A 54874-nucleotide genomic window follows, 5' to 3' on the forward strand; every position below is an offset into this window, starting at 1 on the left:
GCCTGCGCGCCGGCTTCGACCTGACGCCGCAATGGCAGGCAACGCTCGGCTGGCGCATGCTGACCGGCGGCGTGGACAATGACACCACCTACAACTTCGCCACCTTCCAGACCATCACGGCGGGCGTGGCCTATCGGTTCTGACGCGCATGCTTGACGCGCCGCGCCTGGGGGTTTGAAAGGCCCCCATGCGCATCATCGGCCTCGCGGGATGGAGCGGCGCGGGCAAGACCACGCTCCTCACCCGGCTCATTCCGGAACTGCGGGGGCGCGGGCTTCGCGTCTCCACCCTCAAGCACGCGCACCACGCTTTCGACGTGGACCAGCCGGGCAAGGATTCCTTCGAGCATCGCGCGGCCGGCGCCTCACAGGTGCTGGTCGCCTCTGCGAAGCGCTGGGCGCTGATGACCGAACATCGCGACGCGCCGGAACCGGCCCTCGCGGAACTGCTCACGCATCTCTCCCCGGTGGACCTCGTCATCATCGAGGGCTTCAAGCGCGAGGCGCATCCGAAGATCGAGGTGCACCGCGCCGCCAACGGCAAGCCCTGGCTGCACCCGGAAGATCCGCGCATCGGCCTGGTGGCGAGCGATGTAGCCCCACCCCCGGGCGCCCCCGCCTGGGTGTCGCTGGACGACATCCCCGCCATCGCCGATGCCGCGCTGCGCCTCGCGGTGGACTATCGCTGAGCCATGGCGCAGCTCTCCGATGACTGCTTCGCCTTCGGGGGACCGCTGCTCACGGTGGAGCAGGCGCAGGCGCTGATCCTGGAGCGCGTGACGCCGCTGCCGGGCGCCGAGGAGGTTCCGCTGCGCGCGGCGCTGGGTCGCGTGCTCTCTGGCCCGTTGCGGGCGCAAACGCCGCTGCCGCCCTTCTTCAACTCGGCGGTGGATGGCTATGCCTTCCGCCATGCCGATCTCTCGCCCGATGGCGAGACGCGCCTGACGCTGGCCGGCCGCATCGCCGCCGGGCATTCCGGCGGCATGGTCGCCCCCGGCACCGCCGCCCGCATCTTCACCGGCGCGCCCATGCCCGAGGGCGCGGACACGGTGATGATGCAGGAGGATGCGCGGCTGGAGGGTGATGCGCTGCTGCTGCCGCCCGGCCTCAAGCCCGGCGCCAATGCCCGCCCCGCCGGCGAGGATGTGTCCCAGGGCAGCGAGGCCCTGCCCGAGGGCCGCCGCCTGCGCGCGCCCGAGCTCGGCCTTGCCGCGGCGCTCGGTTTCGCGACGCTGCCGGTGCGGCCGCTGCTGCGCGTGGGCGTCTTCTCCACCGGCGATGAGCTGGCCTCGCCCGGTGCCGCGCTCGGCCCGGCGCAGACCTTCGACAGCAACCGCTTCACGCTGATGGCCATGCTGGCGCGCCTGCCGGTGCAGGTGACAGACCTTGGCATCCTGCCCGACGACGCGGCCGAGACGGCGCGCGCGCTGCATGCCGCCGCCGCCACGCAGGACCTGCTGGTCACTTCCGGCGGCGTCTCGACCGGTGAGGAGGATCACGTCCGTGCCGCGATCGAGGGTGCGGGCAAGCTCGTCTTCTGGCGCCTCGCGGTGAAGCCGGGGCGGCCGGCGGCGATGGGCGTGGTGCAGGGCGTGCCCATGGTGGGTCTGCCGGGCAATCCTGTCGCGGCCGTCGTCACCTTCCTGCATCTGGTGCGGCCGCTGGCGCTGCGCCTCGCTGGTGCGGCGCCCGAGACGCTATTGCGCGTGCCGGCCGTCAGCGGCTTCGCCTATCGCAAGAAGCTGGGCCGCCGCGAATATGTGCGCGTGACGCTCGCGGAAACCGAGGCAGGTCTCGTCGCCCAAAAATTCCCGCGCGAGGGCGCGGGGCTGCTCACCTCGCTCACGCAGTCGGACGGCTTCGCGGAACTGCCCGAAAGCGTCACGGAACTGGCGCCCGGAGCCCCCATCCGCATCCTCCCCTTCGCCGCGATCTTCTGATCTAATTCCCCTCCGCAAAGGGGAAACGCGATGACCGACCATGTGCTGACCGAGCGCCACGGCGCCGTCATGACCATCCGCCTCAACCGGCCGGAGAAGAAGAACGCGCTGACGCGCGACATGTATCGCGGCATGGCGGCCGGGCTGCACGCCGCGGCCGCCGATGAAGCGGTGCATGTGGTGCTGTTGGCCGGCGGCGCGGATTTCACCGCGGGCAACGACATCGGCGACTTCGCCAAGGCCGGTGAGCGTGACCCGAAGGACCCCGGTGCCGCCTTCGATTTCCTCGAGGCGATCCTCGCCTTCCGGAAGCCCGTCGTCGCTGCCGTGCGCGGCAATGCGGTGGGCATCGGCACCACCATGCTGCTGCATTGCGACGTGGTGGTGGCCAGCGAGACGGCACGGCTCATGATGCCCTTCACGCGCCTCGCCCTCTGCCCCGAGGCCGGGTCCTCCCTGCTCATGCCCGCGCGCGTCGGCCCCGCCATCGCCAATTGGTGGCTGTTGGCGAGTGCGGGCTTCAGCGGCGCGGATGCGGCGGCTGCGGGCCTCGCCACGCGGGCCGTCGCGGATGACGAGGTGGAGGCGACGGCGGCGCAGATGGCCGCCACGCTGGCCGCGCTCCCGCCCGGCTCGGTGCAGGAATCCAAGCGCCTGATCCGCGCGCCGCACATGGAGGCGGTGAAGGCCGCGATGGCGGCCGAGCGTGTCAGCTTCGGCGAGCGGCTGCGCAGCCCGGAGGCGCAGGCGGCGTTTGCGGGATTCCTCAAGAAGGCGAGCTGAGGCCTTTGCGAGAGGGCGCTGCCCTCTCGCGCTCTCGCGCCGACAAACTCAGTTTCTTGGATCTTCTGTGTGATGAAGGTGCAGGAAACTCAAGTTTCCTGCCGGTCAGCCCAAACACCCTGCCGCCAGCGCGGCGAAGGCCCGCGCCCGGTGGCTATGCCGCGCCTTTTCCTCCGGCGTCATCTCGCCGAAGGTCAGCGCAGCGCCATCGGGCACGAACATCGGGTCATAGCCAAAGCCATTCCCGCCGCGCGGCGGCGCCACCCAATGCCCGGCGCAGATCCCCTCGAACGCCTCGCTGTGGCCATCGGGCCAGGCCAGCACCAGCACGGCGACGAAGGCGCAGCGGCGCCGCGCGCTGCGATCCTCCGCGGCGATGCGCGCCATGGCAGCGGCATAGTCGCGCGTGCCGTCCGGCTGCATGGCCCAATCCGCCGTATAGACGCCAGGCGAACCCCCAAGCGCGGCCACGGCCACGCCGCTGTCATCGGCCAGGGCCGGCAGGCCGGTGGCGTGCGTGGCGGCCAGCGCCTTGATCCTGGCATTCTCGATGAAGGTCGTGCCCGTCTCCGCCGGCTCCGGCAGGCCGAGCGCGCCAGCCGAGGCCAGCTCCAGGCCATGCGGGGCCAGCAGCGCGGAAAACTCGCGCAGCTTGCCCGCATTGTGGCTGGCAAGGACCAGCCGGCCCGGCGCCAGCTTCCTCACAGGCCGACGGCGACCTTCTGGGCGGCGACCAGCTGCGCCACGCCGTCCCGCGCCATGTCCAGCATCGCGAGGAACTGCGCCTCGCTGAAGGGCGCTCCCTCGGCCGTGGCCTGCACCTCGATCAGGTTGCCATTGCCGGCGAGCACGAAATTCGCATCCGCATCGGCCGTGCTGTCCTCGGCATAGTCGAGGTCGAGGATCGCCTCGCCGCCCGCGATGCCGCAGGAGATGGCGGCGACATGATCGGTCAGCGGGATGGCGCTGAGGATGTTGTTGCGCTTGGCATGCTGGAAGGCCAGGTGCAGCGCGACCCAGGCGCCGGTGATGGCCGCGCAGCGCGTGCCGGCATCGGCGTTGATCACGTCGCAATCCAGCGTGACGGTCATCTCACCCATCGCCTTGCGGTCGGTCACGGCGCGGAGCGAACGGCCGATCAGGCGCTGGATCTCCTGCGTGCGGCCGGATTGCTTGCCGCGGGCCGCCTCGCGGTCGCCGCGGGTATGGGTGGCGCGGGGCAGCATGCCGTATTCGGCCGTCACCCAGCCCAGGCCCTGGTTCCGCATGAAGGGCGGCACGCGCGCCTCCAGGCTCGCGGCGCAGAGCACCTCGGTGTTGCCCATGCGGATCAGGCAGGAGCCCTCCGCATGCTTGGCGATGCCGGTCTCGATGGAGATGGGGCGCAGGGCGTCGGGGGCGCGGCCGGATGGGCGCATGTTCGGGCAATCCTCAGGTTTCTGGGGCCGCAATAGGCAAAGCGCGGCCCGCTGACCAGGGGCCACCCTTTGGGGCACCCTTGGGGGGCCGCCCGGGAAAGGTTGACCAATGCCCCCCGGATAACCAAGCTATCGCCAGCGATGCACACCCCCATCAAGACACCCCTCTTCGCGGTGCCGAGTATCGCCACCAGCGCGTTGGACCCCCGCTCGACCGCCGTGCTGCGCGAGCTGGTGGAAGTCTATGTCGCGACGGGCGAGCCCGTGGGCAGCCGCACCCTCTCCCGCCGCCTGCCGCTGAACCTCTCGCCCGCCTCCATCCGCAACGTGATGGCCGATCTTGAGGAAGCGGGGCTGCTCTACGCGCCGCACACCAGCGCCGGCCGCCTGCCGACGCAGCAGGGGCTGCGCCTCTTCGTGGATGGCCTGCTGGAATTCGGCGACCTGGCCGAGGAGGAGCGCGCCGAGATCGCCGCCCGCTGCGCCGCGCATGGGCGCTCCCTGCAGGACACGTTGGCGGAAGCCGGGCAGATGCTCTCGGGCCTGGCCGGCGCCGCGGGCCTGGTCGTGGCGCCGAAGGGTGAGGCGCCGCTGCGCCATATCGAATTCGTGCCGCTCGGCCCCGGCCGCGCGCTGGTGGTGCTGGTGCAGGGCGATGGCCGCGTGGAGAACCGCGTGATCGAGGTGCCGCCCGGCCTGCCGCCTTCGGCGCTGGTGCAGGCGGGCAATTATCTCAACGCCCGCCTCTCCGACCGCACGCTGGACGAGACGCGCGCCAATGTGATGGCCGAGATCGCCGCCAACCGCACCGCGCTGGACGCGCTGACCACCCAGGTGGTGGAGGCGGGCATGGCGACCTGGGCGGGCGGTGGCAGCGGCTCGCTCATCCTGCGTGGCCAGGCGCGGCTGCTGGAGAACATGGAGAACCTGGCCCGCGTGCAGGAGATCCAGGCGCTGTTCGAGCGGCTGGAGGCGCAGGAGACCACGCTCAAGCTGCTGGAACTGGCCCAGCGGGGCGAGGGCGTGCAGATCTTCATCGGCGCCGAAAGCGGCATCTTCTCCACCGCGGGGCTTTCCGTGGTGGTCGCGCCCTTCCGCAACGCGCAGGAGAAGATCGTGGGCGCGATCGGCGTGATCGGGCCGTCCCGCATCAATTACGGCCGTGTGATCCCGGTGGTGGACTACACGGCCCGCGTCATCGGCCGGCTGCTGGGTTGATCCGGCGCCGCCACGCGCCTACCTCTGAGGCATGAGCGAACAACCCAACCCTTCCCCGGCCGAAGCCACGCCGGAGACCCCTGACGCGCCCCCGCCCGCCCCCACGCCGGAGGAGCGCATCGCCGCCCTCGAGGCCGAGCTGGCCGAGATGAAGGACCGTTGGCTGCGCGCCGAGGCCGAGGTCCAGAACGTCCGCAACCGCGGCAAGGACGAGGTGGAGAAGGCGCGCAACTACGCCGTGCAGAAATTCGCCACCGACATGACGGAAGTGGCGGAAAACCTGCGCCGCGGGCTCGATCTTCTGCCCAAGGCGGAGGAAGGCGAGGCCGAGATCATCGGCAAGATGCGCGGCGGCTTCGAGGGGGTGGAGCGCTTCCTGCTGCAGCGCCTCGAAACCCACGGCGTGCACCGCAAGCCGGCCGAGGGCCAGCCCTTCGACCCCGAGCTGCACCAGGCGATGAGCGAGGCCCCCGCGCCGGAAGGCGTGGAGCCCGGCACGGTGCTCCAGGCATGGACCAGCGCCTGGACGCTGAATGGCCGCCTGCTGAAGCCCGCCATGGTGGTGGTGGCCGGCAAGGGCTGATCCTGCCTCTGGCATGATTTTCGCTCCGCCGAGGGGTGCGGCGCCGGATTCTCCGGTTTCTGCCGCGCCTTTCAGCAGGAGTGAGCCCATGCCCCTGTCCCGCCGCCTCATCCTGGGCAGCGCGCTCGCCGCGCCTGTCACCCTCGCGGCGCAACCGGCCTGGCCCAGCCGCCCGGTGCGCGTGATCAATCCCTATTCCCCCGGCGGCACCACCGATGTGGTGATGCGCCTGATGAGCGAGCGGCTGGAGCGCGCCTTCGGCCAGCCCTTCGTGGTGGAGGCGCGGCCGGGCGCCGGCGGCTCGGTCGGCACGGCGCAGGCGGCGCAGGCCGCGCCCGATGGCCACACCCTGCTCATCACCAACACCGGGCCGCTGACGGTCGCACCCACGCTGATGGGCAATATCACCTATCGGCCGGAGAGCTTCACCTTCATCACCATGTTTGGCGGCGCGCCTATCGTCTGCGCGGTGCGTGCGCAAAGCCCCTACCAGACGATCCAGGACTATGCGGCCGCCGCCCGCGCGCGGCCCGAGGGCATCAGCTTCGGCAATTCCGGCGCCGGCTCCATCGGGCATCTCGCCGGCATGCTCTTCGAGCAGGCGGTGGGGGTCAGGCTGCTGCATGTGCCCTTCCGCGGCGCGCCCGAGGCGCAGGCGGCGGTGCTCTCGGGCGACGTGACCTCGCTCTGGGATACGATCGGCGCGCATGCGGGCTCGGTGCGGCAGGGCGCGCTGCGGGCGCTGGCCTTCACCAGCGCCGAGCGCATCGGGATCTTCCCGAATGTGCCCACGGTGCGGGAATCGGGCTTCCCATCCGTCGTGGCGAACAACTGGTTCCTGCTGGCCGGCCCCGCCGGCATCCCGCCGGCCATCGCCACGCGCATCAACGAAATCTGTCAGGCCGCGATGCAGGAGGCCGTGGTGCGCGAGCGCATGGACGCGCTGGGGCTCGCCTCGCTCGGCAACATGAGCGGGGCGCAGATGCAGGCCTTCGTGGTGGAGGAAACGGCACGCTGGGCGCCGGTGGCGCGGGCGGCTGGATGATGGGGGAGCGCTCGCGCGCTCCCCGTCTCGATCAGATGTAGTGCTCGGCCAGCGGCTCGAAGCCGTTGAACTTCTGGCTGGCATAGGTGGTGACGTAGGCGCCGGTGGCCAGAAGCTCCACGCGGTCACCGGCCGTCAGCGCCATCGGCAGCCGGTAGTTGCTCTTCTCGTAGAGCGTGTCCGTGCTGTCACAGGTCGGGCCCGCGATGGTCACGGGGCCGTCGCTGCCGCCGTCATGCGGCGTGCGGAAGGCGTACTTGATCGACTCGCCCTCGGTCTCCGCCAGGCCACCGAACCGGCCGATATCGAGATAGACCCAGCGCACCGGGTCATTCTCGGCCTTGCGGCTGACCAGCACGACCTCGCTCGAGACCACGCCCGCATCGGCCACCAGGAAGCGGCCGGGCTCGATCACGATCTCGGGGATCGCATTGCCGAAATGCTCGGCCATGGCGCCCATGATCGCGGAGCCGAAATCGTCGATCTCGGGCACTTCCGCCTTGTAGCGCACGGGGTAGCCACCGCCGAGATTGACCATGCGCACCTTCACGCCAGCATCGGCGAGGTCGGTGAAGAGCATGGCGACCTTGGCGATCGCGGCCTCATAGGCGGCGGTCTTGGTCTGCTGGCTGCCGACATGGAAGGAGAGGCCGAAGGCATCGAGCCCGAGCTGCCCCGCGCGGATCATCAGCGCGCGCGCCATCTCGACCTCGCAGCCGAACTTGCGGCTGAGCGGCCACTCGGCGCCGTCATTGCCGACCAGGATGCGGCAATAGACGCGGCTGCCCGGCGCGGAGCGCGCGAGCTTCTCCAGCTCCATCTCGCTGTCGAAGGCGAACATGCGCACGCCTGCCGCATAGGCGGCGGCGATGTCGCGCTCGCGCTTGATGGTGTTGCCGTAGGAGATGGAGTCCGGCGCGGCGCCCGAGGCGAGGCACATCTCGACCTCCTGGAAGGAGGCGGCGTCGAAGTAGGAGCCGAGGCCCACCAGCCGGTCGAGGATCGGCGCGGCAGGGTTGGCCTTCACGGCGTAGTAGATGCGCGCCAGCGGCATCGCCTGCCGGAGGCGGGCGAAATTATGCGCAACGCGGTCCACATCCAGCACGAGGCAGGGCGTGGCCGGCTGGTGATCCGCCAGGTAGCGAGCGACCTTGGGGGTCATCGCACGATACTCCACAAACATGTGGAACCGACCCCATCAGGGGTGGCCCCAGATTGACGAAACGGTCGAACGAACCAGCGACCAGAAAAAAACCGTGGCGTGAACCACGGGGTTGCCAGAACGCTTGACGTCGTTGCGTAAACCTTGCGCCGCGGTGGCAAGCCTTATTCAGGGGCTCAGCTCCGTGGGCCTGGGGCCAGAGGCACGTGCGTACTGCGTCTTGTGAGGCGCGATGTAGGGCCAGCGGCACCAGCATGCAAGCGGGAAATCCCGGATGGGCGAAGTTTTTTCGTGTCTCCCCCCGGGGGCGCCGGAAACCCCGCCGAAAGCCCCCCGGGGGGCCACGGGAAAATGCCGGAATCTCCCCCAGGGAGGCAGGAGTGTTTCCGGCGCGTGTCAGCATTGCACCCGGCGCATCGGGGCGGGCGGCCGATTCGGTGAGCGTCACCCAACTCGGATCGAGAGCTGGCCTCGACGAATCCGGCCGCAACGCGGCCGGCGCCGCCCAACTGACCTCACGGCCAGCACACCTGTCGCGCGGCGAAGCCAAGCGCGCGGAGCGCGCGCCCGGCGTCTGAGGGCTTTTACAAAGTCCCCGGGTAGGAGCCGCCGTCGAGCAGGATGCTCTGGCCCGTCGTGAAGCCCGCATGGACCGAGCACAGGAAGGCCGCGAAGGCGCCGAACTCCTCGGCCGTGCCCAGGCGGCCAGCCGGGATGCCTGCCACCGCCCGGCGCTCCAGCTCCGCCACATCGGCGCCGCCGCCTTTGGCAACCACCTCCCAATTGCCGCGCACGCGGTCCGTGTCGAAGGGGCCCGGCAGCAGGTGATTGATGGTCACGTTGTGCGCGGCCACCCGTCGCGCCAGCGAGGCCAGCGCCCCGGTCAGCCCGGCGCGGGCACCGTTGGAGAGCTCCAGCCGGCCGATCGGCATCTTCACCGAATAGCTGGTGATGTTCAGGATCCGGCCGAAACGCCGCGCCTGCATGGCCGGCAGCGCGGCGCGGATCAGCGCGATCGGCGTCAGCATGTTGGCCTCCACGGCGCGGCGCCAATCCTCCAACTCGAATTGCGAGAACTCGCCCTGCGGCGGCCCGCCGGCATTGGTGATGAGGATGTCGGGCTCGGGGCAGGCGGCGAAGAGGGCGGTGCGCCCGGCCTCGGTCGTCACATCGCCCTGCACGGTGGTGACGGAGATGCCGGTCTCGGCGCGGATGGCGGCGGCCGTGGCTTCCAGCGCCTCGCCGCCCCGCGCGGAGATGACGAGCGAGACGCCCTCGCGCGCGAGGGCAAAGGCGCAGCCGCGCCCAAGCCCCTTGGAGGCCGCGCAGACGACGGCGGTGCGGCCCTTGATGCCGAGATCCATGATGTTTCCCCCTGGGTTCAGGGGGATGAGGCTATCTCAGCGGATCAGCCCCGTCATGGGGCTGGAGGCATCGGCCTTGTAGTCGCGCGGCATGCGGCCCGCGAGGTGCGCGGCGCGGCCGGCGATGACGGCGTGCTTCATCGCCACCGCCATCTTCACCGGATCCTGCGCGTGGGCGATGGCGCTGTTCAGCAGCACCGCGTCGCAGCCGAGCTCCATGGCGAAGGCCGCCTCGCTCGCCGTGCCGATGCCGGCATCCACCAGGACCGGCACCTTGGCCGCCGCCTTGATGGCGCGGATCATGTAAGGATTCACGACGCCCATGCCCGAGCCGATGGGCGCGCCCAGCGGCATGATGGCGACGCAGCCCATCTCCTCCAGTCGCTTCGCGGCCACGGGGTCATCGGCGCAATAGACCATCACCTCGAAGCCATCGGCGATCAACGCCGCGGCCGCCTCGAAGGTCGCGGCCATGTCGGGGTAGAGGAAGGGCGGCGGGCCCAGCACCTCCAGCTTCACCAGGTTCCAGCCGCCCGCCTCGCGAGCCAAGCGCAGCGTGCGGACGGCGTCCTGTGCGGTGAAGCAGCCGGCGGTGTTGGGTAAGTAAGTGTAACGGTCCGGCGGCACGAAATCCTGCAGCATCGGCGCCGAGGGGTCGCTCAGATTCACCCGGCGGACGGCGACGGTGACGATCTCGGCGCCGCTGGCCGCGATGCTGTCCCGCGTCTCCTCGAGCGACTTGTAGCGCCCCGTGCCGACGATGAGGCGCGAGGTGAAGCGGCGCCCGGCGACTTCCCAGCTGTCTTCGGTCAATTCTCAGCCACCCCCGATGAAATGGACGATCTCGATGGCGTCGCCATCGGCCAGCGCCGTCGTCGCGTATTGGGAACGCGGCACGATCTCGAGGTTGCGCTCGACGGCGACCTTGCGCGCGGCGAGGCCGATTTCCGCCAGCAGATCCGCCACGGTCAGGCCGGCCGGCACGCTGCGCGCCTCGCCGTTCACGGTGAGCTTCAGGCGTTCAGCCAGCTCGGACATCGCACGCTCTCCCGCCAGGGGGGCCAGGCCGGCGTGGGAGGGGAACGGGTGCCCATCCCTTCGCCGGCATGACCCGGATCAGGTTCGAAGGGTCACCGCTGCCGCGCGGACTCTCAGCCCCGACCTTTGGTGTTTCCGGGCGGGGCTCCCCTTGGTCCAGGGCAATCTGGTTCCGCGCGGCCCCGGGGTCAATGACCGGGCCGCGCTTGCCGCTGCCGCATGCCCCATGCTAGCCCCGCCAATCCATTCCCTGTTTGACCGAACCGCCATGAACCTCATCGCCGTCTTCAACGGCCCGAACCTCAACATGCTGGGCACGCGCGAGCCGGAGAAATACGGCACGGCGACGCTCGACGATGTGGAGAATCTCTGCGCCGAGGCGGCGGAGGAGCTCGGGCTCGCGATTGATTTCCGGCAGTCCAACACGGAAGGGGAGCTGGTCTCCTGGATTCAGGAATGCCGCGGCCGCGCCGCGGGCATCGTGATCAACCCGGCCGGCTACACCACCACCTCGGTCGCCATCCTGGACGCGCTGCTGGCCGTCGGGCTGCCGGTGATCGAGGTCCATATCACCAATATTCACCGGCGCGAGGAGTTCCGGCAGCACAGCCTGGTCTCCAAGGCCGCCACCGGCGTGATCGCCGGCCTGGGCGTCGCGGGCTATGCCCTGGCGCTGCAGGCCATGGCCAATCTCGTCGGCGGAAACGAGGATGACGACGCATGACCAGCGGCATTCAGTTCGATGCGGAGGCGATCCGCAAGCTCGCCGAAATCCTCCGCGAGACGGACCTGACCGAGATCGAGCTCTCCGAGAAGGAATCGCGCATCCGGGTCGCGCGGATCATCCCGCCCGCGCCGGTGGCGCCCGCGCAGTATTACGCGGCGCCCTCCATGCCGATGCCCATGCAGATGCCGATGCCGATGGGCGCGCCCGCGCAGGCGGCGCCGGCCCCGGCCGTGCCCGCTGCCGACCCCGAGGCGATCGACCCCAAGCATCCGGGCCTGATCACCTCGCCCATGGTGGGTGTGGCCTATCTCTCGCCCGAGCCGGGGGCCGCGCCCTTCATCACGGTCGGCGCCAAGGTCAGCGCGGGGCAGACCGTGCTGCTGATCGAGGCGATGAAGACCTTCAACCAGATCAAGACCAGCCGCGCCGGCACGGTCACGCGCATCCTGGTGGAAGCCGGCACGCCCGTGGAATACGGCGAGCCGCTGGTGCTGGTGGAATAGGGCGATGCCCCCGCGCATGCGCGCGTTTCCAGGACCATTCGTGCCGGGTGCGGGCCATGACCGGGCCGCACCCGTTTTCCCAGAATCCGGCCGCAATGCGGCCGGCGCCGCCCAACCGGATGCTTGGCCCAGCGCGCCCGTCGCGCGGCGAAGCCAAGCCGGCGGAGCCGGCGCCCGGCGCCTGAGGGCATAAATCCATGCTCAAGAAAATCCTCATCGCCAATCGCGGCGAAATCGCGCTGCGCGTGCATCGCGCCTGCCAGGAGATGGGCATCCGCACCGTCGCCGTGCACAGCACCGCCGATGCCTCGGCCATGCATGTGCGCCTCGCCGATGAGAGCGTGTGCATCGGCCCGCCGCTGGCGCGCGACAGCTATCTGAATGTCGCGGCCATCCTCTCGGCGGCGGCGATCACCGGCGCGGATGCGATCCACCCGGGCTACGGCTTCCTCTCGGAGAATGCCCGCTTCGCGGAGATGGTGGAGGCGCATGGCCTCACCTTCATCGGCCCGACGGCGGACCACATCCACATGATGGGCGATAAGATCGCGGCCAAGGACGCGATGCGGAAGCTCAACGTGCCGCTGGTCCCCGGCTCGCCCGGCGCGCTGGAGAGCTTCGAGGAAGCGCGCGAGATCGCCGATCGCATCAAGTATCCCGTGCTGATCAAGGCGGCGGCGGGCGGCGGCGGGCGCGGCATGAAGGTCGCGCATTCGGCGGAGGAGCTGGAGGAGGCGTGGCAGGTCGCCCGCACCGAGGCCAAGGCCGCCTTCGGCAATGACGCGGTCTACATGGAGAAATACCTCGACCGGCCGCGCCATATCGAGCTGCAGGTCCTCGCCGACACGCATGGCAACGTCGTGCATTTCGGCGAGCGCGACTGCTCGCTCCAGCGCCGCCACCAGAAGCTGGTGGAGGAGGCGGGCTCGCCCGTGCTGACCGCGGCCGAGCGTGACGCGCTGGGCGCGCAGGTGACGGCGGGCCTCCGGCAGCTCGGCTACCGCAATGCCGGCACGCTGGAATTCCTCTACCAGGATGGGCAGTTCGCCTTCATCGAGATGAACACCCGCCTGCAGGTGGAGCATCCGGTGACGGAGATGGTCTGCGGCGTGGATCTGGTGCGCGAGCAGATCCGCATCGCGGCCGGTGAGAAGCTGGGCTACGCGCAGGAGGATGTGCAGTTCAGCGGCCACGCCATCGAGTGCCGCGTGACCGCGGAAGATCCCGAGAGCTTCGCGCCCTCGCCCGGCCGGGTGAACACCTATCACGCGCCGGGTGGCCTCGGCGTGCGCGTGGATAGCGCGCTCTACTCCGGCTACGCCGTGCCGCCGCATTACGACAGCCTGGTGGCGAAGCTCATCGTGCATGCGCCGACCCGCCCGCAGGCCATCGCGCGCATGCAGCGCGCACTGGACGAGATGGTGGTGGACGGCATCAAGACCACGCTGCCGCTGCACCGACGCATCATGGCAGATGCCGAGTTCCAGTCGGGCGACTACACCATCCATTGGCTGGAGCGCTTCGTCGCGCGGGGCTGAAGGCTCTCCTTGCATGCCCGGCTGATCCCGGTGACGTTCCAGGGGCACAGGAGGCCCCGCATGCAAGCTCTCTCCCGCCGCGCAGCGCTGATCGGCGCGGGCGCGCTCGCCACGCCCGCGCTGGCCCAGGCGCCCTGGCCCGACCGCCCCATCCGCTGGGTCGTGAACTTCCCGCCGGGCGGCGCGGCCGACACCCTGTCGCGCATCCTCGCGCCCGTGGTGAGCACACGGCTCGGCCAGCCGGTGGTGGTGGAGAACCGGCCGGGCGCGGGTGGTGCCCTGGGGGCGGACATCCTGGCCAAGGCGCCGGGCGACCGCTTCCTGGTGATGATCTCCTCCGCCGCCTCGCACGGCATCGGGCCGGTGCTCTATCGCAATCCGCCCTATGACGCGCTGCGGGATTTCACCCACATCCGGCTGATCGGCACCTTCCCCTCGGTGCTGGCGGTGAACCTGGATTTCCCCGCGCGGAACCTCGCGGAATTCCTCGCCGTGGCGCGGCAGCGGCCGGTCTCCTACGGCTCGGGCGGCAATGGCACGCTGAACCACCTGATCGGGCAATTGCTCGCGCGCGCTGCCGGGGTGGACCTGACGCATGTGCCCTATCGCGGCTCGGCCCCCGCACTGACCGACACGATCAGCGGCCAGATCCCGGCCATCATGGAGAGCCTGCCCATCGCGCTGCCGCATCTGCGCGGTGGGCGGCTGCGTGCGCTGGCCAGCAGCGAGGCGACGCGCCCGGCCTCGTTCGCCGATGTGCCGACCTTCGCCGAGCAGGGCTTCCCCCAGGTGGTGGCGAGCAACTGGTTCGGTTTCTCGGCGCCGGCCGGCCTGCCGCCCGAAATCATCGCCCGCTGGGATGCCGAGATCGCGCACGCCCTGGCCGATCCGGCGGTGGTGGAGCGCTTCACGCCCATCGGCGTCCGGCCAGGCGCGGAGGGGCCGGCCGGCTATACCGCGCTGGTGCGGAGCGAGCTGGAGCGCTGGCGGGCGGTGATCGCGGCCGGGAACATCACGGCGGACTGAGTCCCCGCTTGCGCCCGGACGCCCGCGGGCCAATCTTGCGGGCATGATCACACCCGCCCCCGACCAAGCGATCCTCGGCGCCTTCTGGCGCGTCCTGGCCGGCAGCGGCTGGCATGGGCTGACGCTGCGCGCCGTCGCGGCCGAGGCCGGCCTGCCCCTGGCCGAGCTGCGCCGCCACTTCGCCACCCCGCTCCACATCCTGGCCGCGCATCAGCGCGCCGTGGATGCGGCGGTGCTGGAGGGGACGATCGAGGACCTCGGCAGCACGCCGCGCGACCGGCTGTTCGACGTGCTGATGCGCCGCCTCGATGCCCTCCAGCCGGACCGCGCCGGCGTGGTGCGCCTGCTGCGCGACCTGCCGCGCGCGCCGCTGCTGGCGCTGTGGTTCGCGCCGCGCAACGCGAGCTCCATGGCCTGGATGCTGGAGGCGGCCGGGCTGGACGCGGCGGGCCCGCGGGGGCTGCTGCGCGTGCAGGGATTGGTGGGCGTCTGGCTCGCGGCCCTGCGCGCCTGGGAGAAGGATGAGAGCGAGGACCTCTCCGCCACCATGGCCGCGCTGGACCGCGCCCTGGACCAGGCGGACCGCGCGGCGCGCTGGTTCGGCATGGCGCCCAGGGAAGCGGCGGCCGAGGCGGAGCCGGTGGCCGAAACCGACCCCGAATCGGCCGACGAAGTCATTTGACCGGCTTGCCCCCGGGCGTCTAGGAGTCGAAGAGGCGGTTTCCCGCCGGAACAACGGGTCGCTGGGGCCGGTTGCGGGGCGGGGGCGCGGAGACTCACGCCATGACGAACAGCTTCAACCCCGAAGACATGATGCGCGCCTTCACCTCGATGAAGATGCCGGGCCTGCCGGATTTCCAGGCCTTCGCCGACGCGCAGAAGCGCAACCTCGAGGCGCTGACCACCGCGAACAAGCTCGCCATGGAGGGTGCCCAGGCCGTGGGCCGCCGCAACATGGAAATCATCCAGCAGGTGATGGCGGAGATGACGCAGGCCATCCAGAGCCTCGGTGCCGCCGAAGCCTCGCCCAACGCCAAGGCCGCGCAGCAGGCCGAACTGATGCGCACGGCCTATGAGCGCGCGGTGGCGAACATGCAGGAGATCGCCGAGCTCATCCAGAAGTCCAATGGCGAGGCCGTGGGCGTGCTGAACCGCCGCTTCGCCGAGGCGCTGGAAGAGGTGAAGGAACTGGTGAAGACCTGAAGCCGGGGATGATCCCGGATCGCGGCCCGCCGGCGTGCGGGCCCGATCCGGCCCGACTCAATCGAGGAAGGCGCCCGTGGCGCGCACCACCTGCGCCCAGGCCTGCCGCTCACGGCGGCCGAGCGCGCCCAACTCCTCCGGCGTCGAGGGCTCGGGCACCGCGCCTTGCTGGCGCAGCGTCTCGACGAAGGCGGGCGTGCGCATCGCCTCATGCGCGGCGGCGTTCAGCCGGGTGATGATCGGCGCGGGCGTCGCGCTCGGCGCATAGAGGGCGAGCCAAAGGCCGGCATCGAGCTCGCCGCCCAGTTCGAGCAGAGTCGGCACCTCGGGCAGCAGGGCGACGCGCTGCTTCGCCAGCACCGCCAGGGGCCGCACGCGCCCCACCTGGGCCATCTGCGCCACGCCGCCTGCGGGCAGCACGGTGCAATCCACTTGCCCCGCCACCACCGCCTGCAAGGCCGGCGCCGCCCCGGCGAAGGGGACGTGCAGCATCTCGATCCGGCGCGGCAGGATGATGCGCTGCATGGCGAGATGCGGCGTCGAGGCCACGCCCCAGGAGGAGAAGGAGATCGCCTCCGGCCGCACCGCCGCCGCGGCCATCAGCGCCTCGAAACTGCCGATCGCCGGCTTGGAGGGGCCGACCGCCATGGCGAAGGGCGCGTTGCAGATGAAGGTGATGGGCGCGAAATCCCGGTCGGGATCATAGGCCAGGTTGCGCATGGAGGTCGGCAGGATGGCCTGCGTGTCCACGATGCCCATCCAGAGCGTGTAGCCATCGGGCGCCGCGCGGGCGGCGAAGGTGGCGCCGATGCTGGCCCCCGCGCCGGGCCGGTTCTCGACCACGACGGATTGCCCCAGCAGCGCGGCCAGCGGCTGGGCCATGGCGCGCGCCACGATGTCGTTCAGCCCGCCCGGCGGGCCGCCGATCACGATCCGCAGCGGGCGTTCGGGATAGGCCAGCGCCGGGGCGGCCAGGGCGGCCCCCGCCAGCGCGAGGACAGTGCGACGACCGAGAGGGGACATGCGCGGCTCCGATCTGGATTTGTCCGGACCAGAGTGGCAGCCGGCGAAGGCGCCGGTCAATCGTCCGTCTATTCGACGCGCTTCAGCTTCGCCTCGACCACGGCGGCCAGCACGCCCGCGCCATGGGGGATGGCGGCGTCGTTGAAGTCGAAGCGCGGATTATGCACCTCGGCGCTGTCGCCATTGCCGGTGACGATGTAGGCGCCAGGGCATTTCTCCAGCATGTAGGCGAAATCCTCGCCGCCCATCACGGCCGGGAATTCGCGCTTCACATGGCCCTCGCCCACCAGGGATGCGGCGGCATCGCCCAGCGCCACCGCCTCCATCGCGTCGTTCACCAGCGGCGTCGTGATCACCCGGAAGTCCAGCACGGCGGAGCCGCCCAGGCCGGTGGCCACGCCCTCGCTGATGGCGCGCATCCGGTCCTCGACCAGCTTCATGATCTCGTTGCTGAAGGCACGCACGGTGCCGCCGAGGCGCACCTCGTTCGGGATCACGTTGTAGGCGTTGCCGGCATCGAAGCGGGTCACGCTGAGCACCGCGCGCTCGGCCGCCGGCACGTTGCGGGCCACCACGGATTGCAGCGCCTGGACGATGGCGGCCCCCATCACCACGGGGTCGTTCGTCGTCTCGGGCCGCGCGCCGTGGCCGCCCTTGCCGGTGACCTGGATGTCGTAGAAGGCGACGCCCGCCATCATCGGGCCGGGGCGGATGCCGTAGTGGCCCACGGGCATCCCCGGCCGGTTGTGCAAGCCGAAGACGGCGTCGCAGGGGAAGCGCTCGAACAGGCCGTCCTCGAGCATGGCGAGCGCGCCGCCCGCGCCTTCCTCGCCCGGCTGGAAGATCAGGTGGATGGCGCCGTCGAAGCGCTTGGTCGTCTGCAGATATTTCGCGGCGGCGAGCAGCATGGTGGTGTGCCCGTCATGCCCGCAGGCGTGCATCTTGCCGGGGATGGTGCTGGCATGGGCGAAGCCGTTGGCCTCGGTCATCGCCAGTGCGTCCATGTCGGCGCGCAGGCCGATCCGGCCTTGCCCGTTGCCGTTGCGGATCACGCCGACCACGCCGGTGACGCCCACGCCGCGATGCACCTCGATGCCCATCTCCGTGAGCTTGCGGGCGACGAGATCGGCGGTGCGATGCTCCTCCAGCCCGAGCTCGGGATGCGCGTGGATGTCGCGGCGGATGGCGGTGAACTCATCCTGCCACTGGGCGATGATCTCGGTCGGTGTGCTCATGCGTGCATTATTCCTCCGGCTTGCCGCCTTGGGCAATCGCCAGCGCCTGGCGCAGCACCGTCATGTCGCCGATGTGATTGGCCAGCAGCAGGATGAGCTTGGCGTCGAGCTTGCGCGAGGCCGCGTCATCCAGTGCGCGATGCGCCTCCATCAGCGCGGCGTAGAATTCGTCGGGTTCGGTGAGGCGGGGGGCGGTGCGGAGCTGCGTCATCGTCCAAGAGCCTTGTCACGGGCGGCGAGGATGGGCCCGGGGGCCGCGGTGGTGAAGCGCGCGGCGACATGCTGGTCGGGCCGCAGCAGCACGCATTCACCGGGGCTGAGGCCGTAGCGCGCGGCGACAAGGCCCGAATGGTCCAGCAGCGTGCCGGGGCGCGGCGTGTCGGTGAGCACGAGCGTCGTGATGCCGGGCAGGGGCACGGGCGTCACCTCGCGCGCCAGCAGCGTGAACCCGCCATCAGCGCCGATCTGGCGCAGCAGCCAGTCGCGCGTCTCGCCGCGCAGCACGGGCGCATCGGGCGCGGGCGTGCCGGGCGGGGCCTGCCCCGGCGCTTCGTCCGGGCCGTTCAGCGGGCTGTTCCAGAGCGTCGAGGGGCGCGAGAGGCGGCCGGAATTCACCAGCGGACGGGCCAGCGCCCAATCCTCCGCCAGTTCCAGCACAGCGTCGCGGAAGGCGCGCGCGGCGGCGTTCTTCGGCGTGATGAAATCCGTGCTGCGGGTGGAGTTCAGGATGTTCTCATCCGCAGCCGGGATGCGCTCAGCGTCGTAGCTGTCGAGCAGCGCCTCGGGCGCTTCGCCGCGCAGCACAGCGGCGAGCTTCCAGCATAGGTTGTCGGCATCCTGCACGCCGCCATTGCCGCCGCGCGCGCCGAAGGGGCTCACCTGGTGCGCGGCGTCGCCGAGGAAGAAGATCCGGCCATGGCGGAAGCGCTCCATACGGCGGCAGCGGAAGGTGTAGACGCTGACCCATTCGAGGTCGAAGGGCACGTCGGGGCCCAGCATCTGCGTCACGCGCTGGCGCACCCGCTCGGGGTCCTTCTCGCGCTCCGGATCGGCGTCCCAGCCGAGCTGGAAATCAATGCGCCAGACATCGTCCGGCTGCTTGTGCAGCAGCACCGACTGGCCGGGATGGAAGGGCGGATCGAACCAGAACCAGCGCTCGGTCGGGAAGGGGGCGTTCATCACCACATCGGCGATGAGGAAGCGGTCGCGGAACACCTGCCCGGTGAAGGCGAGGCCCAGCGTCTCGCGGATGAAGCTGCGCGCGCCATCGGCGGCCAGCAGCCAGTCGGCGTGCAGCGTGTAGGAACCGGCCGGCGTCTCGATGGCGAGGCGCGCGCCATCCGTCCGGTTCTCGATCCCGGTGACACGCGACTTCCAGCGCAGATCCACGAGGCCCGTGCCCTCGCAGGCCTCCACCAGCCATTGCTCGGCGTAATACTGCTGCAGGTTCACGAAGGCCGGGAATTCGTGGCCGTCCTCCGGCAGCAGGTTGAAGCTATAGGCCTCGCGCGACTGGAAGAAGACGCGGCCCTGGTTCCAGGTGATGCCCTTCTCCAGGAACTTCTCACCAAGGCCGAGCCGCGCGAAGATCTCCAGACTGCGCTTGGCAAAGCAGATGGCGCGGCTGCCGAAGCTCACCGTGTCATCCTCATCCACCACCACCACGCGCAGCCCGCGCCGCGCGAGGTCGAGCGCGGCGGTCAGTCCGACCAGACCGGCGCCCGCTATGACGATGGGCGCCCGTTCCTCACTGCCCGGATGCGGGCGGAAGGCGTAGCGCGGCTGCGTATATGTCGTCGGCAAGTCAGTGCACTTCGGCGGACTTCATGGGCGACGCGCCCTCGACCGCGCGCCACATCTCGAGGTCGCGCTCGGCGGTCCAGATGCGCGGATGGGTGATGCCGCTCGCCTCGTCGAAGGCGCGGCTGACATTGAAGGGCATGCAATGCTCGAAGATCACCCAATGCCCGTATTTCGGTCGCATCACGCCCATCGCCTCGGCATAGAGCTGCGTCAGGTTCCAGCCCTTCGCCACCGCCTGCTTTGCGAGGCCGAAGAGGTCACTGGTGAAGCTCTCCGTCTCGTGCAGCGCCTGGGCCACGTCGGCCTTGGTCAGCAGCGCGGCACCGCGGCCAGGGACGAGCTTCTCGGGCCCCAGTTCGCGGATGGCGGCGATGGTGGCGGGCCAGTCGGCGAAATGCGCGTCGCCGCAATAGGGGGTCGCGCCGAACTCCACCGTGTCACCGGCGAAGAGGACCTTCTCCTTCGGCATCCAGACCACCGTGTCGCCCGATGTGTGGCTGCGGCCGATATGGATGATCCGCGCCTCGCGCTCGCCGAGCCAGAGCGACATCTTCCGGTGGAAGCTCTGCGTCGGCCAGGTGAGGCCGGGGATGCTCTCCCGCCCGCGGAAGAGGCGTGGGAAGCGGCCGATCTCGCTGTCCCTGTCCTGCGCGCCGCGCTCGACGATGAGGTCGCGCGTCGCGTCCGAGCAGATGATGGAATGCGCCGGATAGCCCGAGGCACCCAGCACGCGCACCGCGTGATAATGCGAGAGGACCACCTGCTTCACGGGCAGGGGTGTCACGGTGGCGATCCGTGCCTGCACATCGGCGGCCATGATCGGCGTGGCCTGCGCATCCACCACCACCACACCGTCCGGTCCCACGATGACGCCGGAATTGGGGTCGCCCTCGGCGGTATAGGCATAGAGGCCGGGGCCGAGCTCGTCGAAGGAGACGTGCTTGTCGGCCAGGTCCTGCGTGGAGGCGAAGCTCATGGAATGGCGGCCCTTCTCGCTTTGGCGTCGGCCCCCACTATAACCCCATTCTGGCCGGGGCGCTGCCCCTCAGACCAGGCGGAAGCGGGCGGCGGCCAGTGCATCCTCGGCGAGCGCCGTGCGCACCGCCGCGCCCGCGCCGTCCTCGTCCAGCACCAGGACGCGGTCGAACCAGCCGGACTGGCCGCGCACGCGGGCCTGGAACAGCCGGTCCAGCGCCTGGGCGGCGGGGCTGCGGCCCTGGCAGCAGGCGCAGGCGACGGCGTGGGCCGTCACCCCCGCCTCGAAGGAGACGGCGGAGACGGCGCCCGCCGGCAAGGGCCCGGGCGGCGCCAGGGTGACGAGCGCGGCCGGCTTGCCGCCCGCCAGCGCCGCGGTCAGCGCGCTGGGTTCGGGCAGGATGGAAATGGGGATTCGGGCGTCCAAAGACCAAGCCATAGGGTAGACATAAGGATATCTTTATGCCATTTGCAACCCCATGGACACGCTCCTCTCCCAGCTGCGCGCGACGGCCGAGCCCACCCGGCTCCGGCTGCTGGCGCTTTGCGCCCGTGGCGCCTTCTGCGTGACGGAGCTTTGCGCCGTGCTGGGCCAGTCCCAGCCGCGCCTTTCCCGCCACCTGAAGCTGCTGACCGAGGCCGGGCTGCTTGAGCGCCTGCCCGAGGGCTCCAACGTCTATTTCCAGGTGCCCGCCCAGGCCGAGCTGGTGCGCGTCATCCTCGCCCGCCTGCCGGAGGAGGAGCCGGTGCTGCAGGCCGATCGCCGCCAGGCCGCGCGCATCGCCGCCGAACGCGCCCGCGCGGCCTCCGACGCCTTCCAGCGCGAGGGGATGGACTGGGACGAACTGCGCGCGCTCGACCTCGACGCCGCCGCCATCGAGGCCGCGCTGCTCGATGCCCTCCCCGACCGGATCGAGGCGCTGCTCGACATCGGCACCGGCACCGGCCGCCTGCTGGAGGTGCTGGCCCCGCGCACCCGCCGCGCGCTGGGCGTGGATGCGAGCCGCGAGATGCTGGCCCTCGCCCGCGCCCGCCTTTCCGAGCGCGGCCTCGCGGAATCCTGCACCGTCCGCCAGGCCGACATGTATCGCCTCCCGCTGGCGGACCGCAGCTTCGATGCCGTCACGCTGCAGATGGTGCTGCACTACGCGGAAGACCCCGCCGCCGCGCTGGCCGAGGCGGCGCGCGTGCTGCGTCCCGGCGGCACGCTCCTGCTGGCCGACCTCGCCTCGCACGGCGCCGCCGAGGTGCTGGCCCGCTTCGCCCATCGCTGGCCGGGCTTCGATGATTCCGAACTCGCCGGCTGGCTCGGCCAGGCCGGCTGCGCGCTCGCCGCCCGGGCCGACATTCCCGGCCGGCTTCCCGTTCGCGTCTGGCGCGCCGAAAAACTGCCCGCCGACGCCCTCACCCACGCCTGACCTGAAGAAGAATCACCATGGCCTCTCGCCCGCACCTCCTTGATGCCCTGCGCGACCGCGTCCTGCTCTGCGACGGCGGGATGGGCAGCCGCGTCCAGGCGCTGACGCTCGATATCGTCAAGGACTTCTGGGACAAGGAGAACTGCACCGAGGTGCTGAGCCTCTCCCGCCCCGAACTGATCCGCGAGATCCATCGCGGCTATTTCGAAGCGGGCGCCGACATGGTGCTGACCAACACCTTCGGCGGCAGCCCGATCACGCTCGAGGAATTCGAGCTTGGCAGCCGCGCCTTCGAGATCAACAAGCTCGGCGTGGAGCTGGCGCGCGAGGCGGCGGAGAGCTTCGCCGATGGCCGCCACCGCTGGGTGGTGGGCGACATCGGGCCTGGCACCAAGCTGCCGAGCCTCGGCCACATCACCTATGACGCGCTGGAAGAGGCGCTGACCGAACAGTGCCTCGGCCTGATCGCGGGCGGCTGCGACGCGATCCTGACCGAGACGAACCAGGACACGCTCTACATCAAGGCCGCCGTGAACGCGGCGAAGATCGCCAAGGCCAAGACCAAGAGCGACATCCCCATCTTCGTGCAGGTGACGGTGGAGACCACTGGCACGCTGCTGGTCGGCCCCGACATCGCCGCCGCCGCGGCCGTCGTGCATTCGCTGGACGTGCCGCTGCTGGGCCTCAACTGCGCCTCCGGCCCGCAGGAGATGGCGGAGCATCTGCGCTGGCTCAGCCAGAACTGGCCCGGCCTGCTCAGCGTGCAGCCCAATGCCGGCCTGCCGGAGCTGGTGGATGGCAAGACGCATTACCCGCTGGGCGCCGAGGAGATGGCGGTCTGGATGGAGCGCTTCGTGGTCGAGGACGGCTTCAACCTGATCGGCGGCTGCTGCGGCACCTCCACGCCCCATATCGCAGCCCAGGACGCGATGCTGCGCCGCCTGGGCGGCGACAAGCACCGGCCCACGCCGGTGCGCCGCAAGTTCCATTGGGTGCCCTCCGTCGCCTCGCTCTATTCGGCGACGGCGCTGCGGCAGGAGAATTCCTATTTCTCCATCGGGGAGCGTTGCAACGCCAATGGGTCCAAGGCCTGGCGCATCGCGCAGGAGGCCAATGACTGGGACAGCTGCCTCGCCATCGGCCGCGAGCAGGTGGCGGAGGGCTCCAACAGCCTCGACATCTGCACCGCCTTCGTCGGCCGCGACGAAATGCGCGAGATGAGCGAGGTGATCACGCGCTTCACCGCCAGCGTGAACAGCCCGCTCGTCATCGACAGCACCGAGACCAATGTCATCGAGGCCTCGCTCAAGCTGCATGGCGGCAAGCCCATCATCAACTCGATCAATTTCGAGGAAGGCGAGGGTGCGGCGCATGACCGCATGAAGCTCGCCAAGAAGTTCGGCGCGGCGGTCATCGCGCTGACGATTGACGAAGTGGGCATGGCGAAGACCGCCGAGGACAAGCTCCGCATCGCCGAGCGCCTGGTGGATTTCGCCTGCAACAAGTATGGCCTGCCGCAGTCCGACCTGATGATCGACCCGCTGACCTTCACGATCGCGACGGGCAACGAGGATGACCGCAAGCTCGGCCAGTGGACGCTGGAGGGCATCCGCATGATCCGGGACAAGTTCCCGGATATCCAGATCATCCTGGGCCTCTCCAACATCTCCTTCGGCCTGAACCCGGCAGCGCGCCATGTGCTGAATTCGGTGTTCCTGGACCACGCCGTGAAGGCGGGCATGACGGGCGCCATCGTGCACGTCAGCAAGATCAAGCCGCTGCACAAGATCCCGGCCGAGGAGGTGAAGGTCATGGAAGACCTCATCTTCGACCGCCGCGAGGAAGGCTATGACCCGCTGCAGAAGGTGCTGGAGATGTTCTCCGGCCGGAAGGCGGCGGACAATGTGGCGAAGGTCAAGGCCGCGACCGTCCAGGGCCGCCTCAAGGACCGCATCGTGGATGGCGACCGCAAGGGCCTCGACGACGAACTCGCCGCCGCCATGGCCGAGGGCATGAAGCCGCTCGACATCATCAACGACGTGCTGCTGGACGGCATGAAGGTGGTGGGCGACCTGTTCGGCGCCGGCAAGATGCAGCTGCCCTTCGTGCTGCAGAGCGCGGAGACGATGAAGGCCGCCGTCGCCTATCTCGAGCCCTTCATGGAGCGCGTCGAAGGTCAGGAGAAGGGCACCATCGTGCTCGGCACCGTGCGTGGCGACGTGCACGACATCGGCAAGAACCTGGTGGACATCATCCTGACGAACAACGGCTACAAGGTCGTGAACCTCGGCATCAAGGTGCCGTTGAACGACATCGTCGCCGCCGCGAAGGAGCACAAGGCCAACGCCATCGGCATGTCCGGCCTGCTGGTGAAGTCCACCGTGGTGATGCGCGAGAACCTGGAGGAGATGTCCCGCCAGGGCATCGACATCCCGGTGCTGCTCGGCGGCGCGGCGCTGACCCGCAACTATGTCGAGGAGGACTGCGTCCAGGCCTATGCCTGCGGCAAGGTCGTCTATGCGCGCGACGCCTTCGACGGCCTGCACCTGATGGACAAGGTGATGGGCAACGACTTCGAGGGCTATCTCGGCGCCATCCAGGCCAAGCGCGCCGGCAAGTCGCGCAACGAGAAGCGCACCCTCGGCACCGCCGATCCGCGCGGCTTCGCGCCGGTGGACGTGGCCTATGCCCAGAAGCGCCGCCGGCGCGAGACGGCCGGCCTGCCGACCCCCGTGCCGCCCTTCTGGGGTGCCAAGATCATCGAGACCGACCCCAAGGCGCTGGTGCCCTTCATCAACGAGCGCAGCCTCTACCAGTTCCAGTGGGGCTTCCGGAAAGCCGGCCGCAGCCTGGAGGATTTCCTGGGCTGGGCGAAGCAGGAGCTGCGCCCCGTGCTGAAGCGCATGCTGGCGCTGACGCAGGAGCAGAATATCCTCAAGCCGCAGGCCATCTACGGCTACTGGAAATGCGCGGGCCAGGGCAATGACCTGATCCTCTTCGCCGAGGATGGCACGACCGAGGTCGCGCGCTTCAACATGCCGCGCCAGCCCAAGGAGGATGGCGACTGCATCGCCGATTTCGTGCGCGACGTGGATGATGCCGAGCGCGACGTGATTGGCCTGCAGGTCGTCACCGTGGGCCAGAAGGCCTCCGACATGGCGCGCGAGTGGTTCGAGGACAACCGCTACCAGGACTACCTCTACCTGCACGGCCTTTCGGTCGAGATGGCGGAAGCGCTGGCGGAGGTCACCCACAAGCGCATCCGCGCCGAGCTCGGCTTCGCCGGCGAGGATGACCGTGACATCGAGAAGATGCTGAGCCAGGGCTATCGTGGCGGCCGCTACTCCTTCGGCTATCCCGCCTGCCCCAAGCTCGAGGACCAGGCGCCGCTGCTGGAACTGCTGGATGCGAAGCGCATCGGCGTGGACATCAGCGACGAATGGCAGTTGCACCCCGAGCAGAGCACCAGCGCCATCGTGCTGCACCACCCGCGCGCCAAATACTTCTCGGTCTGAGGGTGCGCGCCGCCCTCGCCCTCGCCTGCGCCCTGCCGCTGCTGGGCTGCGGGCTGGGCGAGCGCCGGGTTACCGATGTGGGCGACAGCTTCTGCGCCAGCCGGCTGCGCGCTTCCGTCGCGCATCTGCCGGCCCCGGCGCCGGGCGAGGCGGAGCGGCTGTTGGCCGCGGGCTTCAGCGCCGAGGCGATCGAAACCGCCGAGGCCATCGGTGTGCTGGGCCGCATGCAGGCGCTGGCCGAGACCGAGCGGCGGCCGGGCAATGGCGTGCCCGTCATCCTGGCGCGCCAGGCGGTGACGGACCGCGTCCTGCTCGCGCTGCTCGACGTGCAGGCGACGCTCGCCACCATCGACTGCGAGGGCGAGCGCGCGGACCAGCTGCGGGGCCAGCTCCAGCGCAACGAGGCGCGGCGCGCGCGCAACCTCGGGCTGGCCGGCATCCTCATCGGCGCCAGCACGGCGGCGCTGACCGGCGGCCTCTCCCTCGCCGGCTCGACGGCGGCGGGCGACACTGCCGGCATCATCGGCGGCGCGAGCGAGGCGGGGGTGGCGAGCCTGCTGCTCTTCGGCAGCGGCAGCGGCATGTTGCGCACCCGCGCCAACCTGCTGGCCGAGATCTACCGGCAGCCGGCCCAGTCCAGCCTCTTTCCCCCGATCGTCTGGCGCTACCTGACGCGGCGCGATGCGCCGGGCGAGACGAACATCGCCGAGGAGATCGTCGCCGAATGGCGCGGCGCCGGCCTGCTGGAGGAGGCGGAGGCGGATGATCCCCTGTTCCGCCCCGAGGCGCGCCTCACCATTGACGAGCTGGAACGGCGCGACGCCATGCTGGACCTGACCGAGGCGCGGATCGCGCTGATGAGCCGCGACCTCCGGCAATTGCTGGAGGAGGTCACCTCCCGCCCGGTTCCCACCCGCGCCCGCCGCCCGTGAGGGGCGAGAAATCCGGTGGGCTTCCATGCGAGTGTCATGCTTCGCGGGCTGGCGGGAATGGGCTAGACCAGGGCCTTCCGCCGCTGCGAAGAGGTAGAGCTTGACCCGCGCCGTTTCCCTGGCGGCCGGCAGTGTTGCCGTGGCCCTCGCCGTGCTGGCGATGAAGCTGGTCGCCTGGTGGCTGACCGGCAGCGTGGCGCTGTTCGCCGACGCGCTGGAGAGCGTGGTGAATGTGGCCGCCGCCGCCGCCGCGCTGGTGGCGGTGCATTACGCCGCCCAGCCCGCGGATGCGAACCACCCCTATGGCCATGACAAGGCCGAGTATTTCTCGGCCGTGCTGGAAGGCGCGCTGATCCTCGTCGCCGCCTTCATCATCCTGCATGAGTGCTGGCAGGTCTGGCAGGCGCCCCGCACGCCCGAGCTCAGCCTCATCGCCTTCGCCGTGGCGGCGACCGCGACGGCGGTGAACGCTGCCTGGTGCGCCGTGCTGTTCAAGCAGGGCAAGCGCCTGCGCTCACCTGCGCTGCTGGCCGATGCGCGGCATCTGCTGGCCGATGTGGTCACCTCCATCGGCGTGCTGCTGGGCGTGGCCCTCGCGCTCGCCTCCGGCCTGCTCTGGCTTGATCCGCTGCTGGCCGCCCTCACCGCCGTGAACATCCTGTTCAGCGGCGCCCGGCTGGTGCGCGAGAGCGTGGGCGGGCTGATGGATGAGGCGCTGTCGCCGCAGATGCTGGCCCGCATCCGCGCCACGGTCGCCGCCGAGGCGGAAGGCGCGATCGAGGCGCATGACATCCGCTCCCGCCAGGCGGGCCGCTCCACCTTCATCGAATTCCACCTGGTGGTGCCCGGCGACATGCGCGTGGTCGAGGCGCATGCGATCTGCGACCGCGTGGAAGCGGCGCTGAAGGCCGAGCTGGGCAGCGCCATCATCACCATCCATGTGGAGCCGGACACCAAGGCGAAGCACAGCGGGGTGCTGGTCCTGTGACTCCGGGCGGGCGCTGGGCGGCGCCGGAGCGGGGCGCGAGCATCTCCCGCGCCGCGCTGCTTTCGCTCCTGCTGCACGGCGCCGCCCTGGCCGCCCTGGTCGGGTGGATTGATCGCGCCCCCAAGACGGAGCCCGCGCCCGAGCGTGGCGTGGAGATCGTCTGGGACCAGGACAGCTCCGAGGCGGTGAGCGAGCCGGACGAGCCCGCCGCCCCCGGTGCGCCGCCCGATCCGGCACCGCCCCCGGTGGCCGAGGCGCCGCCGCCCGCGCCGCCGCCGCCCGTCGCCCCGCCCCCGTCTTTGCTGGCCCAGGCCCCGCCACCTCCGCCGCAGCCCTTCAGCCTGCCGCCGCTGGAGCTGCCCGCACCCGATCTCTCCGTCGCTCCGCCGCAGGAGGCGCCGAGCGTGGCGCCGCCCGCGCCCGAACCGCCGCCGCCCGCTCCGGAGCCGCCCCCGCTCGAGCCGCCTCCCCCAGCGCCGGAGCCACCGCCGCCCGAACCGCCGCGCCCGGAACCCCCGCCGCCGGAACCCCGCCCGCCGGAGCCTCGGCCCGAGCCCGCGCGACAGCCGCCGCGCCCGCGCCCCACACCACCCGCGCGGCCGGCCCCGCGCAACCAGCCCCCGGCCGAAGCCGGGCGCGGCGGCGAGGAGCCGGCCGCGCAACAGGCAGCAGGCGTGGGCCGCGCCACCGGCGCCGTCGTCCCGCCCGGCCCGGATGCGCGCTACAACAACGCCGCCCCCAGCTATCCGGAGGCGGCGCGGCTGCGGGGCGAGCAGGGAACGGTCGGCCTGGAATTGGCGGTCGGCACGGATGGCCGCGTCATCACCGTCACGGTGGCGCGCAGCTCAGGCTCGCCCATGCTCGATGCGGCGGCGCGGCGCGCGGTGCAGGAATGGCGCTTCCGTCCCGCCATGCGCGATGGCGAGCCGGTGCCCGGCACCATCCGCACCTCGGTGCATTTCCGACTGCAATAGGCGCCCGCGCGGCGTCAGAAATCGATACCGCGCTGCGCCTTGATGCCGGCCTGGAAGGGATGCTTCACCTCGCGCATCTCGGTGACGAGGTCGGCCATCTCCATGATCTCTGGCTTCGCGTTGCGCCCGGTGAGGATGACGCTGGTGCGCTGTGCCCGGCCCTCCAGCGCGGCCAGCACCGCCGGCACCGTCAGGAAGCCGAATTGCAGCGCGATGTTGATCTCGTCCAGCACGACCAGGTCATGCGCGCCGCTCGCCAGCATCTCCGCGGCGGCCGCGAGCGCGGCCTCGGCCGTCTTCGTGTCGCGCGCCAGGTTCTGCGTGTCCCAGGTGAAGCCCTCGCCCATGGTGCGCCAGGTGACCTGGCCGCCCAGCTTGTCGAAGAACTGCTTCTCGCCCGTCGGCCAGTCGCCCTTGATGAACTGCACCACGCCCACGCTGTGGCCCCAGCCCAGCGCGCGGATGATCACGCCGAAGGCCGAGCTGGACTTGCCCTTGCCATCCCCGGTGTGGACCAGGACGAGGCCGCGGCCCGGGTCCCGCGCCTCGGTGATCTTGCGGCGCTGCTCGGCCTTCAGGGCCTCCATTTCCGCCTTGTGGCTCTCGTCATCCGGCATGGTGTTCTCCTTTGGCGGTCAGATGGTCACGAACTCGCCGAAGGCGAGGGCGGGCGGCCAATCCTCGGCGCGCGGGCCGGTGGCGAGGGCCGCCTTGATCACGCCGGCATGGGTGACGAGCAGCGCGTGTCCCGCGCGGGCGCGATGATCCACCAGCGCCGCTCGCGTGCGCGCCTGGAGCTGCGCCACGCTCTCGCCACCATGCGGCCGGGCATGCAGGAAATCGGCGGCCCATTCGTCCAGCTCCGCACGCGGGATGTCGTTCCACGCCACGCCTTCCCAGGCGCCGAAATCCATCTCCATCAGGCGCGGATCGGCGAGGACGGGCAGGCCGCGCGCCTCGCCGATCGCCTCGGCCAGCAGGCGGCAGCGGCGCAGCGGGCTGGTGGCGATGGCACTGGCTGGCGGCAGCCGCGCCAGCAGCGCGTCCAGCGCGGCCGCGGGCGCCTCGGCAAGATCGAGGTCGGTGACACCGTAGCAGATGCCCGGAGCCACCACCGGCCGCAAATGCCGCAGCAGCGTCAGAGCCATGCCAGCAGGCCCAGGTAGAAGCCGAGCTCGCTGCCCTGCTGCACGGCGCCCAGGCAATCCCCGGTATAGCCGCCCAGTTTGCGCTCGAAGACGCGGCGGATGCCCCAATGCCCCAGCGCCAGCCCGAGCAGGCCGAGCAGCGCCGGCACGGGGCCGAGTCCGAGCGCCAGCCCGAGCCACAGCACCAGCGCGGTGCCGGTGGCGATGACCAGGCTCTCGCGGCTCAGGCCGTCGGCCACCGGCTTTCCGGTGCCGTGGTCCCGTACATAGGCGCTGGTGGCGATGACCAGCACGGAGGAGAAGCGGCTGAGGCCATGCCCCAGGATGAGCGCCAGGATCACCACACTGGGCGGCATCGCCGCCAGCAGCGCGACCTTCAGGCCGAGTGCCAGCACCAGCGCTGCCGTCCCGTAGGTGCCGAGGCGGCTGTCCTTCATGATCTCCAGCGCGCGCTCGCGCGTCAGCCCGCCGCCCACGCCGTCGAACATGTCGGCCAGGCCGTCCTCGTGGAAGGCGCCGGTCAGCAGCAGGCTGGCGGCGAGCGAGAGCAGCAAGGCCACCAGCGGCGGCCAGGCCAGCAGCGCCAGCGCATAGACCAGTGCGACCAGCGCGCCGATCAGGACCCCCACCAGGGGGTGGTAGCGCGTGGAGGCCGTCAGCCGCTCTGGCGTGAAGCCCGCGCTGGCCGGCACCGGCAGCCGGGTGAGGAACTGCACGGCGAGCAGCAGGATCGCGAACTGTTCCCTCATGCGGGCCCGCTCACCGCGGCACTCTCGAAGCTCGCCATCTCGTTCAGCATGGCCGCGGCGGCGCGCAGCAGCGGCCAGGCCAGCAGCGCGCCCGAGCCCTCGCCGAGGCGCAGCCCGAGATCGAGCAGCGGTTCGGCCCCGAGTGCGGCCAGCAGCGCGGCATGGCCGTGCTCGGCCGAGCGATGGGCGAAGACGAGGTTGCCGCGAAGGCCCGGCTCCAGCGCAAGCGCCATCAGCGCGGCGGCACCCGCGATGAAGCCATCCACCAGGACGAGGCGCCGCGCATCCGCCGCGCCCAGCATGGCGCCCGCCATCGCCGCGATCTCGAAGCCACCATATTCGGCCAGCGCCTCGGCCGGGGCGAGCCGGGGCGCGGTGCGGGCGGCCGCCGCCTCCAGCACGGCCTGCTTGCGCGCAAGGCCGGCCGCATCCACCCCCGTGCCGCGCCCGATGAAGCCCGCCACGGGCTGGCCGGTGAGCTTCGCCGCCAGCAGCGCGGCGGCGGAGGTGTTGCCGATGCCCATCTCGCCCAGGCAGAGCGCGTCGAAATCGCCCTCCCGTGCCAGTTCGCGGCCCGCGGCCAGGGCGGCGTCGCGCCCGGCATGCGTCATGGCCGGGCTGTGCCGGGCATTGGCCGTGCCGGGGCCGATGCGCCGCGCCACCAGCCGCGCATCCGTGATCGGCGGGCCGGCCACGCCGCAATCCACCACCGTGACCGGCATGCCCGCCTGCCGCGCGAAGACATTGGCCGCCGCCCCGCCGGCGAGGAAGTTCAGCACCATCTGCCGCGTCACCTCGGGCGGATAGGCCGAGACGCCCTCCGCCGCGATGCCATGGTCGGCCGCGAAGAGGATCAGCCGGCAGCTCTCCATGCGGGGCGCGAGGCTGTGCTGCGCGCGGGCGATCTGCGCTGCCAGCGTCTCGATCCGGCCCAGCGCGCCGAGCGGCTTGGTCTTGCCGTCGATCTTCGCGCGAAGCGCGGCCTCGAATTCCTGCGTGGGCATCATGCGCGACGTTGAAGTCGGTCCCGCCCAGGTTGTCCAGCTATGCCGCTCCAGGGCGGTCCCGCGTTCCGCTCCGCGGCGGGCCAGCTTGGGCGCTTGGCGAAACCCTGCTATCCGCCCCGCCATGCGCGCACTCCAGCTCCTTGCCGACCGCGACCTCCGCCTGGTCGAGATCCCGCCCCCGCCGCCGCCCGGCCCGGGCGAGGTCCAGCTCGCCATGCGGGCGGTGGCGCTGAACCACATCGACGTCTGGGGCTGGCGCGGCATGGCCTTCGCCAAGCGCGAGCTTCCCATCAGCGTCGGCGCCGAGGGCGTGGGCGAAATCGTCGCCCTGGGCGAGGGCGTGACGGGCTTCACCCCGGGCCGCCTCGCCGTGCCCTATGGCGGGCTGACCTGCGGCACCTGCAAGGAGTGCCTGCGCGGGCGTGACAACCTCTGTGAGAACATCGCCGGCATCCGCGGCTTCCATGTGGATGGCTTCGCACGCGGCCTGATCAACATCCCCGCGCGGCAATGCGTGCCGGTGCCGGCCGGCGTCGCCGTCGAGGACGCGGCCTGCGCGGGCATCACCTTCTCCACCGTGCAGCACATGCTGTTCGACAACGCGAAGCTGGAGCCGGGCGAGACGGTGCTGGTGCATGCGGCGGGCTCGGGCATCGGCACCGTCGCGGTGCGCATGGCCAAGGCCATCGGCTGCACCGTGATCGGCACGGTGGGCGATGAGTTCAAGGCGGCCAAGGCCCGCGCCGAGGGCGTGGACCACGTGGTCAACTACAACACCGACCGCTTCGAGAGCGTGGCGCGCCGCGTCACCGGCAAGCGCGGCGTGGATGTGGTGTTCGAGCATGTGGGTGCGGCCACCTGGGCCGGTTCGCTGCTCTCGATGAAGATGGGCGGGCGGCTTGTCACCTGCGGCAGCACCAGCGGCGTCTCGGCCGAGACGAACCTGATGATGATCTTCCAGCGCCAGCTGAAGATCCAGGGCAGCTTCGGCGCCACGCTGCGCAACATCGCGGAAGGCGTGGAGAAGATGGCGCAGGGCATCCGCCCCGTGCTCGACACCGTGCTGCCCATCGAACGCTTCGAGGAAGGCCTGGCCCGCCTTGAAGCGCGGAACGTCTACGGGAAGATCGTCATCAAGCTGTGAAGCGGTTGCAGCGCATCGGGGAATGGCTGGTCGCCTGGCTCGCGCGCCGGGTGTTCGGCCTGCTGCGTCTTCTGGGCCCGGACCGCGCCTCCAATCTCGGCGCCTGGATTTCCCCGCGGGTGGGACGCTTCCTGCCGCATCATCGCCACGCGATGGAAAACCTCCGCCTCGCCTTCCCCGAGAAGAGCGAGGCCGAGCGCCAGGCGATCGCGCTGGAATCCTGGGCCAATCTCGGTCGCACCGTCTGCGAGTATCCGCATCTGGATGTGCTCTATGACGGCGACGGCAAGCGCGTGGAGTCCGAACAGGCGACGAAGGACCGCTTCGCCGCGATCCGCGAGGGCGGGCGGCCGGTCCTGATCTTCGGCGCGCATCTGGCGAACTGGGAATTGCCCGCGGTGATCGCGCATGCCTTCGGGCAGCGCGCGGCGCTGCTCTACCGCACGCCGAACAACCCCTATATCGCGGCCGACATCGTGAAGATGCGCGAGCCCATCATGGGCGAACTGATCCCGACCGGCATCTCGGCGCCGATCCGCATGACCCAGGCGGTGGATGAGGGGATCAATCTCGGCATGCTGGTGGACCAGCGCTTCGGCCGCGGGCCGCGCGTCCCCTTCTTCGGCCACCCCGTCGCGGCCAATCCCTTCATCGCGCGGCTGGCGCGGCGCTTCGAGGCGCCGGTACATGGCATGCGCGCGATTCGCCTGCCGAACAACCGCTTTCGCCTGGACCTGACCGCGCCGCTCGACCTGCCGCGCGACGCGTCCGGCAAGATCGACGTCGAAGCGGCGACGGCGATGATCAACCGCGTGATCGAGGAGTGGGTGCGGGAGCATCCAGGCCAGTGGCTCTGGATGCACCGCCGCTGGCGGCCCTGACCCGCGGGGTCAGGGCCCTGACGCTTACGCCGCGGTCTTGATCGCGACCTTCTTCACGCTCTCATCCACCGCACCCGCGAAGCTCTCGAAGTTCTGCTCGAAGAGCGAGACGAGGTTCTTCGCCGTCGCGTCATAGGCGGCCTTGTCGGCCCAGCTGTCGCGCGGGTTCAGCACATTCGCCGGGATGCCGGGGACGCTCTTCGGGATCATCAGGCCGAAGAACGGATCCTGCACGAACTCGACCTTGGCGAGCGAACCATCCAGCGCCGCGCGCAGCAGGGCGCGGGTGTGCTGGATGCTCATCCGCTGGCCCGTGCCATAGGCGCCGCCGGTCCAGCCGGTGTTCACCAGCCAGCAATCGGCGCCGTGCTTGGCGATCAGCTCGCTCAGCATCTTGCCGTAGACTTCCGGATGGCGCGGCAGGAAGGGCGCGCCGAAGCAGGTGGAGAAGGTCGCCTGCGGCTCCTTGCCCATGCCCTTCTCGGTGCCGGCGACGCGCGCGGTATAGCCCGAGAGGAAATGGTACATCGCCTGGGCAGGCGAGAGCTTGGAGATGGGCGGCAGCACGCCGAAGGCATCGGCCGTCAGCATCACCACATTCTTCGGCAGGCCCGCCTTGCCCGTGATCGTGACGTTCGGGATGAACTCGATCGGATAGCAGGAGCGCGTGTTCTCGGTGTAGCGGTTGTCGTCCAGGTCGAGGCGGCCATGCTCGTCGGCCACCACGTTTTCCAGCACGGCGCCGAAGCGATGGGAGGCGTCCCAGATCTGCGGCTCCGCCTCGCGGCTCAGCTTGATGACCTTGGCGTAGCAGCCGCCCTCGAAGTTGAAGACGCCGGCATCGGACCAGCCATGCTCGTCATCGCCGATCAGGCTGCGCTCGGGATCGCTGCTGAGCGTGGTCTTGCCGGTGCCGGAGAGGCCGAAGAACAGGGCGACGTCGCCCGTCTTGCCGACATTGGCGCTGCAATGCATGGGCAGCACGCCCTTGGCCGGCAGCAGCCAGTTCATGACGGTGAAGATGCTTTTCTTGATCTCGCCCGCGTAGCTGGTGCCGGCGATCAGGATGGTCTTCTGCGCGAAGCTGAGCGCGATGCAGGTGCTCGTGCGGCAGCCATCCACGGCGGGGTCCGCTTCGTATTCCGGCGCGTGCAGGATGGTGAAGTCCGGCGTGAAGGAAGCGAGGTCCTCCGCCGGTGGGCGGATGAACATGTTGCGCGCGAACATCGCGTGCCAGGCATTGGTGGTGACCAGGCGCACGCGGATGCGATGCGCCGGGTCCGCGCCCGCGTAGAGATCCTGCGTGAAGAGGATGGGGCGCGCGCCGAGCCAGCCGCGCACCTTGGCGGCCAGGCCCTGGAACTTCGCCGGCTCCATCTTCTTGTTGACCTTGCCCCACCAGATCTCGTTCGTGACCTCCGCATCGTCCACCACGAACTTGTCCTGCACCGAGCGGCCGGTGTGCACGCCCGTGATGGCGATGAAGGCGCCATCGGCGGAGAGACGACCCTCGCCGCGGGACAGGGCATGCTGCACCAGCAGGGGCGCCGTGAGGTTGGCGTGCACCGGGTTGCTGGAGGTGACGCCGGTCCCGGCGAGGGCGGTTGCGGTCATGCGGAATGTCCCTGTTTCGAGCAAAAAGCCGTGACCGTTTCCATGTCCCGGCGGTGTTGGTTCACTCGGGGGCATTTCGATGACAGTCGAGGCGGAATTACGGCGTGCGGGCGGCCCTGGTCAATGCCGCCAAACGGTTCAAATCCAAAGGATTCATGAATTCCGATATTGCTGCGATGCAGCAAGTGCCGCGCGCGCCGCGCGTGCTGACCGGACCAATTCCTGGCGCACGCCATCGGCGTCGGCGACGGGTGCCGCGAAGGTGAGGCGCAGCACCGTCTCCCCTGCCGCGATGTCCAGCCCGTCCACATCCACGGCGGAGAGGCGCCATGCCTCCGGCGCGGCGCCGAGCAGCCCGGTGGCGATGGCTTCCACGGCGTCGGCATGGTCGGCATTCACATGGGCCATGATGTCGCCCTCCGCCTCCGCGATGGCGGCGACCGCCGCGGCGTCGGGCAGGAGCTGCGCCACGCGCAGCCGCGTGGCCCGCGCGAAGCCGCCCACCATGAGCGCGCCGAGCGGGTTGATCCGCCACAGCCCGAAATCCCCGAATTCCGCATAGAGCGCCGCATAGGGGTGGCGCGCCAGCCAGCGCGCCTTCAGCGCCGCATCGGTGATCTGCTCCGCCATGCCGGTCAGCGTGACGCGGGGCGCGGTCTGCGGATTGGCCCCTTCGGCCGCCCCGGTGAAGAGCAGCGCGCAGCGCGGATCGCGCTGCAGGTGGCGCGTGTGCTCGGAGAGCGAGGAGAGCCAGAGCAGCGGCGCGAGGTCAGGCGCCGGGGCCGGCGTCACCAGGCTCGCGAAGGGTTGGCCGTCCTGCTGCGTGGCCAGTGTGGCCGCGGCGGCGGCGCGGATGATGCGGCGGGCTTCGAAGCCGGGAACCTCTGTCATGGCCTGGAGAATGGGCATGGCGGGCGGTCCTGTCATCCCGCGGCCGGCAGCGCGTGCGATCTTGCGCGGCCGGCGATTTAGGGCGCAGAGTCATGTACCAGCCGGTGCGAAGAATCCCACGCACGGCAACCTTTTGATGATTGCGGAGGAGACCGCCCATGTCCGAGCCACAGCACCGCGCCGCCGCGCTGGGCGCTCTTCTCGGGGTCGCGCTGCTCTCCTCGGCCGCCATGGCGCAGACCGTGCCCGACGCGAATGATCCGGGCTGGCGCTTCTCGCTCACGCCCTATCTCTGGCTGCCGACGCTGGGCGGCGAGCTGCGCTACGGCCCGCGCGAGCGTGGCACCGCCTATGTGGACGTGGATCCGCAGAGCATCGTGGACACGCTGAAATTCGGCATCACCTTCGGCGCCGAGGCGCGCTACGGCCGCTTCACCCTGGCGACGGACCTGCTCTACCTGAACCTCGGCAACCAGACGAGCTGGGTGCGGAACGTGGATTTCCCGGATGGCCGCGTCCAGGCCTCGGCCAATCTGGGCACGCAGAGCTCGCTGAGCACCACGCTCTGGACGCTGGCGCCGGGCTATACCCTGGCCGAGGGCGCCTGGGGCAATGTGGACATCCAGGCCGGTTTCCGCCTGCTCGCCGTCAGCGCGCGCACCAATGTGCAGCTGGCGACCGATGTGGTCAGCCCGCGCACGGGCGAGGTCTTCGCCCGCGCCGGCCGACTGAGCGCGAGCGACCAGCTCTGGGACGGCATCGTCGGCCTGCGTGGCCGCTTCAACCTTGGCCATGGCTTCTACATCCCCTACGCGGCTGATGTCGGCGCCGGTGGCTCCACCACGACCTGGCAGGTGCAGGGCGGCCTTGGCTATTCCACAGGCTGGGCCGGGGTCGTCGCGGGCTATCGCTACCTGTCCTACACGGCCAGCGGCAATGCGCTGATCCGCGACCTGCACATGGGCGGGCCCTTCATCGCGCTGAACATGAAGTTCTGACCGCCCGGCTTGATCCGGATCATGGCGGCCCTGCGCGTGCCGCCCAGGATGCCCGCTCGGTCGGGAGGGAGTGTTCCGGATGACGCAGCCGCCAGGGGAAGGGCACGCCACGCCCGCGGAACGCGCCAGCGCCGGCAAGCTCCTCCGGGCTCGGGTTCCGCGCCGCTCCCACGCCATCTGGAAGCCGCGCGGCCGGCGCGAGGACGCCATCGCCCTCCTCCGCGCCGGGGACAAGGAGCGCGTCCCGGAACTGGTGCCCATCCGCTATGGGCGGATGCTGCGAACGCCCTTCACCTTCTTCCGCGGCTCGGCCGCGATCATGGCGCGGGACCTCGCCGCCGCGCCCGCCACGGGCCTCCGTGTCCAGGCCTGCGGGGACGCGCATCTGATGAATTTCGGCGGCTTTGCGACCCCTGAGCGGCGCCTCGTCTTCGACATCAACGACCTGGACGAGACGCTGCCCGCCCCCTGGGAGTGGGATGTGAAGCGCCTCGCCGCCTCCTTCGTGCTGGCCGCGCGGTCCAACGGCCTCTCCGACCATGTGGGGCGGGAGGCCGCGATGGCCTGCGCCACCGCCTACCGCAAGCGCATGCGCGACTACGCCACGATGGACGTGCTCGACATCTGGTATGCCCGGATCGATGCCGATGACGTGCTGGACATGCTGCCGGACGAGCGGCGCGCGACACTGGAACGGCGCATCGCCAAGGTCACCGGCACCAGCGGCTCCGAACTCCTCTTCCCCAAGCTGGTGGAGCAGGGCGATGGCCCGCCGCGCATCCGCGACCAGCCGCCCCTGCTCTACCACTGGACGCCCCGCGGCGGCGCGCGCCTGATGGAGGTGATCAGCGAGGCGATGCTGCTCTATCGCGAGACGCTGGCCGAGGACCGGCGCGTCCTCTTCGACCGCTACCGGCTCGCGGATGGCGCCATGAAGGTCGTCGGCATCGGCAGTGTGGGCACCTTCTGCGCCGTGCTGCTTTTCACCTCGATCGCGGGGAAGCCGCTCTTCCTGCAGGTCAAGCAGGCCAACGCCTCGGTGCTGGAGCCCTATGCCGGCGCCAGCGTCCATATGCATCACGGCCAGCGCGTGGTGATGGGCCAGCGCCTGATGCAGCCCGCCTCCGACATCTTCCTGGGCTGGGTGACGACGCGGGGCGGGAGCCAGCTGTACGTGCGCCAGCTGCGTGACGCGAAGCTCAGCCCCGTGGTGGAAAGCTTCGACGCCGAGATGCTGGAGATCTATGGCAGCTTGTGCGGCTGGGCCCTGGCCCGCGCCCATGCGAAGGCGGGCGACCCCTGGACCATCAGCGGCTATCTCGGCGGCAGCGCCGGGTTCGACGAGGCGATGGGCGAATTCGCCCTCGCCTACGCCGACCAGGCCGAGCGCGACCACGCGACGCTGAAGGCCGAGGTCCGCGCGGGGCGGATCGCGGTCGAGATGGAGCGCTAGGAGCCGAGCGTGTCCGGTGGAAACACCGGGCGCGTGAACCAGCCTCTCAGCCCATGGCGGGACAGTGACCGGCGCCCTTCGATCACGGTCCGGGCCCGCGCGGAGTTCGCAAGACGGATCAAGCGGCCTTGCGGCATAAGCGCCGCATGCCGACCACGACACGCACGCCCAAGACCCGGACCCTGGCCGACCACGCCGCGCGCATCGCGCGCGCCATGGCCCACCTCGCCGCCCATCCGGACCGCACCCCGAGCCTGGAGGAGCTGGCCGGCGTCGCCGCCTTCTCGCCCTGGCATTTCCATCGCGCCTATCGCTCCCTGACCGGCGAGACGCCGGCCGAGACGCTCACGCGCATCCGCCTCTCGCGCGCCGCGGCCGCGCTCATCAAGAGCGACGCGCCGATGGCGCGGGTCGCAGCCGCGGCGGGCTACGGCTCGACCGCTGCCTTCACCCGCGCCTTTCGCGAGGCGCTGGGCATCCCGCCCGGCGCCTATCGCCAGCGTGCCGCCATCGGCACCCCCATCCCGGAGGAGGACAGCATGCAGGACATCATCATCGTCGAGACGCCGCCGCTGCATCTGGCGGCGCTGCCGCATCGCGGCTCCTTCGACGCGATCGGCCCGGTCTTCGACCGGCTGAGCGCCTGGGCCGGCGCGCGCGGCCTGATCCAGGACGCCACGCGCTTCATCGGCATCTACCTCGATGACCCGCACAGCACGCCCGAGGCCGAGCTGCGCTCCAAGGCCGCGCTCACCGTGCCGCCGGGCACCCCGCTCGATCCGGGCATGGAGGCGGTGGAGCTGCCCGCGCTGCGCTGCGCCCGGCTGCGCTACCAGGGCCCCTATGCCGAGCTGGAGGCGATCTATGACCGGCTCTATGGCGAATGGCTGCCGCAGTCGGGCGAGGAACCGGGCGAGTTCCCGGTCCTCGAGGAATACCTGAATGACTGCCGCACCCTGCCGCCCGCCGAATGGCTGACCGACATCCTGCTGCCGCTGAAGCCACGCTGAAGGCGGAATTGCCCCAAGCCGGCCTGTTTTGTGCCACCATCGGCGCCTATAAGCGTCGTCAAGGAGGCCCCCATGCCGCAAACCATCGCCCTCGTGGATGACGACCGCAACATCCTCACCTCGCTGTCCATGACGCTGGAGCAGGAGGGCTACACCGTCCGCACCTACACGGATGGCGAGAGCGCGCTTCAGGGGCTGATGGGCAAGCCCGCCGACCTCGCCGTGCTCGACATCAAGATGCCGCGCATGGACGGGATGGAGCTGCTGCAGCGCCTGCGTGCGCGCAGCGCCATGCCGGTGATCTTCCTCACCTCCAAGGATGAGGAAGTGGATGAGCTGATGGGCCTGCGCCTCGGCGCGGATGACTACATCACCAAGCCCTTCAGCCAGCGCCTGGTGCTGGAGCGCATCCGCGCGCTGCTTCGCCGGAACGAGGCGATGAAGGCCGAGAGCAGCGGCGTGGTGGCGGGCGGCCTGCTGGTGCGCGGCGACCTCACGCTGGACGAGACGAAGCACACCTGCACCTGGAAGGGAAAGCAGGTGCAGCTGACCGTCACCGAATTCCTGCTGGTGAAGACGCTCGCCCTGCGCCCCGGCCTGGTGAAAAATCGCGACCAGCTGATCGACGCCGCCTATGGCGAGAACATCTACGTGGATGACCGCACCATCGACAGCCACGTGAAGCGCGTGCGCAAGAAATTCCGCGCCGTGGATGACGAGTTCGCGCAGATCGAGACGCTCTACGGGATCGGCTACCGCTACAAGGAGCAGTAGCCGGGCCTGCCCTCAGGCGGCGCGGATCTCCGCCAGGAACCGGTCCACCTGGCCGCGCATCTGATCCGCCTGGCGGGCGAGGTTGCCGGAGGCGCCGCGCAGTTCGACGGCGGAGCTGCCGGTCCGCTCGGCGCCTTCGCGCACTCCGGCGGCATGGCGCGCGGCGTCCTGCGTGCCCGCCGCGGCCTCCGCCACCGCGCGGCCGATCTCCCGCGTCGCGGCCGACTGCTGTTCCGCCGCCGCCGCAACGGCGCTGGTATTCGCTTCCATCTGCGAGATGGTGCGCGAGATGCCGGCGATGGCGGCCACGGTGCGCGCGGTCTCCTGCTGCATCGTGCCAATCTGCGCGCCGATCTCCTCGGTGGCCTTGGCGGTCTGGGCCGCGAGTGTCTTCACCTCGGAGGCGACGACGGCGAAGCCCTTGCCCGCCTCGCCCGCGCGGGCGGCCTCGATCGTCGCGTTCAGGGCGAGAAGGTTGGTCTGGCTGGCGATGCCGCTGATGAGTTGCACCACCTCGCCGATGCGCTGGGCGGCATTGGCCAGGCCCTGCACCGTCGCATCTGTCTCCTGCGCATTGCTGGCGGCGTCGCGCGCCACGGCCGCGGCCTCCTGCACCTGGCGCGAGATCTCGGCGATCGAGGCGGAAAGCTCCTCCGAGGCGCCAGCCACGGATTGCACATTGGCACTCGCCTGCTCGGCGGCGGCGGCGACGGAGGTGGCGCGCTCGGTGCCGTCGGTGGCGTTCACGCTCATCTCCGTCGAGGTCTGTTCCAGCCCGCTGGCCGCGACGGTGAGGGCGCCCAGCACCTCCGCCGTCTCGGATTCGAAGCGGTGGATCAGCGCCTCGATCCGCTGGGCGCGGTCGGCCTTGGCGGATTCCTCCGCCAGGCGCGCCGCGGCCAGTTCCTCGCGCTGCAGCGCGCCGCGGCGCAGCGTCTCCACCGCCGTGGCCAGGCGGCCCAGCTCATCCTGCCGGTCCTGGCCGGGCACGGCGGTGGTGAGTTCGCCGGTGGCGATGCGGTCCACCACCTCGGTCGTGGCCTGCAGGGGCGAGACCACGCGGCGCAGCAGCAGCAGCACGGCGGCGGCCGAGAGCAGCGCCGTCACCAGCACGAGCGCGAGGCCGATGCCGAGCGACAGCCAGGCCGCGCGCGTCATGTCCCGCGCCTTGCCCAGCGCATCGTCCAGCGCGGTGTCGCGCAGCTGCAGGATGCTGGCCTGGGCCGGGAGGGACCAGGCGCGGAAGGCCGTGAGATCCTCCGACCAGGGGGTGGCCGGCGCGCCCGGGGCGGGGCGGGCCCGCGCCCACTCCATCAGCCGGTTCCAGCGCACCGCATCGCGGTTCTGGAAGACCTGGATCTGACGCTGCACCTCGGCCGTCAGGGCGGGCGCATCCTTCAGCGCGGCGACCATGCGCTGCACGCTTTCCCAGGCCTGCTCGACGCGGCCCGTCATCTGCTCGGCCGCGACCAGTTGCTCGGGCGGGATCGGCCGGCCGGACACCCAGGCATTCATCATCAGGTTCCGGCGGCCGGCATATTCCCGCATGTCCATGGCCTGGAGCGCGACATTGACCGGTGCTGCGATGGCCGGGGCCTCGGTCGCCACGCGCTCGGCCGCGACGGCGGCCAGCTGTCCCATCTGGGTGCCCGCAGCGGTGCGCGCAGCCAGCAATTCGGCGGCGAAGGTGGCATCGCGCTCGGCGGGCGGGCGGGCCAGCATGCCCTCGAGCCGCTGGCGGAAACGCGCCAGGGTGGCGATGCCCTCCCGGATGGCCGCCGCATCGAACCCCGCCTCGCGCGTGCTGCGCTCGGCCGCGGCGAGGAGGCCGTCGGTCGTCGCCGCCGTGGTCGCGAGGAAGGCCCGGTCGGGGCTGGCGGCCTGGGCGGCGACGTTCAGATGCCCGGATTCGACCGCGAGGGCGGTCTGGGCGCGCTGCACGTCGCTGATCACCCGGGCGGCGACCTCGGCCCGCTGGCTGCTGGCCAGGGTCCGCGCACCCTCCCAGGCGAGCCAACTGGTGCCGAGCAGCCCGGGCAGCGCGACGGCGAGGAAACCGATGTAGAAGACGGTGCGGATGCGCATGCTGATCCCCGTGCGGAAAGCTGTCCGGTCGGGAGCATGCCGCAGAAGGATTAGCGCATCGTGAAGCGCCGCCCGCGCTTCAGCCTCCAGGCTGGTCGCAGGGGCCGGGCGCCTCGCGGCGGCCGGGGTCTTCCTGGAATTCCAGCGCGTAGGGGCGCTGCGGGATGAGCACCAGCGCGCGCATGTCCTGCGGGCTGCCATCCTCGTAGATGGCGTGGGATTCCACGAAACGCGCCGGCTGCCGGCGCGGCACCACCGGGATGCGGCGCATCGCGCCCTCGATCAGGTGCTCGATGCAGGTGGTGGCGCCGGGCGCGTAGCTCCGCACCGTCACCTCGAAGCGCGGCAGGTTGGGCGGGACCTCCTGCGGGATGGCGATGAGCAGCGTCGTCACGCAATTCTCCGGCAGGCGCTCGACGGGCGGGCGCCGGCGCGATTGCGTGATGAAGGCCTGGGCGGCGCGCTGCGTGTAGCAGACCACCGTCTCCATCGTGGGCAGCGGCGCACCCAGGCGCGGTTCCTCCTGCGCGCGGGCGGGGGCGGTGGCGAGCAGGCCCGCGAGGATCAGCGCGGCGCGACGCATGCCGGCAATTCCAGCAGGCTTGTCACGCGGGCCACGCCTTGCGCCGAGGCATCCTGCACCTCGCCCCAGATCCCGCGCGGGATGAAGACCGGGTGCATGCCGGCGGCGCGCGCCGGCTCCACGTCATTGTCCACGCGGTCGCCCACATAGGCGACGCGCGCGGGCTCGGCGCCCGTGGCGCGCAGCACTTCCTCGAAGAAGCGAGGATCGGGCTTGGAGACGCCCCATTGGTGGGAGGTCGCGATGAAATCGGCGCCGAGGTCCAGCGCGTGCAGCGCCTCCAGCACGCCATCGGGCTGGTTGCCGGCGATGCCGAGCCGGAAGCCCGCATCGCGGAGGGCCATGAAGGCATCGCGCACATCGGGGTAGAGATCATCCTCGCCCGGGATTTCGAGGCCGGCGAGGCGCTGGCGATGCGCCTTGATGTCGAGCGCGGGGGCGATCTCGCGGATGGTCCCGCCGATGCCCTTGCCGGCGGCGATGCCCTGGCGCAGCGCCTCGGTGAAATCCACCTCGTGCATGTCGAGCACGCCGGCCCAGCCGCGGATCAGCCGCGCCTCATCCACCAGCACGCCACCGACATCGAAGACCACCCACTGGATCACGACAGCCTCCTGGTGATGCTCACCACGTCATCTCCAGAAGCGCGATGCGATTCTCCGAGAGCGGCAGCACGCGGCCCGCGATGCCTTCCTGGTTGAAGACGCCCGCGATGGGTGTGCCCAGGCGCTCGGCCGGCAGGCGGAGATTGGCCACGGCGAGGCTCGCGACACCTTCGCGCCGCTCCGCCACCTCGCGCCCATCCAGCAGCACCACGTCGCGCGGCCAGGAGAAATAGCCGCGCGGCCGCGTGAGGCGCGTGAGGCTGGCGGCGGCACGATCCGCCTCGGTGAGTGGGGCGGGCGGGCGCAGGTGCAGCACCTCGGTCGACCGCGGGAAGGGCGAGCGGAAGTAATGCGCGGTCGGATGGCCGGGCGCCGTCAGCACGATTTCCAGCGTCCAGTCGCTCTGCACCGTCACCGGCCCCCAGACCCCATCCGTGCCCGTCTCGCGCCGATGGATCGCCTCGCCGATGCGCGCACCTGTGCGGGCATCGGTGCGGAAGATCTCCACCACGGCACCCGCGACGGGGCGGTTGGTGGCACCGCCGGCGACGAGGTTGGTGACCAGGCCATTCAGCACCGGCCGCGCCTCGGCTGGCACGGTGAGCGTCGCGGGTTCGCGTCCGGCGATGAAGCGGAACTGCTCGCGGAAGGCACGCCAGTGATAGGCGATCTCGCGGTGGTCCAGCCCGGGCAGCAGGATGTTGGTGGCGCCGCGCAGCGCGGGGCCATCCTGCGTGATGCCGGTGGGCGTGCCGGGGCGGCCGACGAAGCGGCCATCGGGCTGGGCGAAGAGGTCATTGTCGGAGCGCAGCGCGAGGAAGGCCGTACCCTCCACCACGTCGGAGGCGCCGCCGTTCAGCCGCCGCAGGAAGGGGCTGCGCGCGTTGAACTCACTCCCTTCGTTGAACTCCCAGTCGAAGACGCCGCGATTGGGCGTGCCGCAGGTGATGGCGTGGCTGACCTGCGTGGCACCGCCCTGGTGCACCACGAAATCGCGGATTGGATAGCCGCCGCGCGAATTGCCGATGAGCGCCACGCGCGGCGCGCCGGTGCGGGCCCGCAGCTCGGCCACGAAGGCGGCCAGGCGCTGGGTCTGCTCGGCGCTGGAGCTGCGGTTGTCCTGCGGCACCGCGTCATTCGCGCGCGCCAGCGGGTCCGGCATGTTGACCGCCATCAGGCGATCGCGCGGCCAGCCATTCACCTCGAAGCGCCAGAGGGTGGTGAGCCAGAGCGCGGCATGGTCGCCATTGCCATGCACCATGAGGATGGGCGGCAAGGCTTCCTGCGCGCGCAGGGTGGCGGGGGCGGCGAGCGCGGCGGCGGCGCCGAGGAGCAGGGAGCGTCGGGCGAGCATCATGCCGCGCCTTTAGCATCGGCGCGCGGCGGAGTCGCGTCTCGCTTTCGTGTCAGCGACGGACGGCGCGGCGCAGCGCATCCAGCACCGAATCCATCGCCGCCTGATAGCCGGGCCCGTCCAGGTAGCCGTCCATCGCGCCAGTGCGCTCCAGGAAATTCTGCCAGGCCGGGTTCTCGCGCGCACGGCGGAAGCGGTCATGCAGGGTGGCGGCGATGTCGTCCGGCAGGCCGGCGGGCGCGTTCAGCCCCTTCATGTTCTCGATCACCACATCCCAGCCCAGCTCGCGCAGCGTCGGTACATCGCGGAAGGCGGCAAGCCGCTCGGCCGAGGCGACGGCGAGCGGCCGCACCTCGCCGGCCTGGGCCAGGCCCGCCATCTCCTCCGGCGCCAGCACGGCAAGCTGCACCGTGCCGGCCATCAGTGCCTGGAGCGAGGGCGCGCCGCCGGTGAAGGGCACGTGCAGGAACTCCACGCCCGCCGCCTGCTGCAGCAGCACAAAGACCGCGTGATAGATCGAGCCCTGGCCGGAGGAGGCATGCGGGATGGTGCCGGGCGCACGCCGGGCCGCCTCCACCGCCGCGCGCAGATCCCCATAGGGGCCGCCGCGCCGCGCCACGATCAGCAGCGGCTGCCGCGTCAGGCGAATGATGGCGCGGAAGGAGGTCTTGGGGTCATAGGGCAGGTCGCGGAAGGCGGGCAGCGAAATGCTCTCGCTGCCGCCGCCGACCAGCAGGTTCAGCCCATCCGGCGCCATGCCGGCGACCTGCTGCGCCGCGATGGCGCCGCCCGCGCCGGGCCGGTTCACCACGATGATGGGCGTGGGAAAGAGGCGCTGCGCGGCTTCCGCCGCCGCACGGCCCGCGAGGTCCGCGCCGCCGCCCGGCGCGAAGCCGACGATGAGCTGGATGGGCCGCGCCGGCTCCCAGGCCCGCGCCTGCGTGCTGGCGAGAATGGCGGGTGCCGCCAGGAACGCCCTGCGTCCGAACATCGTGACCTCCCTTGATTTTGCGCGAGGATAGCGGTGCGCCGCCCGCCGCGCCATGCTGCCCGCATGATGCGACACCCCACCCCCGCCGGCGCCACCGACTGCCACATGCACATCTATGGGCCGGAAGCGCGCTATCCCGTGGCGCCGACCAACCCCTCGCCAGTGCCCTTCACGAGCGACTTGCCCGCCTATCGCGCCGTGAAGGCGCGGCTCGGCCTCGGGCGCACCGTGGTGGTGCAGCCCACCGCCTATGGGCTGGACAATGCCTGCACCATGGATGCGGTGGCCGAGCTTGGCCTCGATGCCGCGCGCGCCGTGGTGGCGGTGACGGTGGAGACGTCGATCGCGGAATTGCAGCGCCTGCATGCGGCCGGCGCGCGCGGAGCGCGAGCCTTCATGCTGAAGGGCGGTCCCGTCCCCTGGGAGGGGCTGCCGGCGCTTGCCGCGCATGTCGCGCCGCTCGGCTGGCATGTGCAGCTGCAATTCGATGGCGGCGAGATGGAAGCGCGCGCGCCGCTCATCGCCAGCCTGCCCTGCGACGTGGTGATCGATCACATCGGCCGCTTCCATGATCCGGTGCCGCCCTCCGCGCCGCCCGTGCGCGCGCTGCTGCGCCTGTTGGAAAGCGGGCGCGTCTGGGTGAAGGCCTCCTCGCCCTATGGCGTCTCGCGATCCGGTCCGCCCGCCTATGCGGATGTGGCCGCCATTGCCCGCGCCATCATCGCGGCGGCGCCGGAGCGCGTGGTCTGGGGCTCCAACTGGCCGCATCCCAATGCGCCCGCGCCCAAGCCGGACGAGGCCACCTTGCTCGACCTGCTGGCCGAATGGGCGCCCGGGGAATCGCAGCGCCGCGCCATCCTCGTGGACAATGCGGCGCGGCTTTACGACTTCTGAGCGGTGCCCGGGGCGCGGTGGACGATCTCGCCGCCCACCATCGTCATCTCCGCCGCGATGTCCTTCAGCGCGGATAGCTCCACCGTCAGCGGATCCGCCGTCAGCACCGCAAGATCGGCGAGCTTGCCGGGTTCGATCGCGCCCTTGTCGCGCTCGCTCATGGTGAGATACGCGCCCGCATTGGTCGCCGCGCGGATGGCGCTTTCACGGCTGATCGCCTGGCGCTCGCCCACCGCGCGCTGCGTGTGCATGTTCTGCCGCGAGACCGCCTGCCACATCGGATAGAACATCGAGACGGGGACATTGTCCGTGGCGAGCGCATAGGTGACGCCCGCCTCCTCCAGCCAGCGCAGCGGCGAGATGCTGTCCTCGTCGGGCAGCTTGTTGCGCTCCACCAGCAGGTGCCCCTCCTTGTAGATGTAGCGATTGGTATGGGTGGTGAGCACCAGGCCGAGGTCGCGGATGCGGTGCACCTGCTCCTGGCTCAGCACCGCGATATGGCCCAGCACCCAGCGCAGGTCGCGGATGGGCACCACCTCGTTCACCTCGGCAAACAGGTCGAGCATGTTGGGCCAGATGCCGATGGCGCGGATGCTGTGGCGCGCGCAGGCGATCAGCATGTCCTTCGCGCGCTCGCGATCCAGCCCCATGTCGTAGTTGAAGCCCGCCCAGCCGGTATAGGGCGCGGCCTGCGCGCGCAAAGCATTGTCCGGCGTGCGCCCGATTTCGGTGATGAGGCCGGAAAGGCGCAGCATGTCATCACCCAGCCCCGCGCCGGCGAGCTGATGCGCCCAGCCGCTGATCAGCCGCTCCATGGAGACACCCTCCATCCCGCGCCAATCCGGGCTCAGCGCCAGGTGGGAGCGCATGGTGAGTTTCCCCGCCGCATGCACCTCGCGATAGGCGGCGAGCAGCTCGGCCGCCACGCCATGCTCCTCATAGATACTCGTGGTGCCGAAGGCATGATACATCGCGGCCGATTTCGGAAGCCCGGCCACCCGATGCGCATGGGTGAAGCCCGGCGCCATATGGAAGGCGGCGAGCTCCATCAGCGGCACGTAGCCCTGCTCGATGATCACGCCATCCGGCTCGCCCGCCGCATCCTTGCGGATGGTGACGGAAGGGTGCGGCGGCGCCGTCTCGCGCGTGATGCCGGCGAGCTTCAGCGCCATCGTGTTCGCGATGGAGACGAGCGGCAGCGAATGCCGCCAGAAGCCCCAGATCGGCCGGATATAGACGGGGTTGCGCGGGGCCGCGTCATCCAGTTCCTGCCGCGTCGGCCAGCGGCCCTCGGCGAGCGATTCCGGCAGGTCCCAGTAGAAGGGTGGTTCGCCCACCGGCATGGTGACGATCCATTCGCCCGGCGCCTTGTCCTTCGCCAGCTCCGCGATGCGCGCCTGGATGGCGGCGATGGAGCGGCAGCCGGCCAGGCTCGGGAAGACGTCCTTCAGCCCCTCGCGATCCATATGGGCGTGGCCATCGATCAGCCCGGGCAGCACGGCGCGGCCATCCAGCGCGATGTGCCGCGTGTGCGGCGCCGCGTGGCGCTGCACCATCGTGTCCTCGCCCACCGCGATGAAGCGGCCGGCGCGGATCGCGACGGATTGGGCGATGGAGAAGCGCGCATCGGCGGTGATGATCTTGCCGCCGCTGAGGATGATGTCGGCCGGTTCCATGCGTCTCACTCCGAACGTTGCAGGCGGCCCTGGCGCACCATCTCCGCCCACCGTTCCACATCGGCGCGGAAATAGGCGGTGAAGGCCGCGCTCTCGGCCGGGATGGGTTGGGCGGCGGAAAGCCGCAGGCGCTCGCGCACCGGGGCGGCCTGCAGCGCGGTGAGTGCCGCCGCCTCCAGCCGGCGCTGCGTGCCCTCCGGCGCGCCGGAGCGGATGAACAGGCCCACCCAGGTCTCGAAGGCATAGCCCGGCACCGTCTCGGCGATGGCGGGCACCTGCGGCAGCACGTCCGAGCGGTTGCGCGACGTGATGCCGAGCGCCCGCACCGTGCCCTGCTGCACCTGCCCGATGGAGGAGGCCATGACATCGAGCAGCATGTCGATGCGCTGCGCGATCAGGTCGGGATAGACGGCGCCCGAGCCGCGATAGGGCACATGCAGCAATTCCACCCCCGCCGCTGCGCCCAGCAGCACGCCGGCGAGGTGGCTGCCCGTGCCAGGCCCGGAAGAGCCATAGCTGACCCGCCCCGGCGCCGCCCGCGCCGCCGCGAGCAGCGAGGCGACGTCCCGATGCGGCGATTGCGGCGAGACGACGAGCAGCGAGGGAATGGCACCCACGCCCAGCACGGGTGTGAGATCCCGCACCGGATCAAAGCCGAGATTGCTGAGCGAGACGCTGCTGGCCAGGCCCGCGCCGGTGAAGAGGATGGTGTGCCCATCCGGCCGCGACTGCTGCGCCACATAGGCCGCGCCGACATTGCCGCCCGCACCGGGCCGCGTGTCGATCGCCACCGGCTGGCCCAGCGCGGCGGACAGCTCCGGCGCCAGCACGCGGGCCAGCACATCAATCGTGCCACCCGGTGCGAAGGGCACCACCAGCGTCAACGGGCGTTCGGGGAATGTTTGCGCGTGCGGGTGAAGCGGCAGCAGGAGCAGGGCAGCGAGCAGCAGGCGGCGCATCGGAACCTCCGGTCAGGGAGGTTCAGTTTGGGCCGATCCTGCCGCCCTCGCCCAGTCCCTCGCGCGCCTGCGTGGCCAATTCATCGGCCCGCTCATTCATGGGATTGCCCGAATGCCCGCGCACCCAGATCCACTCCACCTCATGCGGCTTGGCGGCGGCGAGCAGGCGCTGCCAGAGGTCGAAATTCTTCACGGGATCGCGCGCTGCGTTGCGCCAGTTGTTCCGCACCCAGCCCTTGATCCACCGCTCCATGCCGTTGCGGACATATTCGCTGTCGGTGTGCAGCATGACCTGGCAGGGGCGGGTCAGCGCCTCCAGCGCCGCGCAGGCGGCCGTCAGCTCCATGCGGTTGTTGGTCGTCTCGCGCTCGGCCCCCGTCAGTTCGCGCGTGACCTCGCCGAAGCGCAGGATGGCGGCCCAGCCGCCAGGGCCCGGATTGGGCTTGCAGCCGCCATCCGTCCAGATCTCGACCTTGCGCGGGGCGTCAGGCACCGAGGGCCTCCGGGCTCTGGGCATGGCCGAAGAAGCGCAGCTTGTGCAGGTATTCCAGCGGGTCCTTGCGCGTCACCATCGCACCCGGCGGCGTGTTCACCCAGTCATAGAGGCGGGTCAGCAGGAAGCGGATCGCGGCGCCGCGGCACAGCACGGGCAGGGCGGCCAGCTCGGCCTCGCTCAGCGGTCGCACCGCCGCATAGGCGCGCAGGATGGCGCGCGCCTTGGTCACGTTGAAGCTGCGATCCGCCTCGAAGCACCAGGCGTTCAGGCAGACCGCCACGTCATAGGCGAGCAGATCCGTGCAGGCGAAGTAGAAGTCGATCAGCCCGGAGACGCGGGGCGTGCCGCCCTCCTCCAGGAAGAAGACATTGTCGGGGAAGAGGTCGGCATGGATCTGGCCGACTGGCAGCGCACCCGCCACAGGCCACGCCGCCAGGATGCCGGCCAGTGCCGCGTCCAGCTCCGCGATCAGCCCGGCCTGCACCGCCTCGCCATCCGCGCGGCAACGGTCGAGCAGCGGCGCCCAGGCGGCGGGGCCCAGGCCATTGGGCCGCACCTCGGCGAAGCCCTGCCCGGCCCGATGCAGCCCGGCGAGTGCGGCACCCAGCGGTCCGCAATGCTCGGGCCGGATGCGGCGCGGCCAGACACCGGGCAGGAAGGTGCAGATCGCCGCCGGCCGGCCGGCCAGTTCACGCAGCGCCTGCCCGTCCCGTCCCGCCACGGGTTCAGGCGCGGAAAGCCCATGCGCGACGAGGTGCCGCATCAGCCCGAGGAACCAGGGCAGTTCGCGCGGGTTCACGCGCTTCTCGTAAAGCGTCAGCACATAGTCGCCCGCGCTGGTCTTCAGCGCGTAGTTGGAATTCTCCACGCCCTCGGCGATGCCGCGAAACGCCAGCAGCGCGCCGATGTCGTACTCCGCGAGGAAGGCACGCAGCGCCTCGTCGGAGACTTCCGTATAGACCGCCACAAATCAGGCCGTGGCCAGCGCCGCCGGGAGCTTGAAGATGATCTTCTCCTCCGCCACCACGATTTCCTGGATGGTCAGCTCATAGGCTTCGCGCAGGCGCTCGATCACCTCCTCGACCAGCACCTCGGGCGCGCTGGCGCCCGCCGTGATGCCGATGCGCGAGACTCCCTGCACGGTGGCGAGGTCCAGCTCACGCCCGCGCTGCACCATGACCGACTTTGCGCAGCCCGCCCGGCCGGCGACTTCCACGAGACGCACGGAGTTGGAGGAATTGGGCGCGCCCACCACGATCATCATGTCCACCTGCGGCGCGATCTCCTTCACCGCCGCCTGGCGGTTGGTGGTGGCGTAGCAGATGTCCTCCTTCGCCGGTGCCGAGATCTCCGGGAAGCGCGATTGCAGCACGCGGACGATCTCCGCCGTGTCATCCACCGAGAGCGTGGTCTGCGTGATGAAGGCGAGCGAGGCGCCCTCGGGCGGCGTCACGCTCCGGGCCTGGGCCTCGTCCTCGACCAGGGTCACCGCACCCTCGGGCAGCTGGCCCATGGTGCCGATCACCTCCGGGTGGCCGGCATGGCCGATCAGGAAGATGTGCCGCTTGCGGGAGAAATGATGCTCTGCCTCGCGGTGCACCTTGCTGACCAGCGGGCAGGTGGCGTCGAGGAAGAACATGTCGCGCCGCTGCGCCTCGGCCGGGATGGATTTCGGCACGCCATGCGCGGAGAAGACGACGGGCTGGCCGTCATCCGGGATTTCGTCCAGCTCCTCGACGAAGACGGCGCCCTGGCGCTCCAGCGCCTCGACCACGAAGCGGTTGTGGACGATCTCATGCCGGACATAGACCGGGGCGCCGTGCCGCTTCAGCGCCTCCTCCACGATCTTGATCGCACGGTCCACCCCGGCGCAAAATCCGCGCGGGCCGGCAAGGATGACATGAAGCGAGGGCTTGGCGGCCATGCGATGGGGTTCCGGGGGCGGGTTGCGACCCCTCCACACTATCGCTTTGCGCGGATCGGTGCCAGACGGAGCGCCGGATGGGACGTGAGCGGGGACGAATGATGAAGCGTCTGGGTCTGGGTGTGATGGTCGCGGCCGGGCTTGCAGTGGCGGGCTGTGGCGGACCGCGGCTGGAGGATCTGCTGGTCCCCTGCCCAAGCCTGACGCTGCCGGCCGATGTGGCCGACCTGACGCGCTACCAGGCCGACAGCCAGCCGGATCATTCCACCATGGTGATGGATGCGCGCATCACCGGCATCGAGGGCAGCTGCCGCCGCGGCCGACGCGACCAGACGCTGGATTCGAGCATCGCCGTCCGCTTCCAGGTGGAGCGTGGGCCAGCCGCCCCCTCGCGCGGTTTCCAGCTGCCCTGGTTCATCGCGCTGCTCGATGCCCGCACCAACGAGGTGCTGAACCGGCAGAGCTTCATCATGAACGGCCAGTTCGCCGTGAACACCACGCGGGCCAATGTTACCTCCCAGGCGGTGGACATCGCCTTCCCGGTGGGAAGCGGCCGGCGCGTGCAGGATTACCGCATCCTGGTCGGCTTCCAGCTGAACGAGGACGAGGTCGCGATGAACCGCCGGCGCGGGCCGCGCTGAGGAGGGCCGCTCAGCCGCGGGATGTGTGGACCAGCTCCTCCAGCTGGCGCCACTCCGCCGGGATCGGGACGATGCATTCGATCAATGTGGGTCCGGACCGCGCGATCGCGGCCTGGAAGGCCGTGTGGAAGCCCTCCGCGCTGTCCGCCCGCACCGCCTGCACGCCCAGGCCCGCCGCGACAGGCACCCAGTCGATCGCCGGATCGGCGAGGCTCAGCATCGAGTCCATCCGGGCGTTCGCCGCTCCCTCGCGCACGCGCGCGAGTTCCAGCCCAAGGATGTTGTAGCGGTCATTCTTGAGCAGGATGATGACCACGTCGGTCTTCTCGCGCGCCATGGTCCATAGCGCCTGCACGGCATACATGCCGCTGCCGTCGGCCTGCAGCAGCACGGTCTTGCGGCCTGGGCAGGCGATGGCGGCGCCGAGCGCCATGGGCAGGCCGCCACCGATCGCGCCACCATTCAGGGGATTCAGGTAATCGTGCGGACGCGCGCCCTTGGTGGCGGCGAAGATCCAGGGTGCATTGGTCGCCGCCTCATCCACCAGAACGGCGTCCTCCGGCATCAGCAGGCTCAGCGAGGTGCCGATGGCGGACGCGGTGAGCGGCCCCGTCGGTGCCGCGCCCGTGAAGGATGGCTGGCGCGGATATGGCGCGCCGGAGGCGCCACAGGCGGCTTCCAGCGCTTCGAGCGCGGCCGCGAGGTCGTGCCGCGCACTCGCCATCTCGAACAGGTCGCAGCCCGGGGGGGATTTCATCACCGGCTTGCCGCGATAGGCGAAGGTGGCGACCGGGAAGGCAGCCCCCACGAAGATCAGCTGCTCGAAGCCGGCGAGGAACTGGACGCACATCTCGAACTCGTAGGGCACCGGTTCCACCATCGGGCGACCGGCACCGCGCGCGAGATGGCTCGACGCGAAGGTCTCGCTCAGCAGCGTCGCGCCGCAATGCGCCGCGATCCGGGCAGCGCTCTCGAGCGCGGCTCCGTGCTGCGCCGCATTGCCGACCACGAGCCCGGTCTTGCGCCCGTTCGCCAGCAGCGCCGCGGCATGCGCGATCGCCTCCGCCGCGAAGGAGGGGCGTGGCTGCACCATGGGGGCGGGCGGCGGGTTCGCATCTTCCCAGTGCCGGTTGGTCGGCGCGATGATCGTGCAGACCTGGCCGGTCCGGGCGAGCATCGCCGCCTCCGCGCCCAGTTCGCCGAGTTGCGTCGCGCTGCGTGCTTCCTGGCACCAGTGGGAGACGACACGCGCCAGGTCGCTGATGCGCCCGTTTACGAGCTCATGCTCGGGATAGTTCGGCTGGTGGTAGGATGCGTTCGCGCCGACGACATTGACGACCGGCGTGCCGGCGCGCCCGGCGTTGTGCAGCATGGCGATGCCATTGGCGAGGCCGCTGCCGACATGCAGCAGCGTGAAGGCGGGCTTGCCTGCCATGCGCGCATAGCCATCGGCCGCGCCAGTGACCACATCCTCCTGCAGGCACAGGATGGGCCGCACGGAATCCGCCAGCCCCATCTCATAGACCAGCTGCATCTCGGATGTGCCGGGATTGGCGAAGCAGGTGGTGATCCCTGCATCAACCAAGGCCTTGAAGAGGGATTGGGCGCCATTCATGGGACGTTGCCTCTTGGGTGTTTCTGGCTCAGCCAGCCGCCCTCGCGCACAGGTTTCCCGTTCATGCGGCGGCAGCTGGATCCTGTCTCCAGCGGCAGCCTAGCGGCGATCCCCGGTTGATGCCTAGCGTCGCCTCGGCCGGCTCAGGCGCTTGGAGGCGCGGGAGGCCGGATGACTACGCCCGTCCGTGGCAGTGCTTGTACTTCTTGCCCGAGCCGCAGGGGCAGGGCGCGTTGCGCGGCGTCTTGTCCCAGGTGGAGGGGTCGTTCGGGTCCACCTCGGAGATCACGCGCGTTTCCTGCCGGGCGATCGCCGCCGCGCCGTAATCCGGGGCGGGCGGCATTGGCGCCATCTCATAGGGTTCGGCATCGGGTGCGGCGTGGCGCATGTCGGTCACGCGGATCGGCTGCGGCTCGGGGATCGGCGCATCGGCCGTCAGCTCCAGGCGCAGCAGCAGCGAGGTGACACGCTCGCGCAGGTCTTCCAGCATGTTGTTGAACAGCGCGAAGGCCTCGCGCTTGTACTCGTTCAGCGGGTCACGCTGGCCATAGGCGCGCAGGCCGATGCCCTGGCGCAGGTGATCGAGGCTGAGCAGGTGCTCCTTCCACACCTGGTCGAAGAGCTGCAGCAGCAGCGACTTCTCGACCATGCGCATGAAGTCGGGGCCGAGATTGGCGGCCTTGGCGGCGGCCACCTGGTCGGCCGCGGCCTCGATGCGCTCGCGCACCTGGACCTCGTCGATCCCCTCTTCCTTCGCATAGGCGGCGATGGGCAGGTCGAGGCCCAGCACGTCGCGCACGCGCTTCTCCAGGCCCTCCAGATCCCATTGCTCCGGATAGGCGTTCTCGGGGATCGCCTTGTCCACCATGGCGCCGATGGTCTCGTGCCGCATCTCGGCGATGGTCTCGCTGAGATCGGTCGAATCCATGTAGGCGCGGCGCTGGGCATAGACCTCGCGCCGCTGGTCGTTCA

General features: G+C 70.6%; 57 protein-coding genes and 1 riboswitch (2 of these 58 running past the window's edge). Of the genes, 27 read left to right on the forward strand and 30 right to left on the reverse strand.

Annotation, left to right across the window (positions count from 1 at the left end; genetic code table 11):
• The 4 genes in view from R9Z33_RS01590 to R9Z33_RS01605 are tightly spaced (at most 44 nt apart) and all read left to right on the forward strand, a layout consistent with a single transcriptional unit that may run on beyond the window.
• Positions 1 to 143 carry the final stretch of a hypothetical protein gene (locus R9Z33_RS01590; protein ID WP_318649547.1) on the forward strand. The gene continues 577 nt to the left of window position 1, outside the view, so 143 of the gene's 720 nt are visible here — the last part of the coding sequence; its start codon lies off the left edge, out of view; the stop codon is at positions 141 to 143.
• Positions 144 to 187: 44 nt separating this feature from the next.
• Positions 188 to 688 (forward strand): molybdopterin-guanine dinucleotide biosynthesis protein B, encoded by a 501-nt coding sequence (gene mobB / locus R9Z33_RS01595; RefSeq protein WP_318649548.1) that lies wholly within the window; start codon positions 188 to 190, stop codon positions 686 to 688.
• Between the two features lie 3 nt (positions 689 to 691).
• Complete coding sequence (locus R9Z33_RS01600) at positions 692 to 1939, forward strand: molybdopterin molybdotransferase MoeA (protein ID WP_318649549.1); 1248 nt, start codon at positions 692 to 694, stop codon at positions 1937 to 1939.
• 30 nt (positions 1940 to 1969) lie between these two features.
• On the forward strand, positions 1970 to 2722 hold the full coding sequence (locus R9Z33_RS01605; RefSeq protein WP_318649550.1) for an enoyl-CoA hydratase-related protein: 753 nt from the start codon (positions 1970 to 1972) through the stop codon (positions 2720 to 2722).
• Between the two features lie 105 nt (positions 2723 to 2827).
• Here the strand turns inward: R9Z33_RS01605 and R9Z33_RS01610 are convergent, their stop codons facing one another.
• Positions 2828 to 3427, reverse strand: coding sequence for a non-canonical purine NTP pyrophosphatase (locus R9Z33_RS01610; protein ID WP_318649551.1), 600 nt, complete (start codon positions 3425 to 3427; stop codon positions 2828 to 2830).
• Complete coding sequence (gene rph / locus R9Z33_RS01615; RefSeq protein ID WP_318649552.1) at positions 3424 to 4140, reverse strand: ribonuclease PH; 717 nt, start codon at positions 4138 to 4140, stop codon at positions 3424 to 3426. Before rph ends, R9Z33_RS01610 begins: the two co-directional genes overlap by 4 nt.
• 141 nt (positions 4141 to 4281) lie before the next feature.
• Between rph and hrcA the strand changes: the two genes are divergently transcribed.
• The 3 genes from hrcA (at position 4282) to R9Z33_RS01630 (ending at position 6986) form a co-directional block, all read left to right on the forward strand.
• A complete protein-coding gene (gene hrcA / locus R9Z33_RS01620; RefSeq protein ID WP_318649553.1) occupies positions 4282 to 5358 on the forward strand; it encodes a heat-inducible transcriptional repressor HrcA in 1077 nt (358 codons plus the stop codon).
• A 31-nt stretch (positions 5359 to 5389) separates the two neighbouring features.
• On the forward strand, positions 5390 to 5941 hold the full coding sequence (locus R9Z33_RS01625; RefSeq protein WP_318649554.1) for a nucleotide exchange factor GrpE: 552 nt from the start codon (positions 5390 to 5392) through the stop codon (positions 5939 to 5941).
• A gap of 88 nt (positions 5942 to 6029) precedes the next feature.
• Complete coding sequence (locus R9Z33_RS01630) at positions 6030 to 6986, forward strand: Bug family tripartite tricarboxylate transporter substrate binding protein (protein ID WP_318649555.1); 957 nt, start codon at positions 6030 to 6032, stop codon at positions 6984 to 6986.
• Positions 6987 to 7017: 31 nt separating this feature from the next.
• Here R9Z33_RS01630 and R9Z33_RS01635 read toward each other — a convergent pair whose 3' ends face one another.
• A complete protein-coding gene (locus R9Z33_RS01635; protein WP_318649556.1) occupies positions 7018 to 8148 on the reverse strand; it encodes a type III PLP-dependent enzyme in 1131 nt (376 codons plus the stop codon).
• A 437-nt stretch (positions 8149 to 8585) separates the two neighbouring features.
• Between R9Z33_RS01635 and R9Z33_RS01640 the strand changes: the two genes are divergently transcribed.
• Positions 8586 to 8726 (forward strand): hypothetical protein, encoded by a 141-nt coding sequence (locus R9Z33_RS01640; RefSeq protein ID WP_318649557.1) that lies wholly within the window; start codon positions 8586 to 8588, stop codon positions 8724 to 8726.
• 6 nt (positions 8727 to 8732) lie between these two features.
• Here R9Z33_RS01640 and R9Z33_RS01645 read toward each other — a convergent pair whose 3' ends face one another.
• From R9Z33_RS01645 to thiS, 3 genes are read right to left on the reverse strand one after another with little or no spacing between them, the layout of a single operon-like run.
• The gene (locus R9Z33_RS01645; RefSeq protein ID WP_318649558.1) at positions 8733 to 9512 is read right to left on the reverse strand and encodes an SDR family oxidoreductase; all 780 of its coding nucleotides are present in this window, start codon (positions 9510 to 9512) and stop codon (positions 8733 to 8735) included.
• 36 nt (positions 9513 to 9548) lie between these two features.
• Positions 9549 to 10325, reverse strand: a complete 777-nt coding sequence (locus R9Z33_RS01650) for a thiazole synthase (RefSeq protein WP_450104020.1) — start codon at positions 10323 to 10325, stop codon at positions 9549 to 9551.
• A gap of 3 nt (positions 10326 to 10328) precedes the next feature.
• Positions 10329 to 10550, reverse strand: coding sequence for a sulfur carrier protein ThiS (gene thiS / locus R9Z33_RS24830; RefSeq protein ID WP_450104021.1), 222 nt, complete (start codon positions 10548 to 10550; stop codon positions 10329 to 10331).
• Between the two features lie 38 nt (positions 10551 to 10588).
• Positions 10589 to 10712: riboswitch (TPP riboswitch) on the reverse strand.
• A 106-nt stretch (positions 10713 to 10818) separates the two neighbouring features.
• On the opposite strand from thiS, the gene aroQ reads away from it, so the two are divergent.
• From aroQ to R9Z33_RS01680, 6 genes are all read left to right on the forward strand, one after another.
• Complete coding sequence (gene aroQ / locus R9Z33_RS01655; RefSeq protein ID WP_404830638.1) at positions 10819 to 11274, forward strand: type II 3-dehydroquinate dehydratase; 456 nt, start codon at positions 10819 to 10821, stop codon at positions 11272 to 11274.
• A complete protein-coding gene (accB, locus tag R9Z33_RS01660; protein ID WP_318649560.1) occupies positions 11271 to 11780 on the forward strand; it encodes an acetyl-CoA carboxylase biotin carboxyl carrier protein in 510 nt (169 codons plus the stop codon). Before aroQ ends, accB begins: the two co-directional genes overlap by 4 nt.
• A 197-nt stretch (positions 11781 to 11977) precedes the next feature.
• Complete coding sequence (gene accC / locus R9Z33_RS01665; protein ID WP_318649562.1) at positions 11978 to 13318, forward strand: acetyl-CoA carboxylase biotin carboxylase subunit; 1341 nt, start codon at positions 11978 to 11980, stop codon at positions 13316 to 13318.
• Between the two features lie 60 nt (positions 13319 to 13378).
• The gene (locus R9Z33_RS01670; protein ID WP_318649563.1) at positions 13379 to 14344 is read left to right on the forward strand and encodes a Bug family tripartite tricarboxylate transporter substrate binding protein; all 966 of its coding nucleotides are present in this window, start codon (positions 13379 to 13381) and stop codon (positions 14342 to 14344) included.
• Between the two features lie 43 nt (positions 14345 to 14387).
• A complete protein-coding gene (locus tag R9Z33_RS01675; protein WP_318649565.1) occupies positions 14388 to 15026 on the forward strand; it encodes a TetR family transcriptional regulator in 639 nt (212 codons plus the stop codon).
• Positions 15027 to 15127: 101 nt separating this feature from the next.
• Positions 15128 to 15547, forward strand: coding sequence for a phasin family protein (locus tag R9Z33_RS01680; RefSeq protein ID WP_318649566.1), 420 nt, complete (start codon positions 15128 to 15130; stop codon positions 15545 to 15547).
• 57 nt (positions 15548 to 15604) lie between these two features.
• Here R9Z33_RS01680 and R9Z33_RS01685 read toward each other — a convergent pair whose 3' ends face one another.
• The 6 genes from R9Z33_RS01685 to R9Z33_RS01710 all read right to left on the reverse strand — a co-directional run bounded on the left by R9Z33_RS01685 (position 15605) and on the right by R9Z33_RS01710 (position 21010).
• Positions 15605 to 16570, reverse strand: a complete 966-nt coding sequence (locus tag R9Z33_RS01685; RefSeq protein ID WP_318649567.1) for a Bug family tripartite tricarboxylate transporter substrate binding protein — start codon at positions 16568 to 16570, stop codon at positions 15605 to 15607.
• A gap of 68 nt (positions 16571 to 16638) precedes the next feature.
• The gene (locus R9Z33_RS01690) at positions 16639 to 17805 is read right to left on the reverse strand and encodes a M20 aminoacylase family protein (RefSeq protein ID WP_318649569.1); all 1167 of its coding nucleotides are present in this window, start codon (positions 17803 to 17805) and stop codon (positions 16639 to 16641) included.
• A gap of 7 nt (positions 17806 to 17812) precedes the next feature.
• Complete coding sequence (locus R9Z33_RS01695) at positions 17813 to 18016, reverse strand: DUF2783 domain-containing protein (protein ID WP_318649570.1); 204 nt, start codon at positions 18014 to 18016, stop codon at positions 17813 to 17815.
• The gene (locus tag R9Z33_RS01700) at positions 18013 to 19608 is read right to left on the reverse strand and encodes an FAD-dependent oxidoreductase (protein WP_318649571.1); all 1596 of its coding nucleotides are present in this window, start codon (positions 19606 to 19608) and stop codon (positions 18013 to 18015) included. The genes R9Z33_RS01695 and R9Z33_RS01700 overlap by 4 nt, the downstream gene beginning before the upstream one ends.
• Position 19609: 1 nt before the next feature.
• Positions 19610 to 20584 carry an MBL fold metallo-hydrolase gene (locus R9Z33_RS01705; RefSeq protein WP_318649572.1) on the reverse strand — a complete coding sequence of 325 codons (975 nt, stop codon included), beginning with the start codon at positions 20582 to 20584 and terminating at the stop codon, positions 19610 to 19612.
• A 69-nt stretch (positions 20585 to 20653) separates the two neighbouring features.
• Positions 20654 to 21010: a hypothetical protein gene (locus tag R9Z33_RS01710; protein WP_318649573.1), complete on the reverse strand. Its 357-nt coding sequence runs from the start codon at positions 21008 to 21010 to the stop codon at positions 20654 to 20656.
• Between the two features lie 52 nt (positions 21011 to 21062).
• Between R9Z33_RS01710 and R9Z33_RS01715 the strand changes: the two genes are divergently transcribed.
• The 5 genes from R9Z33_RS01715 to R9Z33_RS01735 all read left to right on the forward strand — a co-directional run bounded on the left by R9Z33_RS01715 (position 21063) and on the right by R9Z33_RS01735 (position 28410).
• Positions 21063 to 22001: an ArsR/SmtB family transcription factor gene (locus R9Z33_RS01715; RefSeq protein ID WP_318649574.1), complete on the forward strand. Its 939-nt coding sequence runs from the start codon at positions 21063 to 21065 to the stop codon at positions 21999 to 22001.
• Between the two features lie 17 nt (positions 22002 to 22018).
• On the forward strand, positions 22019 to 25516 hold the full coding sequence (gene metH, locus R9Z33_RS01720; RefSeq protein WP_318649576.1) for a methionine synthase: 3498 nt from the start codon (positions 22019 to 22021) through the stop codon (positions 25514 to 25516).
• A 2-nt stretch (positions 25517 to 25518) separates the two neighbouring features.
• Positions 25519 to 26448 (forward strand): hypothetical protein, encoded by a 930-nt coding sequence (locus tag R9Z33_RS01725; RefSeq protein WP_318649577.1) that lies wholly within the window; start codon positions 25519 to 25521, stop codon positions 26446 to 26448.
• 100 nt (positions 26449 to 26548) lie between these two features.
• Entirely contained in the window at positions 26549 to 27436 is an 888-nt protein-coding gene (locus R9Z33_RS01730) for a cation diffusion facilitator family transporter (protein WP_318649578.1), read from the forward strand.
• Positions 27433 to 28410, forward strand: coding sequence for an energy transducer TonB (locus R9Z33_RS01735; RefSeq protein ID WP_318649579.1), 978 nt, complete (start codon positions 27433 to 27435; stop codon positions 28408 to 28410). Before R9Z33_RS01730 ends, R9Z33_RS01735 begins: the two co-directional genes overlap by 4 nt.
• Before the next feature lie 14 nt (positions 28411 to 28424).
• Here the strand turns inward: R9Z33_RS01735 and cobO are convergent, their stop codons facing one another.
• Genes cobO through cobT form a run of 4 tightly spaced genes read right to left on the reverse strand, consistent with a single transcriptional unit; the run spans position 28425 to position 31314 of the window.
• Positions 28425 to 29027, reverse strand: a complete 603-nt coding sequence (cobO, locus tag R9Z33_RS01740; RefSeq protein ID WP_318649580.1) for a cob(I)yrinic acid a,c-diamide adenosyltransferase — start codon at positions 29025 to 29027, stop codon at positions 28425 to 28427.
• Between the two features lie 18 nt (positions 29028 to 29045).
• Positions 29046 to 29558: a histidine phosphatase family protein gene (locus R9Z33_RS01745; protein ID WP_318649581.1), complete on the reverse strand. Its 513-nt coding sequence runs from the start codon at positions 29556 to 29558 to the stop codon at positions 29046 to 29048.
• A complete protein-coding gene (locus R9Z33_RS01750; protein ID WP_318649582.1) occupies positions 29549 to 30307 on the reverse strand; it encodes an adenosylcobinamide-GDP ribazoletransferase in 759 nt (252 codons plus the stop codon). Before R9Z33_RS01750 ends, R9Z33_RS01745 begins: the two co-directional genes overlap by 10 nt.
• Positions 30304 to 31314, reverse strand: a complete 1011-nt coding sequence (gene cobT / locus R9Z33_RS01755; protein WP_318649583.1) for a nicotinate-nucleotide--dimethylbenzimidazole phosphoribosyltransferase — start codon at positions 31312 to 31314, stop codon at positions 30304 to 30306. Before cobT ends, R9Z33_RS01750 begins: the two co-directional genes overlap by 4 nt.
• A 121-nt stretch (positions 31315 to 31435) precedes the next feature.
• Between cobT and R9Z33_RS01760 the strand changes: the two genes are divergently transcribed.
• Entirely contained in the window at positions 31436 to 32458 is a 1023-nt protein-coding gene (locus tag R9Z33_RS01760) for a zinc-binding dehydrogenase (RefSeq protein WP_318649584.1), read from the forward strand.
• Positions 32455 to 33339 (forward strand): lipid A biosynthesis lauroyl acyltransferase, encoded by an 885-nt coding sequence (locus tag R9Z33_RS01765; RefSeq protein WP_404830639.1) that lies wholly within the window; start codon positions 32455 to 32457, stop codon positions 33337 to 33339. Before R9Z33_RS01760 ends, R9Z33_RS01765 begins: the two co-directional genes overlap by 4 nt.
• 24 nt (positions 33340 to 33363) lie before the next feature.
• On the opposite strand, the gene R9Z33_RS01770 is transcribed toward R9Z33_RS01765, so the two are convergent.
• Positions 33364 to 34953 (reverse strand): phosphoenolpyruvate carboxykinase, encoded by a 1590-nt coding sequence (locus R9Z33_RS01770; protein WP_318649586.1) that lies wholly within the window; start codon positions 34951 to 34953, stop codon positions 33364 to 33366.
• Between the two features lie 153 nt (positions 34954 to 35106).
• Positions 35107 to 35844, reverse strand: coding sequence for a HugZ family pyridoxamine 5'-phosphate oxidase (locus R9Z33_RS01775; RefSeq protein ID WP_318649587.1), 738 nt, complete (start codon positions 35842 to 35844; stop codon positions 35107 to 35109).
• Positions 35845 to 36002: 158 nt separating this feature from the next.
• On the opposite strand from R9Z33_RS01775, the gene R9Z33_RS01780 reads away from it, so the two are divergent.
• The 4 genes from R9Z33_RS01780 to R9Z33_RS01795 all read left to right on the forward strand — a co-directional run bounded on the left by R9Z33_RS01780 (position 36003) and on the right by R9Z33_RS01795 (position 40079).
• Positions 36003 to 36842, forward strand: coding sequence for a hypothetical protein (locus tag R9Z33_RS01780; RefSeq protein ID WP_318649588.1), 840 nt, complete (start codon positions 36003 to 36005; stop codon positions 36840 to 36842).
• A gap of 79 nt (positions 36843 to 36921) precedes the next feature.
• On the forward strand, positions 36922 to 38295 hold the full coding sequence (locus R9Z33_RS01785) for a DUF2252 domain-containing protein (RefSeq protein WP_318649589.1): 1374 nt from the start codon (positions 36922 to 36924) through the stop codon (positions 38293 to 38295).
• 146 nt (positions 38296 to 38441) lie between these two features.
• Positions 38442 to 39305, forward strand: coding sequence for an AraC family transcriptional regulator (locus R9Z33_RS01790; protein WP_318649590.1), 864 nt, complete (start codon positions 38442 to 38444; stop codon positions 39303 to 39305).
• Between the two features lie 72 nt (positions 39306 to 39377).
• Positions 39378 to 40079, forward strand: a complete 702-nt coding sequence (locus tag R9Z33_RS01795) for a response regulator transcription factor (RefSeq protein ID WP_318649591.1) — start codon at positions 39378 to 39380, stop codon at positions 40077 to 40079.
• Between the two features lie 12 nt (positions 40080 to 40091).
• Here the strand turns inward: R9Z33_RS01795 and R9Z33_RS01800 are convergent, their stop codons facing one another.
• The 5 genes from R9Z33_RS01800 to R9Z33_RS01820 all read right to left on the reverse strand — a co-directional run bounded on the left by R9Z33_RS01800 (position 40092) and on the right by R9Z33_RS01820 (position 45697).
• A complete protein-coding gene (locus R9Z33_RS01800; RefSeq protein WP_318649592.1) occupies positions 40092 to 42164 on the reverse strand; it encodes a methyl-accepting chemotaxis protein in 2073 nt (690 codons plus the stop codon).
• A gap of 79 nt (positions 42165 to 42243) precedes the next feature.
• A complete protein-coding gene (locus tag R9Z33_RS01805) occupies positions 42244 to 42747 on the reverse strand; it encodes a hypothetical protein (RefSeq protein WP_318649593.1) in 504 nt (167 codons plus the stop codon).
• Entirely contained in the window at positions 42729 to 43352 is a 624-nt protein-coding gene (locus tag R9Z33_RS01810) for an HAD family hydrolase (RefSeq protein ID WP_318649594.1), read from the reverse strand. The genes R9Z33_RS01805 and R9Z33_RS01810 overlap by 19 nt, the downstream gene beginning before the upstream one ends.
• A 19-nt stretch (positions 43353 to 43371) precedes the next feature.
• Positions 43372 to 44709: a hydrolase gene (locus tag R9Z33_RS01815; protein ID WP_318649595.1), complete on the reverse strand. Its 1338-nt coding sequence runs from the start codon at positions 44707 to 44709 to the stop codon at positions 43372 to 43374.
• A 49-nt stretch (positions 44710 to 44758) separates the two neighbouring features.
• The gene (locus tag R9Z33_RS01820) at positions 44759 to 45697 is read right to left on the reverse strand and encodes a Bug family tripartite tricarboxylate transporter substrate binding protein (protein WP_318649596.1); all 939 of its coding nucleotides are present in this window, start codon (positions 45695 to 45697) and stop codon (positions 44759 to 44761) included.
• Between the two features lie 63 nt (positions 45698 to 45760).
• Between R9Z33_RS01820 and R9Z33_RS01825 the strand changes: the two genes are divergently transcribed.
• Positions 45761 to 46591: an amidohydrolase family protein gene (locus R9Z33_RS01825; protein ID WP_318649597.1), complete on the forward strand. Its 831-nt coding sequence runs from the start codon at positions 45761 to 45763 to the stop codon at positions 46589 to 46591.
• Here the strand turns inward: R9Z33_RS01825 and R9Z33_RS01830 are convergent.
• The 5 genes from R9Z33_RS01830 to ispH are packed head-to-tail and all read right to left on the reverse strand — an operon-like array spanning position 46579 to position 51646.
• On the reverse strand, positions 46579 to 48267 hold the full coding sequence (locus tag R9Z33_RS01830) for an amidohydrolase (protein WP_318649598.1): 1689 nt from the start codon (positions 48265 to 48267) through the stop codon (positions 46579 to 46581). The genes R9Z33_RS01825 and R9Z33_RS01830 overlap by 13 nt on opposite strands.
• Before the next feature lie 5 nt (positions 48268 to 48272).
• Positions 48273 to 49226, reverse strand: a complete 954-nt coding sequence (locus R9Z33_RS01835; protein ID WP_318649599.1) for a tripartite tricarboxylate transporter substrate-binding protein — start codon at positions 49224 to 49226, stop codon at positions 48273 to 48275.
• A gap of 22 nt (positions 49227 to 49248) precedes the next feature.
• A complete protein-coding gene (gene rnhA, locus R9Z33_RS01840) occupies positions 49249 to 49743 on the reverse strand; it encodes a ribonuclease HI (RefSeq protein WP_318649600.1) in 495 nt (164 codons plus the stop codon).
• Positions 49712 to 50689 carry a homoserine kinase gene (locus R9Z33_RS01845; protein WP_318649601.1) on the reverse strand — a complete coding sequence of 326 codons (978 nt, stop codon included), beginning with the start codon at positions 50687 to 50689 and terminating at the stop codon, positions 49712 to 49714. Before R9Z33_RS01845 ends, rnhA begins: the two co-directional genes overlap by 32 nt.
• 3 nt (positions 50690 to 50692) lie before the next feature.
• The gene (gene ispH, locus R9Z33_RS01850) at positions 50693 to 51646 is read right to left on the reverse strand and encodes a 4-hydroxy-3-methylbut-2-enyl diphosphate reductase (protein WP_318649602.1); all 954 of its coding nucleotides are present in this window, start codon (positions 51644 to 51646) and stop codon (positions 50693 to 50695) included.
• Positions 51647 to 51747: 101 nt separating this feature from the next.
• Here ispH and R9Z33_RS01855 point away from each other — a divergent pair, with 101 nt between their 5' ends.
• Entirely contained in the window at positions 51748 to 52287 is a 540-nt protein-coding gene (locus R9Z33_RS01855) for a hypothetical protein (RefSeq protein WP_318649603.1), read from the forward strand.
• A 10-nt stretch (positions 52288 to 52297) separates the two neighbouring features.
• Here the strand turns inward: R9Z33_RS01855 and R9Z33_RS01860 are convergent, their stop codons facing one another.
• Both R9Z33_RS01860 and secA read right to left on the reverse strand, forming a co-directional pair.
• Entirely contained in the window at positions 52298 to 53902 is a 1605-nt protein-coding gene (locus tag R9Z33_RS01860) for an acetolactate synthase large subunit (RefSeq protein WP_318649604.1), read from the reverse strand.
• 175 nt (positions 53903 to 54077) lie between these two features.
• A protein-coding gene (secA, locus tag R9Z33_RS01865) for a preprotein translocase subunit SecA (protein ID WP_318649605.1) crosses the window boundary here: on the reverse strand, positions 54078 to 54874 show its end. 1936 nt of this gene lie beyond the right edge of the window; only the last 797 of its 2733 coding nucleotides appear in the window; its start codon lies off the right edge, out of view; its stop codon occupies positions 54078 to 54080.

It is taken from the genome of Sediminicoccus rosea (assembly GCF_033547095.1).
Taxonomy (GTDB): Bacteria; Pseudomonadota; Alphaproteobacteria; order Acetobacterales; family Acetobacteraceae; genus Roseococcus; species Roseococcus rosea.

Excerpts from the sequence above, each read along its gene's own strand:
- R9Z33_RS01800 (WP_318649592.1), bottom strand. The coding sequence starts at position 42,164 with ATGCGCATCCGCACCGTCTTCTACATCGGTTTCCTCGCCGTCGCGCTG.
- R9Z33_RS01835 (WP_318649599.1), bottom strand. The coding sequence starts at position 49,226 with ATGCGCCGCCTGCTGCTCGCTGCCCTGCTCCTGCTGCCGCTTCACCCG.
- R9Z33_RS01690 (WP_318649569.1), bottom strand. The coding sequence starts at position 17,805 with ATGAGCACACCGACCGAGATCATCGCCCAGTGGCAGGATGAGTTCACC.
- R9Z33_RS01820 (WP_318649596.1), bottom strand. The coding sequence starts at position 45,697 with ATGTTCGGACGCAGGGCGTTCCTGGCGGCACCCGCCATTCTCGCCAGC.
- rph (WP_318649552.1), bottom strand. The coding sequence starts at position 4,140 with ATGCGCCCATCCGGCCGCGCCCCCGACGCCCTGCGCCCCATCTCCATC.
- R9Z33_RS01630 (WP_318649555.1), top strand. The coding sequence starts at position 6,030 with ATGCCCCTGTCCCGCCGCCTCATCCTGGGCAGCGCGCTCGCCGCGCCT.
- R9Z33_RS01795 (WP_318649591.1), top strand. The coding sequence starts at position 39,378 with ATGCCGCAAACCATCGCCCTCGTGGATGACGACCGCAACATCCTCACC.
- R9Z33_RS01830 (WP_318649598.1), bottom strand. The coding sequence starts at position 48,267 with ATGGAACCGGCCGACATCATCCTCAGCGGCGGCAAGATCATCACCGCC.
- metH (WP_318649576.1), top strand. The coding sequence starts at position 22,019 with ATGGCCTCTCGCCCGCACCTCCTTGATGCCCTGCGCGACCGCGTCCTG.
- R9Z33_RS01790 (WP_318649590.1), top strand. The coding sequence starts at position 38,442 with ATGCCGACCACGACACGCACGCCCAAGACCCGGACCCTGGCCGACCAC.
- R9Z33_RS01645 (WP_318649558.1), bottom strand. The coding sequence starts at position 9,512 with ATGGATCTCGGCATCAAGGGCCGCACCGCCGTCGTCTGCGCGGCCTCC.
- R9Z33_RS01685 (WP_318649567.1), bottom strand. The coding sequence starts at position 16,570 with ATGTCCCCTCTCGGTCGTCGCACTGTCCTCGCGCTGGCGGGGGCCGCC.
- R9Z33_RS01605 (WP_318649550.1), top strand. The coding sequence starts at position 1,970 with ATGACCGACCATGTGCTGACCGAGCGCCACGGCGCCGTCATGACCATC.
- R9Z33_RS01695 (WP_318649570.1), bottom strand. The coding sequence starts at position 18,016 with ATGACGCAGCTCCGCACCGCCCCCCGCCTCACCGAACCCGACGAATTC.
- R9Z33_RS01750 (WP_318649582.1), bottom strand. The coding sequence starts at position 30,307 with ATGAGGGAACAGTTCGCGATCCTGCTGCTCGCCGTGCAGTTCCTCACC.
- R9Z33_RS01760 (WP_318649584.1), top strand. The coding sequence starts at position 31,436 with ATGCGCGCACTCCAGCTCCTTGCCGACCGCGACCTCCGCCTGGTCGAG.
- rnhA (WP_318649600.1), bottom strand. The coding sequence starts at position 49,743 with ATGCCCAGAGCCCGGAGGCCCTCGGTGCCTGACGCCCCGCGCAAGGTC.
- R9Z33_RS01600 (WP_318649549.1), top strand. The coding sequence starts at position 692 with ATGGCGCAGCTCTCCGATGACTGCTTCGCCTTCGGGGGACCGCTGCTC.
- R9Z33_RS01860 (WP_318649604.1), bottom strand. The coding sequence starts at position 53,902 with ATGAATGGCGCCCAATCCCTCTTCAAGGCCTTGGTTGATGCAGGGATC.
- cobT (WP_318649583.1), bottom strand. The coding sequence starts at position 31,314 with ATGATGCCCACGCAGGAATTCGAGGCCGCGCTTCGCGCGAAGATCGAC.
- R9Z33_RS01825 (WP_318649597.1), top strand. The coding sequence starts at position 45,761 with ATGATGCGACACCCCACCCCCGCCGGCGCCACCGACTGCCACATGCAC.
- R9Z33_RS01770 (WP_318649586.1), bottom strand. The coding sequence starts at position 34,953 with ATGACCGCAACCGCCCTCGCCGGGACCGGCGTCACCTCCAGCAACCCG.
- R9Z33_RS01675 (WP_318649565.1), top strand. The coding sequence starts at position 14,388 with ATGATCACACCCGCCCCCGACCAAGCGATCCTCGGCGCCTTCTGGCGC.
- aroQ (WP_404830638.1), top strand. The coding sequence starts at position 10,819 with ATGAACCTCATCGCCGTCTTCAACGGCCCGAACCTCAACATGCTGGGC.
- R9Z33_RS01780 (WP_318649588.1), top strand. The coding sequence starts at position 36,003 with ATGTCCGAGCCACAGCACCGCGCCGCCGCGCTGGGCGCTCTTCTCGGG.
- accB (WP_318649560.1), top strand. The coding sequence starts at position 11,271 with ATGACCAGCGGCATTCAGTTCGATGCGGAGGCGATCCGCAAGCTCGCC.
- mobB (WP_318649548.1), top strand. The coding sequence starts at position 188 with ATGCGCATCATCGGCCTCGCGGGATGGAGCGGCGCGGGCAAGACCACG.
- R9Z33_RS01635 (WP_318649556.1), bottom strand. The coding sequence starts at position 8,148 with ATGACCCCCAAGGTCGCTCGCTACCTGGCGGATCACCAGCCGGCCACG.
- R9Z33_RS01805 (WP_318649593.1), bottom strand. The coding sequence starts at position 42,747 with ATGCGTCGCGCCGCGCTGATCCTCGCGGGCCTGCTCGCCACCGCCCCC.
- R9Z33_RS01715 (WP_318649574.1), top strand. The coding sequence starts at position 21,063 with ATGGACACGCTCCTCTCCCAGCTGCGCGCGACGGCCGAGCCCACCCGG.
- R9Z33_RS01705 (WP_318649572.1), bottom strand. The coding sequence starts at position 20,584 with ATGAGCTTCGCCTCCACGCAGGACCTGGCCGACAAGCACGTCTCCTTC.
- R9Z33_RS01785 (WP_318649589.1), top strand. The coding sequence starts at position 36,922 with ATGACGCAGCCGCCAGGGGAAGGGCACGCCACGCCCGCGGAACGCGCC.
- R9Z33_RS01670 (WP_318649563.1), top strand. The coding sequence starts at position 13,379 with ATGCAAGCTCTCTCCCGCCGCGCAGCGCTGATCGGCGCGGGCGCGCTC.
- ispH (WP_318649602.1), bottom strand. The coding sequence starts at position 51,646 with ATGGCCGCCAAGCCCTCGCTTCATGTCATCCTTGCCGGCCCGCGCGGA.
- R9Z33_RS01855 (WP_318649603.1), top strand. The coding sequence starts at position 51,748 with ATGAAGCGTCTGGGTCTGGGTGTGATGGTCGCGGCCGGGCTTGCAGTG.
- hrcA (WP_318649553.1), top strand. The coding sequence starts at position 4,282 with ATGCACACCCCCATCAAGACACCCCTCTTCGCGGTGCCGAGTATCGCC.
- R9Z33_RS01775 (WP_318649587.1), bottom strand. The coding sequence starts at position 35,844 with ATGACAGAGGTTCCCGGCTTCGAAGCCCGCCGCATCATCCGCGCCGCC.
- cobO (WP_318649580.1), bottom strand. The coding sequence starts at position 29,027 with ATGCCGGATGACGAGAGCCACAAGGCGGAAATGGAGGCCCTGAAGGCC.
- accC (WP_318649562.1), top strand. The coding sequence starts at position 11,978 with ATGCTCAAGAAAATCCTCATCGCCAATCGCGGCGAAATCGCGCTGCGC.
- R9Z33_RS01815 (WP_318649595.1), bottom strand. The coding sequence starts at position 44,709 with ATGATGCTCGCCCGACGCTCCCTGCTCCTCGGCGCCGCCGCCGCGCTC.
- R9Z33_RS01680 (WP_318649566.1), top strand. The coding sequence starts at position 15,128 with ATGACGAACAGCTTCAACCCCGAAGACATGATGCGCGCCTTCACCTCG.
- thiS (WP_450104021.1), bottom strand. The coding sequence starts at position 10,550 with ATGTCCGAGCTGGCTGAACGCCTGAAGCTCACCGTGAACGGCGAGGCG.
- R9Z33_RS01625 (WP_318649554.1), top strand. The coding sequence starts at position 5,390 with ATGAGCGAACAACCCAACCCTTCCCCGGCCGAAGCCACGCCGGAGACC.
- R9Z33_RS01745 (WP_318649581.1), bottom strand. The coding sequence starts at position 29,558 with ATGGCTCTGACGCTGCTGCGGCATTTGCGGCCGGTGGTGGCTCCGGGC.